39 protein-coding genes and 1 other annotated feature (1 of these 40 running past the window's edge) are annotated in these 57,671 nt (G+C 53.2%); of the genes, 17 read left to right on the top strand and 22 right to left on the bottom strand.

Annotated elements, in window-relative coordinates; translation table 11 throughout:
• Nucleotides 1–205: hypothetical protein (locus tag V8L70_RS12425; RefSeq protein ID WP_336269461.1), on the top strand; the 205-nt coding region annotated here is incomplete at its 5' end.
• On the opposite strand, the gene V8L70_RS12430 is transcribed toward V8L70_RS12425, so the two are convergent.
• Genes V8L70_RS12430 through V8L70_RS12445 form a run of 4 tightly spaced genes read right to left on the bottom strand, consistent with a single transcriptional unit; the run spans nt 156 to nt 4,041 of the window.
• Complete coding sequence (locus V8L70_RS12430) at nt 156–1,001, bottom strand: DUF6311 domain-containing protein (protein WP_336269462.1); 846 nt, start codon at nt 999–1,001, stop codon at nt 156–158. The two genes, V8L70_RS12425 and V8L70_RS12430, sit on opposite strands and share 50 nt — an antisense overlap.
• 8 nt (nt 1,002–1,009) lie before the next feature.
• Complete coding sequence (locus tag V8L70_RS12435) at nt 1,010–2,743, bottom strand: DUF6311 domain-containing protein (RefSeq protein WP_336269463.1); 1,734 nt, start codon at nt 2,741–2,743, stop codon at nt 1,010–1,012.
• 3 nt (nt 2,744–2,746) lie between these two features.
• Complete coding sequence (locus tag V8L70_RS12440; protein WP_336269464.1) at nt 2,747–3,685, bottom strand: glycosyltransferase family 2 protein; 939 nt, start codon at nt 3,683–3,685, stop codon at nt 2,747–2,749.
• Complete coding sequence (locus V8L70_RS12445; RefSeq protein WP_336269465.1) at nt 3,685–4,041, bottom strand: GtrA family protein; 357 nt, start codon at nt 4,039–4,041, stop codon at nt 3,685–3,687. Before V8L70_RS12445 ends, V8L70_RS12440 begins: the two co-directional genes overlap by 1 nt.
• A 328-nt stretch (nt 4,042–4,369) precedes the next feature.
• Here V8L70_RS12445 and V8L70_RS12450 point away from each other — a divergent pair, with 328 nt between their 5' ends.
• The 3 genes from V8L70_RS12450 to flgK all read left to right on the top strand — a co-directional run bounded on the left by V8L70_RS12450 (nt 4,370) and on the right by flgK (nt 9,508).
• Nucleotides 4,370–5,254 carry a DUF4214 domain-containing protein gene (locus V8L70_RS12450; protein WP_336269466.1) on the top strand — a complete coding sequence of 295 codons (885 nt, stop codon included), beginning with the start codon at nt 4,370–4,372 and terminating at the stop codon, nt 5,252–5,254.
• Between the two features lie 12 nt (nt 5,255–5,266).
• Nucleotides 5,267–6,483 (top strand): IS3 family transposase gene (locus V8L70_RS12455; RefSeq protein WP_336269467.1). Its coding sequence is split into 2 segments (ribosomal slippage): nt 5,267–5,552 and nt 5,552–6,483, totalling 1,218 coding nucleotides; the frame shifts between segments, so codons are not numbered across the junction.
• Nucleotides 5,542–5,658, top strand: a sequence feature (AL1L pseudoknot). It overlaps the preceding gene by 117 nt.
• Nucleotides 6,484–6,811: 328 nt before the next feature.
• Nucleotides 6,812–9,508, top strand: a complete 2,697-nt coding sequence (gene flgK / locus V8L70_RS12460) for a flagellar hook-associated protein FlgK (RefSeq protein WP_336269468.1) — start codon at nt 6,812–6,814, stop codon at nt 9,506–9,508.
• A 64-nt stretch (nt 9,509–9,572) separates the two neighbouring features.
• Here the strand turns inward: flgK and V8L70_RS12465 are convergent, their stop codons facing one another.
• From V8L70_RS12465 to V8L70_RS12550, 18 genes are all read right to left on the bottom strand, one after another.
• On the bottom strand, nt 9,573–9,803 hold the full coding sequence (locus V8L70_RS12465) for an interleukin-like EMT inducer domain-containing protein (protein ID WP_336269469.1): 231 nt from the start codon (nt 9,801–9,803) through the stop codon (nt 9,573–9,575).
• 104 nt (nt 9,804–9,907) lie between these two features.
• Nucleotides 9,908–12,145 (bottom strand): sulfatase-like hydrolase/transferase, encoded by a 2,238-nt coding sequence (locus tag V8L70_RS12470; protein WP_489686883.1) that lies wholly within the window; start codon nt 12,143–12,145, stop codon nt 9,908–9,910.
• 714 nt (nt 12,146–12,859) lie between these two features.
• Complete coding sequence (locus V8L70_RS12475; RefSeq protein ID WP_336269471.1) at nt 12,860–13,102, bottom strand: DUF6447 family protein; 243 nt, start codon at nt 13,100–13,102, stop codon at nt 12,860–12,862.
• A gap of 11 nt (nt 13,103–13,113) precedes the next feature.
• Nucleotides 13,114–13,896, bottom strand: coding sequence for a SapC family protein (locus tag V8L70_RS12480; RefSeq protein ID WP_336269472.1), 783 nt, complete (start codon nt 13,894–13,896; stop codon nt 13,114–13,116).
• Between the two features lie 140 nt (nt 13,897–14,036).
• Nucleotides 14,037–16,952 (bottom strand): beta strand repeat-containing protein, encoded by a 2,916-nt coding sequence (locus V8L70_RS12485; protein ID WP_336269473.1) that lies wholly within the window; start codon nt 16,950–16,952, stop codon nt 14,037–14,039.
• A 388-nt stretch (nt 16,953–17,340) separates the two neighbouring features.
• Nucleotides 17,341–19,899, bottom strand: coding sequence for a glycosyltransferase family 4 protein (locus V8L70_RS12490; protein ID WP_336269474.1), 2,559 nt, complete (start codon nt 19,897–19,899; stop codon nt 17,341–17,343).
• Nucleotides 19,896–20,936, bottom strand: a complete 1,041-nt coding sequence (locus V8L70_RS12495; RefSeq protein ID WP_336269475.1) for a glycosyltransferase family 4 protein — start codon at nt 20,934–20,936, stop codon at nt 19,896–19,898. The genes V8L70_RS12490 and V8L70_RS12495 overlap by 4 nt, the downstream gene beginning before the upstream one ends.
• Nucleotides 20,933–22,567: a methyltransferase domain-containing protein gene (locus V8L70_RS12500; protein ID WP_336269476.1), complete on the bottom strand. Its 1,635-nt coding sequence runs from the start codon at nt 22,565–22,567 to the stop codon at nt 20,933–20,935. Before V8L70_RS12500 ends, V8L70_RS12495 begins: the two co-directional genes overlap by 4 nt.
• A 69-nt stretch (nt 22,568–22,636) precedes the next feature.
• A complete protein-coding gene (locus tag V8L70_RS12505) occupies nt 22,637–23,863 on the bottom strand; it encodes an ABC transporter ATP-binding protein (protein WP_336269477.1) in 1,227 nt (408 codons plus the stop codon).
• A 10-nt stretch (nt 23,864–23,873) separates the two neighbouring features.
• Nucleotides 23,874–24,776, bottom strand: a complete 903-nt coding sequence (locus V8L70_RS12510) for an ABC transporter permease (protein ID WP_336269478.1) — start codon at nt 24,774–24,776, stop codon at nt 23,874–23,876.
• 52 nt (nt 24,777–24,828) lie between these two features.
• Complete coding sequence (locus tag V8L70_RS12515; RefSeq protein WP_336269479.1) at nt 24,829–26,010, bottom strand: glycosyltransferase family 4 protein; 1,182 nt, start codon at nt 26,008–26,010, stop codon at nt 24,829–24,831.
• A 14-nt stretch (nt 26,011–26,024) separates the two neighbouring features.
• Entirely contained in the window at nt 26,025–27,197 is a 1,173-nt protein-coding gene (locus V8L70_RS12520) for a glycosyltransferase (RefSeq protein WP_336269480.1), read from the bottom strand.
• 52 nt (nt 27,198–27,249) lie between these two features.
• Nucleotides 27,250–28,686 carry a mannose-1-phosphate guanylyltransferase/mannose-6-phosphate isomerase gene (locus tag V8L70_RS12525; protein WP_336269481.1) on the bottom strand — a complete coding sequence of 479 codons (1,437 nt, stop codon included), beginning with the start codon at nt 28,684–28,686 and terminating at the stop codon, nt 27,250–27,252.
• Between the two features lie 253 nt (nt 28,687–28,939).
• Entirely contained in the window at nt 28,940–29,884 is a 945-nt protein-coding gene (locus V8L70_RS12530) for an IS5 family transposase (RefSeq protein WP_101147219.1), read from the bottom strand.
• Between the two features lie 146 nt (nt 29,885–30,030).
• A complete protein-coding gene (locus tag V8L70_RS12535; RefSeq protein ID WP_336269482.1) occupies nt 30,031–31,407 on the bottom strand; it encodes an undecaprenyl-phosphate glucose phosphotransferase in 1,377 nt (458 codons plus the stop codon).
• 10 nt (nt 31,408–31,417) lie between these two features.
• Nucleotides 31,418–32,917 (bottom strand): TolC family outer membrane protein, encoded by a 1,500-nt coding sequence (locus V8L70_RS12540; protein ID WP_336269483.1) that lies wholly within the window; start codon nt 32,915–32,917, stop codon nt 31,418–31,420.
• On the bottom strand, nt 32,917–34,293 hold the full coding sequence (locus tag V8L70_RS12545) for an HlyD family type I secretion periplasmic adaptor subunit (protein ID WP_336269484.1): 1,377 nt from the start codon (nt 34,291–34,293) through the stop codon (nt 32,917–32,919). Before V8L70_RS12545 ends, V8L70_RS12540 begins: the two co-directional genes overlap by 1 nt.
• Nucleotides 34,290–36,047: a type I secretion system permease/ATPase gene (locus V8L70_RS12550; protein WP_336269485.1), complete on the bottom strand. Its 1,758-nt coding sequence runs from the start codon at nt 36,045–36,047 to the stop codon at nt 34,290–34,292. Before V8L70_RS12550 ends, V8L70_RS12545 begins: the two co-directional genes overlap by 4 nt.
• 197 nt (nt 36,048–36,244) lie before the next feature.
• On the opposite strand from V8L70_RS12550, the gene rfaH reads away from it, so the two are divergent.
• From rfaH to V8L70_RS12615, 13 genes are all read left to right on the top strand, one after another.
• Nucleotides 36,245–36,778: a transcription/translation regulatory transformer protein RfaH gene (gene rfaH / locus V8L70_RS12555; protein ID WP_336269486.1), complete on the top strand. Its 534-nt coding sequence runs from the start codon at nt 36,245–36,247 to the stop codon at nt 36,776–36,778.
• A 289-nt stretch (nt 36,779–37,067) separates the two neighbouring features.
• Nucleotides 37,068–38,009 (top strand): hypothetical protein, encoded by a 942-nt coding sequence (locus V8L70_RS12560; RefSeq protein ID WP_336269487.1) that lies wholly within the window; start codon nt 37,068–37,070, stop codon nt 38,007–38,009.
• Nucleotides 38,010–38,199: 190 nt separating this feature from the next.
• Entirely contained in the window at nt 38,200–39,285 is a 1,086-nt protein-coding gene (locus V8L70_RS12565; RefSeq protein WP_336269488.1) for a DUF4214 domain-containing protein, read from the top strand.
• 224 nt (nt 39,286–39,509) lie between these two features.
• Entirely contained in the window at nt 39,510–42,002 is a 2,493-nt protein-coding gene (locus V8L70_RS12570) for a glycosyltransferase family 2 protein (RefSeq protein ID WP_336269489.1), read from the top strand.
• A complete protein-coding gene (locus V8L70_RS12575) occupies nt 41,999–44,347 on the top strand; it encodes a glycosyltransferase family 2 protein (protein WP_336269490.1) in 2,349 nt (782 codons plus the stop codon). The genes V8L70_RS12570 and V8L70_RS12575 overlap by 4 nt, the downstream gene beginning before the upstream one ends.
• A gap of 209 nt (nt 44,348–44,556) precedes the next feature.
• Nucleotides 44,557–45,159, top strand: coding sequence for a class I SAM-dependent methyltransferase (locus V8L70_RS12580; protein ID WP_336269491.1), 603 nt, complete (start codon nt 44,557–44,559; stop codon nt 45,157–45,159).
• A gap of 76 nt (nt 45,160–45,235) precedes the next feature.
• Nucleotides 45,236–46,963: a glycosyltransferase family 4 protein gene (locus V8L70_RS12585; RefSeq protein WP_336269492.1), complete on the top strand. Its 1,728-nt coding sequence runs from the start codon at nt 45,236–45,238 to the stop codon at nt 46,961–46,963.
• Between the two features lie 36 nt (nt 46,964–46,999).
• A complete protein-coding gene (locus tag V8L70_RS12590; RefSeq protein WP_336269494.1) occupies nt 47,000–48,436 on the top strand; it encodes a mannose-1-phosphate guanylyltransferase/mannose-6-phosphate isomerase in 1,437 nt (478 codons plus the stop codon).
• A 44-nt stretch (nt 48,437–48,480) separates the two neighbouring features.
• Nucleotides 48,481–50,850 (top strand): coiled-coil domain-containing protein, encoded by a 2,370-nt coding sequence (locus V8L70_RS12595; RefSeq protein ID WP_336269495.1) that lies wholly within the window; start codon nt 48,481–48,483, stop codon nt 50,848–50,850.
• A gap of 83 nt (nt 50,851–50,933) precedes the next feature.
• Nucleotides 50,934–52,454, top strand: a complete 1,521-nt coding sequence (locus V8L70_RS12600) for a coiled-coil domain-containing protein (protein WP_336269496.1) — start codon at nt 50,934–50,936, stop codon at nt 52,452–52,454.
• 1 nt (nt 52,455) lies between these two features.
• Nucleotides 52,456–53,748, top strand: a complete 1,293-nt coding sequence (locus V8L70_RS12605) for a class I SAM-dependent methyltransferase (RefSeq protein WP_336269497.1) — start codon at nt 52,456–52,458, stop codon at nt 53,746–53,748.
• Nucleotides 53,749–53,754: 6 nt separating this feature from the next.
• On the top strand, nt 53,755–53,946 hold the full coding sequence (locus V8L70_RS12610; RefSeq protein WP_336269498.1) for a hypothetical protein: 192 nt from the start codon (nt 53,755–53,757) through the stop codon (nt 53,944–53,946).
• A gap of 162 nt (nt 53,947–54,108) precedes the next feature.
• On the top strand, nt 54,109–57,671 hold the 5' portion of the coding sequence (locus V8L70_RS12615) for a glycosyltransferase (RefSeq protein WP_336269499.1). It continues 259 nt past the right edge of the window; only the first 3,563 of its 3,822 coding nucleotides appear in the window; the start codon lies at nt 54,109–54,111; its stop codon lies off the right edge, out of view.

Here is a 57,671-nt window from a genome sequence, read left to right on the forward strand (position 1 = left end):
AGCATTGCCCGATGATGGACAGCCCGGCGTGGCTGGTGAGGGTGCGGCGACTGGCGCGGAACTTTATGTTGGGCATGGCACTGTCTGGGTGAATGGCGATAATGGCTATATTGCCATGCAGGTCAGTGGGTTAGAAGTGCTTCCGGGGGCCGGTCTCACGGATTCAGGAAATAGAGAATGGCATCGCTTTGGGTTGGCGTTTTAATCGTATAAAGATTGGGCAGTAGCGCCCAGCCAAGTGATTCAGCAAAAGCGAGGACATCCAACGAGTAAGCCTTCGCCCCTTCTGTAATGGCATGTTCACCATGGAAAACACCCACTACATAGAGTAAAAATAACGCAACGCCTAGCGCTAAAATCGTCGCTTTCCAACGCTTCTCAGATAGTAATAAAGCACCTACTAACGTTAACGCCATAGCAGCAAGATAGGCATGGCTCCAAACGGCAAAGGTCAACGCCAGAACAAACTCCCAACGACGGCGAAAGGAATTTCCCTCTTCACCCAGAGGCACACAGCACATTGCCCAAAGAACCACCCAATAGCTGCTAAGCGCTATATGCTGGCCACCAATCATGCGAACGGGCATCATCAAACTGAATAACAAACAGAGAGTAATCAACCAGCTAGTCCACGCCTGTTTCGAAAGCAGGCAAGCCAATCGTCGCGCCATTACCGCAAACATCACCACATTGATCAATGTAAGCCAGTGAAAGTTGATAAACACACCACTCACTTGCCGCACCAGCTTGGCAAACATCGCTAGCCAAGGGCCACCATCACTGAAAAATATATTAACCCCCCCGAAATGCGGGTTAGCACCTAACGGCCAGTGCCAACGATCCTTCACAAACAGTTCGAACGCTGCTGCAGCGTTGGCATAATCGGTGTCAATCACCAGCCCCCCCGCAAGAACAGCAAGGGGGTTGCCTGCAATCAGCGCAAACGCCACCACGCCTAATAGGCACGTTATTAGCAGGTCGAATGTTCTATTCAATGGCACAACATTTCTCACTCATTGCTGGATAGTGTCGCGACGGTGGCACCATCGCTGTTAAAACAAACCGCCTGTGAATAATCGCAAACTTTGTCGGCCAGCTCGCTATCAGTCATCACATACAATGTGGAAGGCAATAATTCACCACGGCTAACTTGCGCGACATATGAACGGTTAGCTATCTCTAATGCCTCCGAATTACTTCGCGCAAAGTAAGCCACATTAATGCTCACATCATTATGAGCAGCCAACCATAAGTAAGGTTTCAGCCGCTCCATATTGCCACCCGGCAAGAAATAGATCGCATCGCTTTGATCTACCAAAGCAGCCAAGCGTGGATCTTCCAAAGTGGCATAAGGGAACGAGGAGCGCGTATCAGCCACGCGACTGCTCAAGCCATCACGTATAAAATCATTCAACGGTTTAAGATCAGACCACTGCACCCAAATCGCTATGATTAATACTACTATGCCCATTCGCGCACTCATGAAGCGCGCCGTTAACCACAGGGCAGCTAATAGCAACGCATAGAAAAGCGGCCACACTAAGCGTCCACTTGAGCGCAAATACTGCGTAATTAACTGAGTCCAATCGGGGTAAGGAATATCCCATACCAAGCGCCCAATTACCCATCGGTCGCCTAGCGCGAACACAAAAAGCATGACCAATGCTACAAATAGTGTCGCATGCTCGCGAGATACGCCACTCACTGCACTAACGGGCATGCGGCGCAGCGCTACTGTCACGGCCGATAAGCCCCAGGCCAGCATGCCCAGCCCGGCGTAGGCCTGCCCTTCATATTGCCCGGCAATAGGCGAAAGCCACCCAGGAAGTACCCTTGAACCGCTAAATAACTCCGTACCTGCCAAAAACCACGCTTCAGAGCGCGGATTAATAAATGTCATCCACTCCGCGGAGAAGTAACCAAATCCCGTTTCACGACCAACATCCAAACCGTACTGGAAATACCCCAACGCCAACATAACAAACAATACTAACGCTACGTTCATTACCGCCACGGTACACAGTCTGCCGAGCTGCGCCATCTGCCGGTGGGTAAATGCTCTTTGCGCCGAAGCTGTCCAGGCAGCCGCCCAAATAACGCCAACCATGAAAAAAAGATAAAAATGAATGGATACTGCTGCCAGTAGCAAGCCTAACCATGCCAACTCACGAGCCCAACCTGAGCGCGGTAATAACGCCATACCCAGAGCCGCCAGTACCAACCAGTGCGCGGTTAATGCCTCGTGCCCATGAGCACCAATGCCCCGCATGATAACGATTGGCGAAAGCACAATTAAGATCGCAAATAGAAACGAAAGTAATGGCTTGGCGCCCAGACGTTGAGCTACCCAAGCGCCTACCAATGCATTCAACATACTGTTGAAAAGCATCACCAAGCCCTGGTATTGAAACGGCATTGGCAACCATGCTGACACCAGCTTCAAAGGCAGTGCCAGCAGCGGGATAGCATCCATAAACACAATACTGGCATCGATCGTTGTGCCAAAACGTGGTAGTGCCCCCAGCGGCCAGCGCCACTCATCGTGACGAAATGCCTCCCAGCCTATGTAGTGCTGAAATGGATCTCCCTCTAGCAGCAACCAACGAACACTCGCAGGGTTGATGACACCCCAGCCATATAACCAAAAAGCGAATACCCCACCGCCCAGCGCCGCCGCCAACAAAGCCCCTGCTTGGCGTACGGCTAATGAAGGAGCCACCCAGCCATCGTCCGCTAAACGCATCGGTTACTCGTCCTCTACCTTGGACTGCACTACCCGACGCACGATATAGCGTGGTCGCTGTTTGCTTTCGGTATAAATCCTGCCGATGTACTCACCCAACACACCAATGCCGATTAGCTGTATCCCACCCAAAAAAAGTATGGTCGACATCAACGATGGATAGCCAGGTACAGGATTACCGGTGGTGAGTTTTTCAATAATCAGCAATGCTGCATAAACAAACGCAAACGTCGCCACCCCAAAGCCCAAATAGGTCCAAACACGCAAAGGTACCGTACTGAACGACGTGATTCCTTCCAACGCCAAGTTCCACAGCTTCCAACCGTTGAATTTAGTCTCACCGGCAACCCGCTCAGCACGGGTGTATGTGATGACCTCTGTATTGAAACCAACCCAAGAGAGCACCCCTTTCATAAATAGCTTTCGCTCAGGCAATGTTAAAATAGCATCGACTACATGACGCGCCATCAACCTAAAGTCGCCAACATTGGGCTCAATCTTGGGATCACTAATCCAGTTATGTAGCTGGTAAAACATTTCAGCTGAACGTCGCTTTAAATAGCTATCGCTACGGCGATCTGTGCGTTTTGCCAGCACCACCTCTGCTCCAGCTTTCCAGCGCTCCACCATCACGGGGATCACCTCAATGGGATCCTGCAGATCAACGTCAATCGGAATGACCGCATCTCCCGTTGCGTGCTCCAAACCGGCAAATAGCGCTGGCTCTTTGCCAAAATTTCGCGAAAAGTCTACCAGTACCACTAAAGGATCTTTTTCAGCCAACGCCTCGGCGATGCGCGCTGTAGCGTCGCGACTACCGTCGTTAACGAACACTATCTCCACGTCATAACCGGAAAGGGCCTGGCTTTCCCGCACAGCGTAATAAAACAGCGTAATTGCCGCCTCTTCGTTATAAACAGGCACGACGAGAGAGAGTTTCATTACGATCTCCGAAAAACAAACCATTGAGAAAACAGAAAGCCCACCACCAAACTTAGGCCAGAAAACACCACCAGTGTCACTAGCGGGAAGAGCTGCAACTGGTCTGCAACAGCGCCCACTAGCACACTTAAACAGCCCATAAACAGCACGAACATGGCATAACGCCCAGGTGTCGCCCGCGCTTGAAATGTGACTTTTGCATTGGCAAAAAATGAAAAAGTCACTGCTACCAAAAAAGCCATCCCGTTGCTCGCCCATTGACTGAGCCCAAGCCCCTGTAATGCCAAGAAAAGCGCCCAATGAATAGCGGTGTTAACGACCCCGACGCTGAGATAACGTGTAAAGCGCGCCCGCATATCGAACCCACCTATTAGCAAAAGCGCGCAGTTTAGCATGCTTAAACGGCTTTTCGTCTCGACATCCACTCCAAAATTGGTAACAGCGTCTTGCCCATCTTCACTTACGTTCTGTTAGCAACCACTCCCCTACAACCACAATCAGAAACAAAAAAAAACAATTATAACTAAGTTAATGTTGCTTTTATTTTGTAGTTCATTAAATTGAGAAAGCTAAAAAAATTAATTAGATCAACCTCCTTACCGTAGTGCTTATGCTTTCTCTTTGGAGAGAGTTGCCAGTGATTACGTACTCAATTAACGGAAATAATGTAAGGCAAAGGGAATCATGACAGCAAAAGAAAATATCCAACTGCTATATCTTACTTACTTTAACCGCGCTGCAGACCAGTCAGGCCTCACCTACTGGCAGGAACGCTTAGAAGCTGGTGAAAGCATCGCCTCACTGCATCAGGTATTTGCTAATCCGGACGTGCCGGAAATCAGTGCGCTTTACACCGATGTCAATAGCGCAGAAAGCTATATCAGTACAGTTTATCGCAACTTGCTCAACCGTGACCCTGATGCGAATGGCCTCGACTATTGGAGTGAGCGGATACAAGCAACGCTAGACCAAGGAACCCCGCTAGAAAGCGCAGGGCTTGCCATGCTAGCAGCATTTATGAATGCCGCGGGTGGCAACACAGGGGTCGACGCAGACACGCTAGCGGCCAAGCTTGTCATCGCTGAAACGATCACCGAAATCACCAGCGAAACACCTGAAAAGATCGCTGAGCTTTCACAGCAATACCTCGCCACCCCTGAGCTACATAGTTTTAATGAAAATGAGCTTAGTAGTCTGACGTCGCAAATCAAAGCCTCAGCACAACAGGAAACAGAAGGCTCTACGGGTGGAAGCAGCGGCGGGACAGATCAGACACCGCCTGCAATGGTGGCCGCTGAGCTTTTGGGAAATGGTGAAAGTATCACTATCAGCTACTCAGAACTTCTTACCGGCTCACCGAACCCGAGTAGCTTTACCCTAGGCAGCTTAGCAAATGTGACCGCTGTTCAAATCAACGGTAACAGCCTTGAATTGACACTAGACCGTCCCGTTTCTTCTGATGCTGAAATCACCATAAGCTATGACGCTAACACCCAAGGTTCCTTAGCTGATACATCAGGTAATGCGGCACTGAACCGCCCCGGCTTTACCGGAGACTCCATATCTTGAGAGGATGGAGTTATGAACTCACCAAAACGATATTCCCCAGAAGTCCGGGAGCGAGCTGTTCGATTAGTCCTTGAACAGCAAGGCGAATACCCGTCCAAGTGGGCGGCGATCTGCTCCATTGCCAGCAAGTTCGGCTGTACACCAGAGACTTTGAGAGCCTGGTGCAAACGCACAGAACTCACGCAGGAAAACAGCTCGGTTAACCTGCCTGAAAATGAACGACTCAAGCAGCTAGAGCGTGAAAACGTCGAATTGAAGCGCGCTAATGAAATTCTCCGTAAGGCGGCTGCTTTTTTCGCCCAGGCGGAGCTCGACCGCAAACCCAATTGATGGTGTCATTTATCGACGAGCATCGTGCTCAGTTCGGGGTCGAGTCGATTTGTAGTCAACTGCCAATCGCCCCATCGACGTATTACCACCACAAGGCACTTGAAGCTGATCCTGAACGGCGGGCAGACCGGTATCGACAGGATGCGTTTCTTACCGCTGAGATTCAGCGCGTGTGGGAAGAAAACTTCTGCGTCTACGGTGCCCGTAAGGTCTGGCGGCAACTCCGCCGTGAAGGCGTTAATGTTGCTCGTTGCACTGTAGAACGGCTCATGCGCCGCCTAGGAATTCGCGGCGTGGTGCGAGGCCAACGCCCCTTCACGACCCTCAGTGATCCCGGCCAGAAACGGGCACCTGATTTAGTGAAACGTGACTTTACGGCTATGCGTCCTAATCAGCTTTGGGTAGCCGATTTTACCTATGTCGCTACCTGGTCTGGCTTCGTTTACGTTGCGTTCGTTATCGATGTTTATGCACGCTGTATCGTGGGTTGGCGTGTAGCGACGTCGATGAGAACAGCACTGGTGCTGGACGCTCTGGAGCAAGCTCTGTGGGCACGAAAATACAGACCAGGGTTGATCCACCATAGTGATAGGGGAAGCCAATATCTCTCGATCCGCTACACCGAGCGTATGGCTGACGAGGGTATCAATGCCTCAGTTGGCACCACCGGCGACTCCTACGACAATGCGCTGGCCGAGACCATAATCGGCTTGTTCAAAACGGAGGTGATCCATCATCGTGGCCCATGGAGGGGACTGGATACCGTTGAGTATGCCACGCTGGAGTGGGTTGACTGGTACAACAATCGCCGACTGCTGGAACCCATCGGAAACGTTCCACCAGCAGAACGAGAAAGGACGTATTATCGTCAATTGGAGGAGTCGGGTGAAGCTGCCTGACTCAAACAAACCGGTCTTCGGAATAACCGGGGCGGTTCACCCATCACAGTTAGAGAGAATCGGCACCACTTCTCTTTTCATTAAAAAACAAACCAAACGGTTGTCTTAGTCTGCGTGCTTGTGAGTGTCACATCCCATGTGAGATTCAGCGTACATCATCACCGCCAACGAAGCATCGCCGTTCATCCTTACCTTCCAGTAGGGAATTTATTCATCTCCCACCCCCTCTTTTCAGCTACCCTCCCCTAATAAAAAAATGGTAAAGTCCACTTTGCTAAATTACTAAAAACACTGCGATTTCAGCAGGTGGCGACAAGGGCAATGGGCGATGAGCATGTTTTCAACGGGACTAAGCGGGCTAAATGCAGCACAAAATGCCCTTAACTCCACCAGTAACAATATCAGCAACGTTTACACGCCAGGCTTCAACCGGGAAGTGACGGTACTGGGTGAAAAATCGTCGGGCAGTGGCGGCGTTCAGGTCAATGATACCGAACGCCAGTTCAATCACTATGTGGCCGATCAGCTCAATAATGCACGTACCCAATCCAGCGCGTTGGAAAAATATTCCCAGCAGATAGAGCAAATCGACAACCTGCTCGCCGACCGCGAAGCGGGCCTTGCACCGCTGATGCAAACCTTCTTTTCCAGCCTAGAAGACCTGGCCAGCGCCCCTTCAGACCCAGCTGCTCGCCAAGGCGTCATCGGCACTGCCCAAACGCTTAGTGCCCAGTTCCGCTCGTTTGATGGCTATCTGCAAGATATGCAGAGCAACCTCAACAGCGAGATCAAAGACGAAATTACCCAGGTCAATAACACCACCCAGCAAATTGCCGGGCTTAATCGTGAAATTGCACTGGCACGCGCACGTAACGGCGAAGCGCCCAATAGCCTGCTCAACCAGCGCGACCATATGATCGCCGAGTTAAACGAGCGCCTGGACGTACGGCTTAACATTCAAGATGGAAAAACCTACAACATTAGCCTGCCCAATGGCCAACCGTTGGTTACCAATACTGACGCCTTCTCGCTGCGCCCGGTGGCGTCCGGGACCGACCCCCAGCGCACCGTTATCGGCTACCGGGATGGGGGTGGAAACGTCGTGCCACTAGACGAAGAATTGATTACCGGTGGCAGCTTGGGCGGGCTAATGCGCTTTCGTCAGGAAGCATTAGACAAAAGCCAAAACCAAATTGGCCAACTCGCCGTCTCGCTAACTACCGCCTTTAACGAAGTACACAAGCAAGGCATTGATTTAAGCGGCCAACAAGGGCAAGACTTTTACTCCATTGGCGCCCCCCAAGCCTATAGCGGCAAAGACAACAGCGCAGAAGTAGGCACGATTAGCTTTGACGCAACACTCGTAGAAGACGTGCGCGCCACCGACTATCAGGTACGTTACGACGGTAGCGACTTTAGCGTTACCCGGCACGATAACGGCGAGGAAGTGGATGCTGAGTGGGATGGCAATACGCTCTCCTTTGGCGGCATTGACCTCACGCTGGCCGGCTCCCCATCGGCGGGTGATACGTTTAACGTGCAACCCGTGCGCCGCGCCGCAGCAGATATGGACGTACTGATCAACGACCTGGATAAGGTTGCTGCAGCCCTCGGCCCGGTGCGCCCCATGCCCTACTCCACGGTGGATTTTCAATCGCAAAGCACCACGCGTCTGGGTCAAACAGAGAGTTTTGCCAGTAAATTTGCCACAGGAAGTAAATTGACTGGAGAACCTTCAGGCATTAAGCCATTTGCCTTTATTCCTGTTGGCGCCAAAAATGTTGAAATACACCTCTATGATTTGGGGGCGGATGATGACATCCAGCTCTTCACCCGAGATGGTAAACACCTCGTCGGTACTCCCATCACGGGAAGTGATGCTGACCATACATGGACGAGTAATAACATTGCTTCTGTAGGTGACCTTGAATCACAAGTGTTCACTTTAGCCCGCGGGTTTCCTGAGGGCACGACTTACAGTAATGAAGAACTGCTTTTTCACAAAGGCACTGAATTTTCAAGTGACCTTGCCGATGGTGTGCCCTCCAGCTACAACAGTATGACCTTTACTTATACCGGTGATGCGGATCATTTTGACAGTGAAGGCACTATTAATGACGGCAGCAGCTCTCTCGACGGCATGAATGAAAAGTTAAATATCGACACGGTTACTGAACCACTCTTCGTGCTGGTATCGGGAAACGGTTACTTCAACATCACCGCCACTTGGGATGAAATGCCCGGCATACCGGGTAGCAGCAGTGTTACTCCAGACAACACCCCCATTGGCCGCGTGCAGAGCCAGCTTGAAGTTAGCGATGTTGAGGTATCCCCAGCGTTTAAACAGATGGATGCCAACTACCAGCCGCCCAGCTTTGCGATTAAAGCCGCTGACGACGGCGCACTCACCTTAGGGCTCTTCGGGGCGGATAGCAGCAACAACCTGTTTGTTTCCCCAGATGCAGGCTCGGTGCCCAGCTCCCCACCGCCGGAAGGCATTTACAGCGTCTTTAAAGAAGACGGCACTGAAATCGACAATGTGCTCTCGGTGAATACCGGTACAGGCGACACCTTAGCGGTTGGTGAGCGCCTCACAATTAAAGACGATGCCACGGGCAATACCATCCTCAGCTTCACCATCGACGAGCTGCCCAGTAACGGCACCACCAGCGGCGTTACTTTTACAGGCCTATCAGGCTCTACCGGCCCCGGCGACAACCGCAACGCGCTTGCCTTACAGAACTTACAAAGCGAAGTGACGGTGGGGGCAAGCGCCACCTTCAGCGGTGCCTATGGCACCATGGTTAGTGATGTCGGGAATCGCACCAACATCACCCAGGTAAACCTGGATGCGCGACAAGGGCTAACCGATCAGCTGCGCGCAGTACAACAGTCCGAGTCGGGCGTTAACTTAGATGAAGAAGCCGCGAACCTAATACGTTACCAGCAGTTTTACCAAGCCAACGCCCGCGTGATTGATACCGCCTCGAGCCTCTTCGACACCATCCTTGGCCTAAGGAGCTAAACAACTAGATCAACGCCCAATAGCTACCCACTATGGTTCCAATCATTTGAAACCTAACATAGTTTCAGGGATGCAATAACCCCATCTCATGCAAGCGAGCCACGGCATCTGGTGATAAAGCAGCGCTAAACTCATCCGTGGTCACGAATACCATCAATGCCCCCTTTGGCACTTGCGCTAACGTATTTATTAATGCCTCACTATCACTCAGATCACCATGGGTGTCGAAACGATAGCGTTGCTCATCACCGGAAGGCGTTTTGACCCAGAGATTAATACCTCGTTGCAATGTCATAAGATGCTTTCCGTCGCGTCGTAGATAGGCGTTTTCCCAATTCTTTGCAAGGAATCCACCAGTCGCACGCACGTCCAGCTCCGACCCATCATCCAACAGCATCATTAGTCGCGATACGCTCTCCCACCCCCCCCCGGCGATAGATAATCCGCTAGAACCCGTTCATCCTTAATGGCTGCCGCCACCCATGCACTGCGGTATTCTGGCTGTGATGAGGATAAAGGCTCCCGTATATCAAACTCGGGCTGCAATATATTGGCCTGCCAAGCAGGCACAATGATCTCTGGTAGCAGGCGGCGTCGATCATTGAGCCCTTTCCATTCAATAAATGCATGACCGGGCAAGGGTATCGCTTTCGCTAATACAGCCATCTCGCGCGCGGATGATGAAACAACCTCCCCACCGGCGCTTTTCAGACGAAGATGCTGCAACAACTCACGGGTAAACTCATGGTCACTGGGCGAGCTCAGAAAGGGCTCTAGGTCACTAAGCGACAAGTCGTAGGTGTTTTTGCCCTGAAGTACCATTGCTGGCCAGCTTATACCTTGGCCTTTCCCCGCTAACAAACATAGCTCTGCCTTACCCGAGTCTAGAGCCCCCCCTTCAACCAGCGTTTCTGGCAATACGTTACATTTATCTACCCATACAAAACTTATGGCGTCCTTAGCACTCTCCAAGACATCCAGCAGCTGGTTGGCCCTGAGTGTCTGATCTAGGCGCAAATTGTCCTGAAACGTCATCATTGCTGGAAGCGCCACCTCATGCGTACCAATGAGCGCCCTCTCTGCTGCGAGTTCAACTTTCAGCCCTTTGTTAAGGCTGGGGTATTGCCACAGGTGTCGCACTGTAGCAAAGCGCTCGCGTATCGCTGTTTTCGGTTCAGCGTGGGCTTCCATAAACGTTTCACCTTGCGCAAGTAGATTACGTCCATACCCCAGCGCCGGGATATCAAACCCCATTTGGTGCAATAGTGTCGCTCCTACATCCATTAGAGATGATGGCCGTGCAACGTTTATGCCTTCCGGCAATTCCTCAGTATTTATGCTGGGCATCATGAGCAGATTGTGGCGCGGTTTCTGGGCAAGGACATCCGACGCAGAGTTAGGCAAGGCAAGATGATCAGACATCACCACCACTAGCGTTTCATCGGCATTTTCAGCACTAAGCACATAATCAACGAACTCAGCTAGCAACTGGTCACTGCAATGCACGGCATTAAGGATAGGATTGTCGCCATTTCCATAAGGTATATCTCGGCAGCGTTGTGAGACATGCCCTTTGGGGTGATGGGTATCAAGCGTAAGAAGCGATAAAGCAAAGGGCTGAGAGTCGCCCGCCAAGCTATCGAAGCGGGTTTTCGCCATCTCAAGCAATGAATCGTCGTAGAGCCCCCACTGATTTACATAGCGGGGCTCATCTAGCCTTAATTCGAGTTGCTCGCGGCCCTCCACATGCCACGCGCCATGACTCTCATAGAAGAGATTCTTATCCGCAAAGGAACTATCCGCTCCCCCCATATAATGGAGTTGGTAGCCATGCTGACTAAGAATATCCCCCATGCAATGGGCTTCGGAAAGGAATTGTTCCGTGCTCACATTGGCATTTCGCGTATTACTGGCGGTGACCAATGGCACGCCACATTGGCTAGCTACCATGCCGCCGATGGTCCAGGTCATACCGGGCAGAGATTCCACTCGGGAGAATGACAGACTCTTTTCACGCATGGCGCTAAGGCGTGGCATCAGCCCAGGGAAGCGATCAGCATCAAAGTAGCTCGCCTCCAGCGATTCTGCATAGATCAAGACGAGGTTTTTGGGCTTAGTGGTCTCGTCTATAAGGCCCACCTCCCTTGGATACACTAGGTCATCAGGCAGCGCTGTCACAGGCACTTCGGCAAGATACACCTGTGTAACCTTATAAGCCCCCATGAGCCCCGGGTTAATGCCAAGTGCGCCAACCAGCACCACTATCGCTAATGACGCGGATAACCGTCCAGAATGCAACCGCATCGCCAAGTGGTAGCAGTACACACCATAAGCCACAGCCGCGAACAACAACCCGATTATCAATACGATGGTAAAGTGATATTCTCCAAACCCCGCGCCTTCCAGACCAACAATCAAATGGTAAAGCACTGCTTCATTGATACCGCTTCCCGCCAGCCGCAGCGATCCAATATGAGCAACCGACACCACCGCCAGCAACAGCCCCAGCACAGCGGCCACCAAGGCAAACGCCTTATGGCGCAAGAACATCCAGCACGCCAAAAGGTACATCATTAAAGAGAGAAGCAACCAACCAACACCCATATAACACAACCTGAAGAAGAAAAGACCATGCATCAGCAACTGACGCCACCCACGAAGCCACACCACCGCAATCACTAGCGGGCAAGGCCGACGCTCGTCAGCGACCCCGCCACAACGAACATGTCGTTTAGGTTACCAGAATATGACAGTGACTTGTCTGCCTATAAGGGAAATAATCAATCAGGAGCTATCACACACGTGGTTGGGACTATTACCCAACAACTTCAGGAAGGAACTTGCTTTTCATCAAAATAAAGATTACATCGTTTACCCAACCATTGAGCTATTCCATGCCGTCCTCAGACCCAAGCCGTTTCGACAATTTCGCCTTCACTAGGCCTATTTCATTTCCCTTCAAGTTTGTCAAGGGGCTCGCAACTAGCCGCATCCCTTCCTTGGGTAGTTCTTCACTCAAGGCGTGCACATAGGAGGTATTTGCCGCCCGATAGATCGCCAACTGATACCTCAGTCTAGCGATCTATGTGTTAGTGACACTCAAATGCCAAAGCACTCCTATTTCTACCACTAGCGATTTACCAGCTTCGCGGCACGATGGATTTCGTGTCGATTCACTTTCCAATTTTCCAACTTGTCAGAACTGAAACCTAGGTACAGCGTTTACTCAACATAATCTGGCCCAGTGACAGGCGCCCATTGCTGGTAAGCCAAGACTTCGTAGTCGGCACCCGCTTCAATCAGGTCGTAACAGCTGCGAAAGCCCCAAGCTGGTTATCAGCAGTAGGATCTTCAATGTTTAACTGACGCGTTTTTCTTGGCATCGGTCTTTTGCGTCTTCGATAGCTCTTCACTCAACGCCCGCGCATAGGCGGTACGTGCCGTTTGATAAATGGCCAGCTGCTGCTTGAGCTTTTCGATCTCGGCATCGGTCACGCGCAGGTTGGTGACTTGTGCCTTGGCGTTGTCAGATAGGTCGGCCACGTTATATTCGGTGCCGTCGATGGTGATGGTCTGTTTCTGTTCATCTGCCATGGGTAAAACTCCTAATCAAAATCAAAGGTTAGCTCGTCATCATCCACACCATCGAGCACACTATCAAGGTTTTCCGGTACTTCCTGGGTGGCGCCGTGTTCAGCGTGGATGTCCGCAACTTTTCGTAGCATCTGGGTGTGCTGCATGGAGATCAGCTGACAATATATGGCTGACAGTGCACCCGCTTGGTGAAGCCGTGCTAAAGCATCATTGTCGAGAGATTCGAGTTTGCTTTCATCAATGCAATAAAGACCCTCAATAACCTTTTTTCCTTCGCCCGTCTCAATAGTTAAGGGCCAAGGTACAACAAGCCTTTCAGTTTGGAGGGAGTCACAAATGCGCTGAGTCAACTGCCGGCTGTTCTGCAATTGTTGGAGAAAGCCCAGCACATCTTTCACAGACTGGGCTGGCTCATTATTATCATCGAAGAAGGGTTGTTCAAAGCGTTCGTCCAACAAGCCACTATCAGCATCTATGTATAGCACGAGTTGATTATTTTCAGCTTCAGCGAGTGCAAATGGATAACTACGATAGGTGGCGGGGATATAAGAACCAATCCAGCCTCCATTTGGGGCAACAAAAAGGTTCTGCCCCTTTTTAACCCCTAGTAGAGCAACGGGAATATAGCCTTTGCCCTGTTGAATAAAGGCAATTGGCAGGCTGGTACAAGCCTTTGTCAGTTCCTGTATCACCAAGGGGACTACAGTATCTTGTGCAGCAAACTGGTAGTTATCAAAGCGCTTCCAGCGTAGGTGAGCATGAGCAGTTTGAGAAATAATTTGGTAGTTAGACATCGTATCTCCTTGATTTTTTCCTAAGCGCACTACGCTAAAATGCGCTGAAGAAAAACCCCACCCCTCTTACGAAGGGTGGGGTTTCTGTGTCTTCTAGCTCAAGCGTCTACTATCAGGTAGTTGCCTGTTCCCTAAGGAAATTAAACAAGGAAGACGTCTGAGGCAGCATTCACTCCCAGCTCTGTAACATCAGCCACACCAGCCAGCTTCACTACGAAGTCGTCAGTAATATCACTTGTGGCACCACCCTGCTGATACACATAAGTGTTGCCAATGTATTCAAACGCGACTGCTGCATTAGCTGCAGTTACAGCAGCATCAACCATGCCGATGGCTGCATCCAGAGTGGTCGGACCGGTACCCAGGAAGGTAACCACGCCCTTGGCAACATCCACATCCGTGGAAGGAGTTGCTTCAGTACCGACAGTAGCTGCAGTAGTGAAGTCCAGAATATCAGCAACCTTCACGGCCTCGGCTTCTTTGGAAGCTGCCTTGGCGAAGCCTTCAACGGACTCGATGTCAGCGGAGGTAGTAATAACACCGCCCGCCTTCACAACGTCAGCGCCCGAGCCTAACTTGACAGTACCGGCATTCATGATGTCAGCAAGATCAACTGTGAGGCTGCCGGTCATTTCAGAAGCATTGACTGTAGCCAGCTTGTTGACTGTAACACCAGCCTTGAGCGCAAAATCAAGAGTCAATGCTTCGCTGCCGCTTACGGTAGCGGAAGTCAGAATACCGTTAGCGGCGACAGCAGCATCAGCACCAATGGTGTAGGACAGCAGGTTGGTAGCGTTTGTACCACCGGAAACTACTTCCAGGGTTGCCGCCTTAGTGCCTTCTAGAACGATGGCTTGGTTGTTTTCTGTTGCTACTGCTCCAACAGTCTGTGCAAAGCCAGAATCAGAAGCGAACTCGGCCTTCAGCGAAGTTGCATTGGTAGCAACAGCGGACACAGCTGCATCATTAGCAACCGTTGTGCTCGTGCTGTCGGAGTCAACTTTCACAGTCATTGCGCCGGCTGTTTTTTGAGTCAACGTAACCACTTCATTAGCACCAGCAACCGGAGCAGTTTTAACTGTAGTTGTGCCAGCAGCTATCATGTTTTCAACTGCCGTAAAACCAACACCTGCACCCACGTTAGTCAGGGTTGCTGCGCCAGTTGTAACACCAGAACCCACGAGGCCGGCAACGGTATTGTTGGCAGCTAGAATATCGAGGTCGAGGGTTTTATTGGACATGCCAACCACATCGAACACTTCGAAGTTGGTAAATACGCCAACATTGGCCGCACCAACCAGTTCCAACGCCAAAGTATCACTTCCTTCCCCACCATCAATAACTGTGGTTGCAGTGGCGGTAGAGTTGACCACAGAGCCACCCGTTGCAAACAACAGCTTGTCGTCACCAGCACCAAGATTCACAGTAGTGCCCGCAGCTAGGGCGGAGGCAGCGGTAATGGCGTCGTTACCAGCACCTGTGTCAAAGGTAGACTTAGCGGTTTGAACCGTAGTAAATGTGTCTTTGCCAGCCCCCGTCTTGATGTCTGTCATGCCGGCAGCAAAGCCATTTAGCGCGATATTACCGGTCGCAGCAGTGCCGTCAAATGAGGTTGCGGCAGCAGCAGCAAGTGTAAGAGTAATATTACCGGCACCAGTTGCCTTAACGGCAGTGGCGTCAGCTGCAGTCAAAGTAAGCTGGTTCACACCAGTGGAATTGACGGCAACAGTCTTGTAGTTAGCTGTAGTGCTTGCATCCACTGCCACGCCAGCCACCAGAGCCTTGGTGGTAGCATTATAACCAGCGTTCTCAACGTTGACCGTCAGAGATTCGGTTGCGGTATTGGTCAGTGATGTTACTAGGGCTGCATCCTGATTTTTCAAGGTGATTGAATTAAGCGCATCGCCTTTAGCAGTAGCAGTACCTGCGGCGATCTTATCGAAAGTCACTGACTCAAGCGTTTTGCCGGCTGCACCTGCACCAGCAACGGTGTTAGTGACGTCGGACGTTGAAGCTGCGCCTTTAACAGTTACATTGGTCAGCGCATCACCCGCCACCGTCACAACACCCGGAGCAGCGACAGAAACAACCTTGCCACCAACGGTGTCCGCTGTGCCGGCGCCAACTGCGACGGTTAAATCAACGTCATTTGCAACCTTAATGTTGTGCGCAGTCGCACCCGTGTCTTGAGACTTCAGGTTAACTTTGGTGGCACCTGTCATACCGGACAGATCCAGCGCAGTGCCTGCCGCACCCAGCGTACCGGTCGTAGCGATGTTGACATTCTCAACATTCTCGATAGTAGCGGTACCCACAGTGAATGCAGCGGTGGAAGCAGTAGCAGTATCGTCGACATTAAGCGTGTCGGTGCCCGCTCCACCATTGATAGAGTCCAGACCACCCAAGGTCTTGACCGGCGTAGCGCCATCTGTGGTGGGTGCATTAAACGTATCGTCGTTTGCATTACCGGTCAGGTTGTCGATACCTGCAGTGAGACTGAAGGTTTCGCCAACAGTGGTTTCGTCTTGGTCTGCTTGCACCATAGTGCTGAGCTGTGCGTCAACGTCTACGGTGGCAACATCAGTTTCAGCATCAACAGTGGCGAGGAAATCGCGCGCACTGTTGGCAGCAGCGTCACCAGCGTAAGCTAGCACTTCTTCAGAAGTGTCGATCGCCGCTGTGAAGTCAGCCGCTACGGCTACTTTGTTGCTAAGGGCAGTCGCGTCTTCGTTCTGAGCACCGTTAGCGATGTCCAGTGCGATTTCTGCAAGAGTGCTCTCACCGCTGGCCAACTGACCTGCGTAGAAGTCAAGACCGGCCAATTCAGCACTACGACCAAACATTTGCTGGTAGAGATTGTTGATAAGCTGGTTAGTGGTTAGGTCGCCAAAGCGCGCATCGAACTCAGCAGAGTTACCGAAGGCATTGACCATTGCGTCTACGCCATTGGCATCGATTTCTTCTGCCCAGTAGTTTAGACCATCGCGGTCAGCCGGACGGCCGTAATAAGCGACATACAGTGTTTGAGCCAGATTTAAAGATTCTTGTGTTGCCATGGGACTATAGTCTCCTTGCTTTACAATGGCCGCCCCAAACAGTTGGAACGGGCCTTTTATTACCTTGAGCGCTCAAGGTGAAGCTTGTGCGTTGCCCTGGTGATTCAGCGGGGTGGATACAATGAGTGGAAGTTCCTTTGCTCACTTTACCTCCTTCGCACTAGGCTACGCGGTTAATGTATAGGGCAAAATCATTACAAGTCAATGTTAATGCCCTATGTTTTATTCAATTTACGTTTAGAACACTACGGTAACATACCCTTAGGAGTGTGCCACGTAAGGCGGTGTTGTAAAGCACCGATATAACCCCTAAAGCTCTTATTTTCTATCATTTAACGAGTTTTCGAACTGTGTTCACAAACGCATGCTGGTATCATAGTCGCTAATTCTAAATGTCGCAATCAGCGATACGATGTACGGCTACCGACCAGTCAAAGTAGTGAGCAGTACGTTGACGTGCGTCAGTTACCTTCGCTTGGCGCTCTTCCGGTGTGCTGGCTAACAGCGCCTTCAGCGCGGCGGGCCACTCAGTCTTTTCTGCCAGCCACACCTGCAGCGGGGTAAAATCCAACCCGCGGTTGCCAAACGGTGTGGTCAGCACCGGCACGCCACTGGCAGTGTAGTCGAGCATTTTTAGGTTGCTACCGGAACCGGAGAACATCGGGTTCAGCGCCACATCCACACTGGCCAGCAGCACTGCTAATTCCGTATTACTGACCCGACCAAGTGCGCGCACATTGCTGGGCGGCAGGTAGCGAAAATCCGGGTGGTCGCACAGGCTACCGGCCAAATAAAACACTACCTGGGGGCAGGCCGGGGCCAGCTGACGGCAAATAAATTCCGCCGCTTCCAGGTTAGGGCCGTGCCAGCTGCCTAAAAACAGCGCTACCGAGCGGTGCTGCTGCAGGCGCACCTGCCACTTGCTACGGGTGGCCATATCAATAAACGGCAGTGCGCTTAAATCGGCACAGTTGGGCACCACGCGGCCTTTTTCCGCGGGCAGATTGTAACGTTCGCGGAAGGTGACCAGATCGCCTTCGGCGCAGGCCAGCACTTGCTGGCTCTCTTCACAGGCAAGGCGTTCGGCGTTTTCCACTTCGGCCATGGCCTGCAGCGCCTGCGAGTCTTGTTTCGCCAGCGGCGTGGCCAGAATGGCGCGCTTCAGGTCGGTTTCCACGTTGTGGGCTTCGTACCACCACGCAACGTCCAGGTGCTCACGCAGCGCGTGTACCAGATACGGGTGGGCGCATACCCCTTGGGTGGCGGTCTCGGCGTAGTGGCGCACTAGCTCGATAAAGCGCGGATTCTCGCGCCAGCCTTGAATGGCGGCAATGTCGTCCACCGGCACGCCCATGGCGGCCTGCAGGCTTTGCTGCTGGCGTGCCTGGCTACGGCTGAGCGGCACCCGGTGCTCGAACAGGCCGGGGGCAATTTCGCGGCACTGCTCCTGGCTTTCCGCGGTGTGGCTGGCGGGGGGTGCCAGCACCAGCAGCGTGACGCGGATACCCAACTCGGAAGCCACATGGCGGTAAAAGTGGAACATGCGGCTCTGGCCGCCACCCATGGGCGGGTACACCGGGTAGGTATTGAGCACCAGCCAGTGGGCGCCTGCCCCGCTGCCCTGGGTAGCCACCTCCGGCGTTACTACCTCCGGCTTAACCACCGGAAAGCGCTCGGGCGAGGTGGTGCTGGGCTGACCGGGGTGGGTGATCAGCTCGCGTACGGTGTCGGGCCAGGTCACGTGGGCCACGGCGCGGCGGGCGTGTTCGCCCATGGCGCGGGTTTGCGGGCGGTCTTCGGCGGCCTGGGTAATCGCTTCGGCCAACGCCTCGGGCGTGGGGGCCACGCACCAGCCGGTCTCGCCGTGGCGCACAAACTCGTTTACACCACCGGCATCAGTGGTGGTGATCACCGGTTTACCGGCGCTCATCGCCTCCACGGTAATCAGGCCGTAGTCTTCGTCATAGGGTAGAAACGGCACCGCCAAGGCGTCTTGATACTGGGCGGCCACATCGCTGTCGCGCACAAAGCCGAGAAAACGAATGCGCGGGTCGTCGGCGGCCAGGGCCTTCAGTTCGGCCTCCATGGGGCCGGTACCGGCGATGCGCAATTCCAGCGCGACATCCGTCAGCAGAAAGGCGCGCACCAGCAGGTCGAGTCGCTTGGGGCCATCCAGGCGGCTAACGGTAAACAGGTAATCCCGCGCCGCCGGGTCGTCGCTTTCTTGCCTAACGGGAAAATCCGCCGGGGGCGGCAGGTCTGACGGGTGGTGAATCACCTTCACCGCTGCCTCCGGGGGGAAGTAGTCGGCCCGCCTCGTCACGTTTAGGGATATCGCGTGGTAGGCGGTGATCTCGCTGGGCGCGGTGGCAATGCGGTCCAGGTGATGAATCACCGCGCGGCTGAGCGGGCCTGGAAACGCAAACAGCCCTTCCCTGGCGGCCTGGGGCAGCCAGGGGCCGTGCATCAGCCGCTTTAGGCAGGCGAACAGCTCAGGCAGTTGGGCGCGTTCTGGCGTGGCGGCCAGCAGGCGGCGCAGGCGATTGAGTTCCGGGTGGTAACGCAGCAGGCGGATCGCCTTCTGGCCCTTTTCACCGGGCCAGGCCTTTGGCGTAAAAGGGTCGGCGGCGGCCAGCTCGGGCCATGGGTAGGTGTCGTAAAGCCCGCGCAGGGTGTGCTGCAAATAGAGATAGTGGTCCGGGTGGGCGACCATCCAGGCGGGGTACTTGGTGGAAATCACCCGGTCGAAATGGCTGACGTCCAGCTCGCTGAAGCGCTGGTAACTGGCGATCAACTCGGCAAAGTTGCGCTCGGCGGAGGGCAGTTTGATCAGCTCCATCTGGTGGTCGCTGAGCTGGTTGGCGTGGTGCAATAGGCCCCACCAGAGCTTTTCTGCCCCGCCTACCGCAAACGGCACACCACTAGGGGCGATAAGGGCGATCTTCATGCCCCGCCCCCCTCGCCCAGTAGCGTGCTGACCACTTGTTGCCAGCTAATGCCCGCACGGTGATAAGCGGCGTACCCGGCGCGGCCCATTTCCGCCGTGCGGGCGCGGTTTTCCCAGGCGGCATCAATGGCGGCGGCGATTTCCAACGGATCGGGTTCCACCACCCAGCCGGTCTCTTCGTGTTCGACAAACTCCAGCGGGCCGCCGCTGTCGCGGCAGGTGATCACCGGCTTGGCGGAGAGCATGGCTTCCAGGGTGATGTAACCGTAGTCTTCATCGAAGGGGCCGAAGAACACCGCCAGCGAATGGGCGTACCAAGCGAGCTTTTCCGCTTCCGTAAAGCGCCCGACCAGTTTGACCGTTTGCTGCAGGCCGTGGCGCTGGATCAGCTGCTGATAGCGCTCGCGCTGGCCGCCTTCACCGGCAATGATGATGCGCGCCGGGCTTTTCAGGTGGCGGGCGGCTTCAATCAGCAGGTCCTGACGCTTGAGGCTTTCCAGGCGGCTGGGGCAGAACACGTAGCCCCACTCCTCTTCACAGCGGAAGTGTTCAGCACCAAACGGCGGGTGATAAAGCGGCGCGGCGTCTAGCCCGTTGTAGTGTTTGAGGCGCTCGGCCACCCGCTGGGAGTTGGCATAAAGCCGCCGGACATTGCTCAGGTGGCGGTTGTCGAAGGCTTGCACAGCGTCTTTAAGCTCACGCTGTTCCGGCGTGGCTTCATCCTCTTGCCACAACTCGTAGCAGGCGCGGTGCTGGTGCATCACCCACACGGTGTGCTCGGGGTGGGTAATCCCCCAGGCGGGAAACTGCAGGCTGATGGCACGGTCGATGGTGACGCCGTTGGGGGCGCTCATGTCCAGGCTGTCGACATACTCCATCAGGTGGCGTATGTCGCTTTCGGGGCTGAAGCGAAACGGCAGCCGCAGCAGCTCGACCTCGTGACCGTGCTCGCGCAGCGCCTTGGCCACTCCTTCAATATGGTAATCCGCGCCACCGCGCATAAACGGTACCAGAGTGGCGTTTAGCAGTATTCTCATTGCGTGCCCTCCTCCGGCGTGTCTTCAGCGGGCGTTGCGTTGGCTGTCGGTGCTTCGACTGTCGCTTCTTCAGCTTGCGTCGTTTCAGCTTGCTCAGCTTCAAGACGGGGGGCAGCCTTGCGGCCGATCACCGCGAAGTCCTGCGGGCCGCACAGGTGGCCGTTGACGCGGGCGGTGAGCGGGTCGTCGCCGGGCACCTTGGCTTCTTCCGGGTAAGGGTTGAAGCGACGCACTTCTACATCGCTGAAGCCGAGGTAAGTGAGCAGGAAGGAGATCGCCGTGGGCGTAATCGGGTTGCGGTGCGTGGGGTCGTGGTAGAACGTGTGGCTGCCCACCAGCAGGTTTTCGGGGTTGGGGGTTTCCAGAATCAACACGCCGCCTGGGGCTAGAATACGGTTGGCTTGGTCGACCAGACTGTAGAGCACATCAAACGGCAGGTGCTCGATCAGGTGGAACGCGCTAACCAGCGCATGGCTGTTTTCCGGCTCGGTACGCATCACGCTGACCGCATCGGCGTGAGTGACGTCAAAGCCGCGCTCACGGCAGTGTTCAATCATGGCAATGTTGAGGTCGACACCGTGGGGCTCAAAGCCCTGTTCGGTTAACAGTGCCAGCCATTCGCCACGGCCACAGCCGACATCCAGCGCGCGGGTGCCCGCTTGCCGTGCGGCTTCCCACTGGGGCTGGTAATTATCCAGGTGGCGGCGGATTTGCGCTTCGCTGCCGCGGCAGGCGTCTTCAAAAGCGAGGTAATAGGCGTCGAACAACTGCTGGTCGAGCTGTTGGCATTTGGCGTCTGCAAGCTCGATCTGCTCGCCTTCTGCCGGGCTAATCAGCCGTTCCACGGCACGACGATGGTGCTGTAAGGCACTCCACAGCGCGGGTTGGTGGCGTTCCTGCTCGCTTAGCCGCTCGGCGAATTCGCTGCTTTGGTGGGCGTGCTGTTCGAAGGTTCTGTTGTGTTGCTCTAAATGATGGGTGTGCTGTTGCGCTTGCTCAGCCTGCTGCCCTAAGCGGTGTTCCTGACGCTGCAGTTCGCCGTCCAGCTCCAGCAGCACATCGCGCATCATGGCACCACGTTGGCGTTCGTTGTCTTCCAGTTCAAAAATGCGTTCCAACAGTTTGAAGCGGGGGCGCAACAGTACGCCGACAATCCGATAGCTCAACCGCATTAACGGGCGCAACGCCCGCCCCAGCGGCCCAAGCCGCCCAACAATACGAAACGGCAGCGTGAGCATGCCCCGGCGGGGAATAACGGCGCCGCGCTGGGCCAGCGAGGCTTGAGCTTCATCGGCGCACAGCAGTTCGGCCAGCACGTAAAGCCTACCGGTGCGCGGCAGCACGCTCAGGTAGTGGCTCATGCCCTCTTGATCGACTTCGCGGTCCATCAACACTCGGTACACGCGCTGCAGGAAGATTTCGTCGCGGTGGCTGGCGGCCACTAGCTCTTCCAGCGCCGGGTGGTTGGGATCGCTTACCTTGGCGGGGTCGTGGCGTTCATCCAGCAGCTCGCCCAGGCGATCGCGGTAGGCAAACGGCGGCGGCTGGGTGCCGTGTTGGCGTTCGTGCTGGCGGGCCACGGCCTTCAAACGGCCAATCAGGCTATCAATGTCGTCGAATGTTTTGGTCATGAGTGGCGTTCCTATTTATTTCGGCTGCGGCACTTATTCGGGCTGCTGGGCTGGCTCAGACTGCTGCGCTTATTCGGGCTGCTTCGCAGGACTGGGCACCGCGGCGGGCAGGGTTTCCAGGGTGAGCGGTAAGCGACACACGCCGGAAAACAGGTGCTGCTTGAAACCGGCCACTTCAAATTGCAGGTAGCTGTCATACCACCAGTAGCAGGCTTCCAAGTGGTGTTCGCGGCTATGCACGCCGATGGTGATGGTGTATTTACCAGGGGCGATGTCGGCCTGCAGGCCAAGGCGAACCCGATGCTCGCTACCGGCTTCCAGGTTCAGGGTTTGCCCCAGCTGAAAACTGTTGGCACCGAAAATATCCTGACCGAAGCGGTCGCGCACCATGATGCCCAGGGTAATATCGCCAACGGCCTGATGAGCGCTCAATTGCAAATCAATATCGAGCATTTCACCGCTGGAAATGGTGGCGCTGTGGCTCTCCTGCCCTGCCACGCTGCCGGTGGTCACTTCCACTTCACCGGTGCCGTAGGCGCTATGCTGGCGGTCCAGGTGGCGGCCCTCTTCCTCTTCGGCCTGGCGGGCCATAATGCGGTTGTAGCGGTTCACGGCGATGTCGGCGTCACCGTCGAACACCACACTGCCGCCTTCCAGCACCAGGGCGCGGTCGCAAAGCATCTTCACGGCGTTAAGGTCGTGGGAGACGAACAGGATCGAGCCGCCGCTCTCTTTAAACTCGCGAATGCGCTTCATGCACTTCTGCTGGAAATAGCCATCGCCCACCGAGAGCGCTTCATCCACCAGAAAGCACCGCGGCTCGGCGTGAATGGCGATAGAGAACGCCAGGCGCATGGTCATACCAGAGGAGTAGGTACGCAGCGGCTCCTGGATATAGTTACCCAGCTCGGAAAACTCGATGATTTCCTGGCGGCGTTGGTCGAGTTCTTCATGACTCATGCCCAGCATCAAGCCATTTGCGGTGATGTTTTGCAGGCCGGTGAGCTCCGGGTTGAAACCGGTACCCAGCTCCAGCAGGCCGGTGATGCGCCCGTCGATGTGGATTTGGCCACTGTCGGGCATCAACACGCCGGTTAACAATTTGAGCAGCGTGGATTTCCCTGCTCCGTTGCGCCCTAGTACGCCCAGCACTTCGCCGGGGGCCACCTGGAACGAGATATCTTTTAGCGCGTGGTAGCTGTCGTGGCGTACCCGGCCTGTCACTGCTTCTCTTAGCCGGTCGGCGGGGCGGTGAAACAGCTTGAAGGTTTTGTTGAGCCCTTGGATATCGATCATTGTTGCCTCCTTACAAACAGTCGCGCAGGTCGCGCTCGGTACGGCCCAACAGCCATAACCCTAGCGCCAGGAGCCCAAAGGCGGCGATGGCAAACAGCGAAATAGGCAACAGATCCGGCAATTGCTGGCGCATGATGAGGCTGCGATAGGCATCCACCAACACGAAAGCGGGGTTGAACTGCATGCCCCCCTGCACCCAGACGGGGAGGATTTCCATGACATACACAATCGGCGTTACCCAGAACCAGACCTGCAGCACGACCGTGACCACTTCCTTGATATCCTTGAGATACACCGCCAGTACTGCAAGCGTGATGCCCAGGGCGTAAACAAATAGACACTGCAAGGCGTAAATCACCGGCACAAAAATCCAGTAGGCCGAAAGCGGGAAATCCACCAGCAGCAGGAAGCCGACAAAGAACACCATGCCGATGATGTAAATCACGGTTTCCGTCAGCAGTACTGAAAGCGGCAATGCCAGCAGCGAGACATTGACCTTGGTGACCAGATGGCTCTGGTCTTTAAACAGGTTGGTGATCCGCCCTAGGCTGTTGGCGAAGGAGATCCAGGCCAACATGCCGCAAATCAGGTAGATACTGTAGGCGTACTGATCGATCTCGGCGCCGAAGCCTTCAAGCTTAGCGCCCATGATGCTGGAGAACACCAGTACGAAGACCAGGATGTTGATCAGCGGCGAGACAAAGGTCCAGGTGGCGCCCAACACCGAGCCGGTATGGCGTTCCACCAGGTCTTGCCGGGTAAGGTGCAAGATTAACGGCAGGCTATGGTGAATAGCACGTAGCTGAGGGTTGGCGCGCAGTCGTTGGTACACGCGGGTTTGCTTATAGCGGGGAACGCCCTGCTCGTTAGCGGGCCCTGCGCCAAATAACTTTTGGTAAATACGCTTAATCATTCATGACTCTTCATTGATGGCTCTTCCCTTCTCGACCGTTTCATCGTGCTCGTTACTTGTTTGCAGGTTCACTCGCCGCACGGTGAAAAGAGGCCAGTAGCTGTTCGGCGGAACGTTGCCAGGTAAATTGCTGGGCACGCACTTTCCCGGCGGCAATGTAGCTGTCGTGGGTCTCTTCCATTAGCCGCTGCAGGCCGTGACGGATGGCGTCTTTGTCCAGCGGGTCGACTTCCAGGGCAGCGCCTGCCGCCACTTCAGTGGTAGCTGTGGTGTTGGCGGTGAGTACCGGCGCCCCGGCGGCCATCGCTTCGACCACCGGCATGCCAAAACCTTCATACAGCGAGACATACACAAAGCCCTGCGCCAAGGCGTATAAGCCCGGCAGGTCATCCGTGGGTACATAGCCAAGGCGGCGAATAGTGCCACGGGTAAATGCTTGTTGCACCTGTTCAGAGTAGACCTGGCTGCCCCAGCCTTGCATGCCCGCTAGCAGCAGTGGCGTTGCTTGTTGCTGGGCAAACGGCAGGCTGGCGAAGGCCTCCAGCACCGTGGCGAGGTTTTTGCGTGGTTCCAGCGTGCCGACGCTCAATAAATAGCGCGGCGGCAGTTGGTAATGCTGGCGTAGGTCTGCGGTGATGGCATCACTGGGCGGTTGAAAAAACCGCTCGGCGACCGCGGGCGGCACAATATCGATACGCTCGGGCGAAACGCCATGCAGTTCCTGCAGTTCATCGGCGGTGAATTGCGACACGACGTTAATACGGGTGGCACGCTGCAGGCTTTCGGGCAGGTGACGGTCTAGAAACCGTACGCGCTCAGCGGGATGGTGCTCCGGGTAGCGCTTGTGGGAAAGGTCGTGCACCGTGACCACGCTGCGCCCCTGCCAGGGCAACAGCACGTAATTGGGCTCCCAGTAGAGCGCGTCTGGATGTTTGATGTTGTACTGCAGCCGCTGCGAACATAACCAACGGTACATTTTGCGTGTCAGACCGTTGCGTAAATAGCGCCGCGCCAGTTGCCAGGCAAGATGGTCGCGCTCGGTACGTGGCTGGCCAGCGACATTGGTGGTTTGCAGCAGCGGATGCTCAAGCGTCAAGGTTTCCAGCTTGCGGCCCGTTACCCCTTCCAGGCTGAGCGAGTCGTGCTGAAGCAGTTCGCGGGTTAATTCGCGAGTGTAGTGGCCTATCCCCGTTAGCGGAGTCAGCAACGGCTGTAAATTAACAATAATATGCATGAACAATATTCGCGCTATTCAGCGCTTTTTACCTCACCCAGTAGACTATGTAGGCGCTGCCAAAAATGCGCATAGCTGAACTGCTCGGCTTGTTGCCGACAGGCCTGGGCCTGAAAATGGTGCCCTTCAAACACGTCAAGCGCCGCGAGCAGGCTGGCCGGGGTTTGCTGATCAAACAGCACGCCCGTGGCGGCGTCGCCATGACGTATGTCCTTCACTGTTTCCAGCGCACCGCCTTTGCCGTAAGCAATCACGGGGGTACCGCAGGCTTGAGCCTCTAGCGGTAAAATGCCGAAATCTTCGTCAGCGGCAAAAATAAACCCACGGGCTTGGCTTATCAACGCGGTTAACTGCTCATTTGGCTGATAACCGAGCAGCTCTATATGCGCATGACCTTCGGCCAGGGCCAGTAAACGGTCATACTCTGGCCCATCACCGACAATTTTCAACTGCCGATACGGCGTGGCTTTAAACGCTTCAATGACTAAATCCAGCCGTTTGTACGGGACCAGCCTTGATGCCGCCACATAGTAGTCGTCATGCGGGCCTGCATTGAATACAAACTGTTCCGTATCCACTGGTGGATATAGCACACTCGCCTCTCGGCGGTAATATTTGCGAATACGCTGGGCCACATTGTGCGAATTAGCAATAAAGTGGTCGACCTGGGTAGCGCCAAAGTAATCCCATTGACGCAGCCGTTTGAGCGTTTTTCTGACGTAACCCTCCATCAGTGGCAAACGGAAGCGAGCATTTTCCAGGTAGTTTTCTTTCATATCCCAGGCGTAGCGCATCGGGGTATGGCAATAACAGATATGCTGCTGGCCAGGATGGGTAATCACGCCCTTGGCCACCGCGTGGCTTGAGGAGATCACCAAATCGTACCCACGCACATCGAACTGCTCGACGGCGTAAGGCATCATCGGCAAATAGTGGCGGTAATAGCGGCGTGCAAAGGGCATACGCTGCAAGCGACTGGTGATAATGCGATGGGGAGCCAGCCAGTTGGCCTCTGACGCTGGCAAAAAATTCACCAGCGTCATGACATCCGCCTGGGGAAAGGCTTTTAACAAGGCTGCCAGTACTTTCTCGGCCCCACCGTTGACCACCAACCAGTCATGCACAATGACAACTCGCCATGTGCGATATTCGTCGTGCATGGCTGTTAGTTGATTGTTTATGCTCATGTAAAACGCTTAACCCTAACAATGAAACGGCACGTTGTGGCCCACAGCCGTTTTATTGGCAGCGTCCGTAGTCATCATTGTAACGAACGATGTCATCTTCCCCTAAATAGGAGCCCGTTTGCACTTCAATCAGGTGTAGCGGTATGACACCAGGGTTTTCAAGACGGTGCACCGTTCCCAGAGGAATGTAGGTGGATTCGTCTTCGGACAGCAAAAAGCTTTTTAGATTGCTCAAATCGCCATGCCCTTCGCCTTGGGTCACCCGGGCGGTGCCCTTCACAACCACCCAGTGTTCGGCACGGTGATGGTGCATTTGTAGCGAGAGCTTGGCACCGGGATTAACCACAATCTCCTTCACTTGGAAGCTGTCGGTTAGCACCATGGTGTGATAGTGCCCCCAGGGGCGGTAAGCGCGCTTATGGGAGGTGGACTCTTTGCGCCCTGCTGCTTTCAGTGCATTGACGATGAGCTTGGTGTCTTGGGCTTGATGGCGGTCGGCTACCAACACGGCGTCATCGGTTTCAACAATCACTAAATTGTTAACACCCACCGCTGCCACTAGGCGCGATTCACTGTGGATCAGGCTATTGTGAGTATTGTGCAGCATTACATCGCCGTGTATGGCGTTGCCGTTCACTTGGTCTTCAGAGGCTTTCAGTGCGTGTACGGCATCCCAGGCGCCAATGTCGCTCCAACCTGGGTCCATTGGCACAACCGCCGCTTCTTGGGTGTGCTCCATCACCGCATAGTCGATGGATTCGCTACGGCACTGAGCGAAAATTTCCTGGTCAATCCGTAAAAAATCCAGGTCTTCGCTGCGCTGAGCGTAGGCACGTTCGCAAACATCAAGAATATCCGGCGCGTATTGGCGCAGGGCGTTGAGGTAAGCGCTGGCTTTGAACAGAAAAATCCCGCTGTTCCATAGGTAATCACCACTTGCCAGGTAGCTTTCAGCACGTTCCTGATCAGGTTTTTCTACGAACGTATCAACGTTGTAACCAGCGCCCTGGGCGCTACCGCGCTTAATGTAGCCGTAACCGGTATGCGCCATATTGGGCGTAATGCCAAACGTGACTAACTTACCTTGGCTGGCCAGTTCGCTGCCTTTGGCAACGGCTTTGGCAAAGGCGATCTCGTCTTTAATGACGTGGTCAGCAGGCATCACCAGCAGCTCTGCGTCTTCACTTTGTGCAGCGAGTGCCGCCAATGCGAGCGCAGGCGCGGTGTTACGACCGCACGGCTCTAAAATAATCTGGGTATCTTTAAGGCCGATTTGATGCATCTGTTCGGCAACCAGAAAGCGGTGCTCTTCATTGCAGACAATTAGCGGCGTGCCGGTGCCTTCGACATTGTTCAGCCGCTGCGCTGCTTCTTGTAGCAAGCTGCGATCATCTTTGTGCAAGTTCAAAAACTGCTTTGGGTAGTGCTCACGCGATACTGGCCATAGCCGGGAACCAGAACCACCGGATAAAATTACCGGAAAAATCATATTTCCTCCTTGAAGCTTAATTCACTGACGTTACTACACACCCCTTATGACAATGTCTTTATGACTAGGCATTCCAAGCACATATGTCTTAGTACTTATTGCCTAAGTACCTAGGGAAGGTCTGAATAACTGCCGATATTCATCACCGCTCACTTGAGCCGAGAAAAAATCGAAAATTCAGACATTCTTCTCCCGTTCTTTGTGTATTTTTGCCCGTTTCCCGCTCATTGAGCGGAAAACGGGCGCAATCGCCCTATTCCCATAGGTATTTCTCACTGATCAGCAGGTTGCTGAACGCCGCCAGCAAGTGCAGGCGCTGAGTGTTTTTGGCCAGTCCACGATAGCGAGCCTTGCCATAACCAAAAACTTGTTTGATGTACCGAAAGGGGTGCTCCACCTTGGCACGGATACTGGCTTTGATTTTTTCGACTTTCTGTCGCCTGGCATCTAGCTGCTTGCGGGTGCCAGGCCGTTTGGCAATATACCAAGAGACATCGTTGCGGTGCTTGTGCTCGTCTCGTTTTTGAATACCAAGGTAACCGGCATCACCGAAGACGCGTTGCTCTTCACCGTGAAGGAGCTTATCGGCAGGCACAATGTCATGGACATTGGCAGCCGTGGTCTCAATGCTGTGAATCAACCCAAGCTTATCGTCGACACCTATGTGCATTTTCATGCCAAAGTGCCAAGAGCTACCTTTTTTAGTTTGGTGCATTTGCGGATCGCGCTCGCCTTTTTTGTTTTTGGTGGAACTAGGCGCAGAAATGATAGTGGCATCGACAATGCTCCCTTCGCGCAGCATCAGGCCATTTTTCTCCAGGTGGTTGTTCACTTCCTGGAACAGCACCTTGCCAAGGCCGTGGCGTTCCAGAAAATGGCGAAACTTGAGAATCGTGGTTTCGTCCGGCAATCGGTCCAGTTTCAAACCGGCGAATTGGCGCATGGACTCGATCTCGTAGAGGGCGTCTTCCATGGCCGGATCGCTCAGGTTGTAAAACAATTGCATGCAATGGACGCGGAGCATGGCAGACAGTTGATACGGAGGCCGCCCGCTCTCGCCCTTGGGGTAATAACGGGCTACCTTCTTCTCCAACTGCGTCCAGGGGATCAGCTTGTCCATCCGCTCCAGAAAGAGTTCGCGGCGGGTCTTTCGCTTCTTGTTCTGGTACTCGGCTTCTGAGAAGGTGATTTGATCCATGGCAGCACTGAATCCTATGCAGTTGACGATAGCCGTATTATCGCTGATGGCAGTGACTTTTTCAGAGCTTCCCTAGTTCTAATTACTTGTTGACTAAGTACTTATTGCCATACACTGATAACAAGGCCCTGCAGGACATCGTTGCTCTAAGGCTGGGTGTTAATAAAGCCACGTGTAATGGTCATGGCTAAAATCTTCAGATCGAAGCCAAGCGACCATTTTTCTATGTAGTAGAGATCGTATTCGACGCGTTTTTGCATCAGCTTTACATCTTCCGTAATGCCTCTTAGTCCATTAACTTGCGCCCAGCCTGTCATACCGGGCCTAACCCGGTGACGCTGCATATAGATCTCAATATGATCCTTGTAATGATCGTTGTGGTCCATGGCATGGGGGCGCGGCCCAACCAGCGACATGCGTCCTTGCAAGACATTATAAAGCTGGGGAAGTTCATCCAAGCTGGTGCGGCGCAGAAAGCTGCCAAGCGGCGTAATGCGATGATCCGCAGCTGTGGCTTGCTGTGTCGTGGCGCTTTCATGCTTTTTCATTGTGCGAAACTTATAGATTTTAAAGCACTTACCATCTAACCCGTGGCGTTCTTGCTTAAACAGGATTGGGCGACCCATCTTGAAGAAGATAGCAACAGCCACTGCCAGCATGACGGGCAAAAAGGTTACAAACAGCGCCAATCCCAGAATTCGGTCTTCCAACGCTTTGACGACCCGCATGGGGCCATTAAGAGGCGTGTGGTTTAGCTCTAACGAATACAAACCGGCCACTTGAGCAATGCGGTGGTTAAGCAAGCGGATATCCGGCAGGTCAGGGAAAAACCGGATAGTCGTGGGGATGCCGGCTAAGAGGCTCATTAACTCACGCACCCGTGCGCCTTCTACCAGTGGGTAGCCTAGCCAAATTTCATCAAATTGACGCTGAAACGTATTTTTAATGGCAAACGCCGCCATGTTGTTCATAAACGCTGCATCACCAGTATCCAAGTGCTTGCCCACAATGACATAGCCAGCTTGCGGTAAATCGTGGACACGCTGCTCTAGCAGGCCGACGTTGTCAGACTGCCCAATCACCAGTACGTTTTTTAAGTTGCGCCCCGTGGCACGCACATGCCGTAGATAGGCATATAGAGCAGCACGCACCATGCTGCCAGAGAATAGTACCGCTAGGGCGGTGAGCCCCATCCACAGGCGTGAAAAACTCTGTGTGGTATGGGTAGCCACTAGCAGCAGACTGATAACGCCGATGGCCGCCAGCCAGCTGAGCACATAAACCCCGAGCATGGTGTATAAACTACGCCCACGCCAGGGTTGATAAAGGCCCATTAATTCGCCAACGGCGGGCAGAATTAAACTGCCAATCACAATGAGAAAGAGGTAATCATCACCTTCTGCATTGATATGCGGCATAGCCCAGAGGGTGACTAGCGATACCAGCATCGCGATGCCAGCATCAAAACAGCGCATAGCACGTCTAAGCCAGTCGTTTGTCTGTGTCCCTTTCAATACGGCCATGCGCTAACCATTACCCTGCCGTCTCATTCGACCTAGCGGACAGGTCTGTCATCGCTCCCTGTTCGGACATGGAATTAAGCAAGACCATAATGTCAGCTAAATCATCGCTGCTTAATTCTCCCACGGCGGTTTCTAATGCTAACCGGTCCAGCGCATAGTTGCCGACCACGTCGACAAACTGAATCCGCTGATCATACAAGCTTGCCCGTGCATCGAGCACATCAACCAGGTCACGCAGCCCTAACTGCTGGCCACGCTCGGCGGCTTGCAGAAACAGCTCGCTGGATCTAATCGCTTGAGTTAATGCTTCCAAACGACGCACGCCACCATTCAAGGAGCGCAGGCGGGTACGCACTTCTTGTGCCGCTAGATTTTGCTCGTTATCTACCGCCGCTTGGCCTGCTTTAATACGCAGCTCGCCTTGGCGTACGCTGGCATTGGTGTAACCGCCGCGATAAATCGGCACGCTGACTTCTACGCTGGCGCGGTAGTCTTCGCTTTCACGCAGCTCATCATCACTGACTCGGTCTGAATAGCTTAGATTGAGATTAACTTCAGGGTAGTAACCGGCACGACGTGTGCTGGTGTCGGCCTCGGTGATTTGCCGTTCACGCTGGGCCAGTAGCACTTTCAGGTTTTGCCCGGTTCTTTTCAACCACGCATCCTGGCCACCAAAGTCACGCTTCACTTCCAGGTCAGCCAACTCGCCTAACGTAGCTACATCGCGAAACGTAGGCATTGTGCCGGTTAATCGCTCAAGCTCGCTTAGGGCGTTATCAAGTTCGTTTTCCGCTTCTACCGCATCGGAAATCGCCTGGTCATAGCGTGATTGCGCTTCTAAAAGATCAACGCGGTTGCCAATCCCTAGATCATACGCTCGGCTGGCTTGGCGCACCTGTAGTTCAAGGGATGCCTGCTGCGACTCCAAAAGCCCCAGCCGCTGCGCGGCCAAATAGGCCTGCACGTAGGCTTCTGTGACTTGCAACGCCAAGTCTTGCTCGACCACCGCCAGTTGCAGCTCTGCAGCGCTCACCTGAGCATCAGCAACATCCATCCCACGCCAACGCTCCAGGCTAAACAGGGGCTGCTGTAGCTGGAGCTGCCAGTATTGTTCTTCAATCTCACCAGGACGCTGCGTATTGCCGAACTGATCTATTTCTTCCACCGTTTGAATATTGGTGGAGTCTTGCCATAGATAACCACCCGAAGCGCTCACTTGCGGTAATAGCTGCGAGCGAGCCAAGGCAATTTCTTCCCGCGTAGCTTCCACCTCGAAACGCTGGCTTGAGAGTTCCGCGTCGTTTTCTAACGCGCGTACAAATAGCTCAGGTAGCGAGGGCAACTGTTGGCCACTAGCCGACTGTTCTGTGGCCTCAAGGGCTTCGTATTCGGCCAGTGCTTGCGCATCTGCGGGTACGTCTTGCTGGGCGTACAATGGCTGGCTGACTAACATGATAGCTAGTGCGAGCGGAGCCATTTTGATGGTTTTAGGCAGCAACATCCTGGACATTAATCCTCTCGTAGGGCACGCGACAGCATATCGGTGATAGGCTTGGCAATGTAGCTGGCAAAGGTGCGCTCACCGGTGCGAAGCATCACCTCTGCGGGCATGCCGGAGAGCAGCTGCATCTGTTCGGTCATTTTTTCATGGCCCGTTTCAGTCACACGCACACGAGCACGGTAGTACTCTTCGCCCGTCGCCTCGTCTTCAAAGCTGTCCGCACTGACATGAATGACTTCGCCATCAATAACATCGGTGAGACGTTGATTGAAGGCGCTAAAGCGGATTTCAGCAAATTGACCGATATAAATATTGTCGATATCACGCGTCGGGATGCGTGCTTCAACGACAAAACCATCATTGGAAGGCACCACATCCATTATGGTGTCACCCGCACGAACAACCGCGCCAATGGTGTGTACTTGACGCCCCACCACAGTACCTGAAACCGGCGCAGTCACCACCGCACGGTTCACTTGGTCTTGTAGAGAAATAATCTGCTCTTCCGCTTCGGCAATTTGCGCTTGCGCGTCCCGCAGTTGCTCGCCCACTTCTTTCTGAAACTCCTGTTGCTGAATTTCGCGCTCCATACGGTTTTCGCTTATTTGCGAGCGAAGCTGGGCAATATTGGCACGGAACTCGGCGTTATCGCCTTCATACTGAAGCACTTGGCGCTCTAGCTCACGCAGGCGCTGGTTATCGCCCAGACCTTCACGGTAAAGCGAACGAAAGTCTTCAGCTTCTGAACGCAGTGAGCTGATACGGCGGGTATTCACATCGATACGCTCTTCCAGCCCATCGATCTGCTCGCGCATTTGCACGATCTGCTCATCCAGCGATTCCAGCGTGCTTTTAAGCGACTGGCGACGCGCGGCGAACAGGCTTTGTTGAACCGCGATAATCTGCTGAACACGCGGGTCATCGGTGTTTTGAATATCCTCGGGTATTTCCATCATTTCAGCCCCTTCCTGCTCGGCAAGCAAGCGGGCTTCCATGGCACGATTAATCAAGTACTGGGAGCGGGCAATGGCTAGTTGGGAACCAGCCTGGGTATCACTTAATACCAACAGAGTGTCACCCGCTTCCACTTTGTCGCCATCTTCTACGAGTAGTTGCTCAACGATACCGCCTTCCAAGTGCTGCACGGTGCGCTTGAACGATTCGATCGACACGCTGCCCGGCGCTACCACGGCAATGGCCAGTGAAGCGGTGGACGCCCATAGCACAAAACCACCTAGCGCAATAAACAGGATCGCATACCCCAGCTTACGGTAGCCTTTGTCGCTGGTGGGCAGCTTTTCACTGGCCTCCCCATCAAACGTCATAGGCCCTTTGGGGGTGACGTCGATCTCGGAAGAGGGCAAATTGCGTTTTTCGTCGCTCATGATTTCTCCTCGCTGCCACGGCCACCGGAGATGGCTGAGAGACGGGCAGCGCTTTGCTGACTAACTTGCTCACGCGGCTTTTTGGCAAACTGGGCCAGCACTTGGTCGCGCGGCCCGAACATGCTGACTTGCCCTTCTTTCATCACCAGCAGCTTGTCCATATTTTTGAGAACGCTGGTGCGGTGGCTAATCACAAACAGGGTCGTCCCTTCTGCCTTCAACTGGGCGATCGACATGGCCAGGGCACGTTCACCGGCATCGTCCAGGTTGGCGTTAGGCTCATCCAACACCACCAGCACCGGCTTACCGTAAAGAGCACGCGCCAATCCAACACGCTGACGCTGCCCACCGGAAAGCGCACCGCTAGTGGATGAAATGACCGTGTCATACCCGTTGGGCAACTCTAAAATCATTTCGTGAACACCCGCCTTCCTGGCAGCTTCCACTACCTGCTGCGGGTCTATGTTGCCAAAACGGGCAATGTTCTCACTGATGGTACCGTCGAACAGCTCGATGTCCTGGGGCAGGTAACCAATATAAGGCCCGATTTCGTCGCGGTTGTACTGGGTAATAACCCCGCCATCCAGGCGTACATCACCCACTTGCGAAGGCCAAATGCCTAACAGTACGCGCGCCAGAGTAGACTTACCGGCAGCGCTGGGGCCAATGATGCCCACATGTTCGCCTTTAGGAACGCTGAAGTTAATGCCACGAATGGTCGCCATGCGCGACCCAGGCGGTGCCGCGGCGACGCCTTCCAGTGCCACCACCCCTTGCGGTGCAGGTAACGACATCTTGCGCTCTTCGCCGGGGATCTGCGTCAGCAATTCATTTAAGCGCTCATAAGCACCGCGTGCGCTGACAAACCCTTTCCAACCGCCAATCATTTGGTCGATAGGTGCCAGTGCACGGCCCATCAGGATGGAGCCGGCAATCATCATGCCGGGGGTCATTTCACCGCGCAGCACCAACAACGCACCCAAGCCAAGAATGAGCGATTGAAAAAGCATACGCATAACTTTCGACGTATTGGTTAACGCGCCTGCTCTATCACTGGCCTGAGACTGCTTAGACAAGAATTCATGATGGCGCTTGGACCAACGACCCATAATGCCCGGCAACATACCCATGGCATGCAGCACTTCAGCGTTGCGAAGATTAGAGTTGGCCAGGTTTTGCGCCTGAATATGCTCACTATTGGCTTCAGCGAGCAGCTTTTTGGTGGCTTTCTCGTTGGCGATGGCCAGCCCGAGCAAAATGATGCCCGCGCAAGTAGCAAACACACCAAGCCAGGGGTGGAATAAGAAGAGCACGCCAAGATAAACGGGCACCCAGGGCGCATCAAAGAAGGCGAACAGGCTATTGCCGGTTAGAAACTGGCGCAGGCTGGTCAAGTCACTCAAGGGTTGTGCGCTTTGGCCGCCCTGCGCCACCAAACTACGGCGAAACATAGCGCTATAGAGGCGTTCGTTAATGGAGGTGTCAAGCTTGTTGCCAACGCGCACTAAAATACGCGAACGCACTAGCTCCAGTCCCCCCATAATCATAAAGAGGAATACGACAACCAGCGTTAGCATTAACAAGGTGTCAACACTTTGGGTAGAGAGCACCCGATCGTAAACTTGAAGCATATATAAGGGGGGAACAAGCATCAGTAAGTTGACGAACATACTGAAAAATCCCACCGATACGAACGAACCTTTGCAAGCTTTCAATGCCCGCTGCAAATCCGTTGCTTCCTGTTGCTTTGCCATGGAGGGTCCACCGTTGAATCGAAGAGGCGTCAAGCGCAGAAAATTAATCGCCGCAGCATAACAGAACTGCACCAAAGGGGGTAGGCCGCTTAACCGCCCTTTCAAACAACCTAAAGCACTACAATATATACCCAACTAATTGAAAGTTATATGCTGAACACATCAACAACGATCCTTTAAGTGGTGGACTAAGCGTAATGGAGCAGAAGCAAACAAGTGCCAGATGGTATGCCGTTCAGTGCAAGGGAGGCGAGTCTTTTCGTGCCGCTGATAACTTGGCAAACCAAGGGTTCGAGATATTTCACCCCACGCTTCGTTTGCGCAAAAAGCGCCAAGGCCGTTTACAGTGGATAACAGAACCTCTCTTTCCCTATTACCTGTTTATACGCCTTGACCAAGCCAATAGTGACTGGCGCCCCATTCGCTCTACACGGGGGGTGGCTAAACTGGTCAGCTTTGGCCTTGCGCCTGCCAAGGTGCCCGACGAGCTAATCACCGCCCTACAGCACCACACTCAGCACACTGACTCCCCTGGGAATCATCATCCTTTGATACTGCCCGGCGAAACGGTGAGTGTTGACACCGGCCCCTTTGCAGGCAGAGAAGCCGTCTTCAGCCAAGCGCTATTCAATCAAAAAAAAGGCGAGGAGCGGGCCATGGTGCTTATCGAACTGCTAAACCGCACTCACCGAATAGAAGTATCGCTAGGAGACATCTCTCCTAGGCCTTGATTCAAGCTAAAAACTTTACTTTGTAAGATATTGCTTACAAATGTGTAAGCAATATCTTACCGCTATGTGTTTTTTTGTAGCAATACTGGATGAACGCTCCCTCTTGCCTAGCCAAACAAGCCAATAATGAGTAAATTGGCACCACTTCGATTAAGATGAACAGCACAAAGTATTAAAAACTTTATTCTTGACTTATTTAATGAGAATATCCGCAAGCGAACAGATGTCCTCTTGTGGCATTTGCTATTACCACATTAAGTAAGACCTGCACTGCAACTGGGTACCTTTTATGTCTCGTCAGCTTGACCTCAATAATGCCATTAGCGTCAAAACTGCCTTGAAAGTGTTGCCCCCCGGCATGTACACCGCCAGGTACCTGGGCACCTACGTCAAAGGTGAGCCCGCTGAATCGTCTACGGCGGCACGGGCGAACATCCCGCTTGCCTTCAGTCAAGCACCTATTCAGATGAGAGGGTTAATCGAGTTCGTCAGCCCCGAGCACATTTCCAACCAAACGCTCGCCTCTCCCGGTGATTACCTACTGCTTAATGTTAAGAGCGGCGATGCCGTGTTGGCGGTAAGCAAATATTCCCCACGTGCGCTGACTGACAACGTTGATGTGCATTGGCGCATTGAGCCACTGAATCAGCAGTTGAACACGAATAGCCAGCCAAGCACGAACAGTCAGCCTAGTGAGCGCGCCACTCCAGCGAAGGCATCGCCCATCACTGAGGCAGCCGCTGAGCAGTTTGCGTTGCTGGGCCACGTCGAGCGCCAAGGTGATGTCCGCGTTAGCGCCGGTGAATGGTTGGGCGACCCGGAAAGCAAGGCGCGCCTGGAAGGTTTCCAAGTGATATGGCCGCAAAAGCCAGATGAAGTCACCGTGGTGGCAGGCTGTAAAGCAGGCCAAGCAACACAGCAGGTTAAAAACGACGAATTTTTGGGTACACGGCAAAAAGCCACACCGATTACGCAGCTAGCCGTGTGCTTGAACGGCCCTGAGGCGAGTAACTACCAATTAAACGGGGAAGCAGCTTTTTCGGATGGCTCACGCCAGCAGCTAGGCGACCCCAAAGCAGTCGCGGGAAGCAATGGTAGTTACTTGGTCGCGGTGCGCTTATCAGTGGCTCCCAACCAACCAGCTACTACTCCCAACCAACCGGCCTCACCGGCTTCATCGGCGCGATCGCGTTGGTTGGATCCTGAAAACACTTACATACGCCAGCGTTAACGCAAATTAGCAAAGCGGCTCTGAGTTGCTAATGCCATATCGAGAAATTGACATGGGCATCGTTAATAACAGGCATATCACCGAATGCCTAACCGCATTGTTCGAGCCGCCCCTGGCAGCTTGTACAATCTACCGAACTGGTTTCGGTAGCGTTCCACCTTCACTGTTTTATCATTCAAGGTAGCTAAAAATGGCTAATTACGACTCCACATCCAATGAAGTAGCAAACGGGATCACTGAAGCCCGACCTACTAATACAGCACTAGAAACCGCGATCACCTCTATCCTCGCCGATATTAACGGTGGTGGTAATGTGTCGGTAGAAAGCGAAGTTTCTACCGCTAGCGCTGCCCAAAACAGCACCGCCGACGTTCTCTTTATGAACCTTGGTGAAAACGAGCGCGGCAGCTCAGAAACACCGGTTCAATTCGACGACACTGGCCGCGAATCTGGTCGTGTCTACGTATTCGATGGTGACGAAGGCGTTTATGCCAACTTCAACACCGTTGAGCGCGTTATCGTTGGTACCAACGGTGGTGACGAATTCACCATCAACGGCGACCAGAACACAACGGTAGACGGCGGTGCAGGCAACGACACCATTACCGCCAGCGGTGGTGATGATTCAATTACTGGCGGCGCAGGCGATGACTCCATCACTGGCGGTGCTGGCAACGACTCGATCTACGGCGGCGCGGGCGACGACGTAGCAGTATTCGAAGGCAACGCTGACGAATACACCATCGAGAAAAACGGCGCGATCACCGTCGTTACCAATAACGAAACCGGTGATGTGAACGAAGTCGTTGGTACTGAAAACCTCTCCTTCGCTGATGGCGAACAAGTGGTTGAGATCAGCAGTGACGTTCAAGCGCTGACCACGCTCTACAAGCAGCTGTTTAGCGACAACGACGCACGCAGTCAGAATGGCGAAGGCCAAGCTGACCTGGAAGGCCTGCAGTACTGGGCTGACCGTGCTGAAGAAGGCACTTCACTGGGCAAAATCGCGCTCAGCATGCTGAACTCTGACGAAGCGGGCAACAAGCTTGAAGCACTTGACCTAAGCACCAGCGAAGGCCAAGCAGCAGTGATTGATATGCTCTACACAGATGTCCTTGGACGTCCCGCAGCAGATATCGATGAAGCAGGTCGCGACTACTGGATTGCCGAAGCTGAACAAGGCGCATCCATGGAAGACATTGCTTCAAGCTTCATGCAATCTGAAGAGCTGCAAGAGCAAAGCGTTAACGCTACTGAGTGGGACTTCCTGCTCTAAGCCATTAGCGCTGAGCAAGCCTTTAGCGCACAACGCTAGTGGGCAAGTAAGTCTAACAGTGGGGGTTCGCCCCCACTGTTTCTGTTTTTTTATGACGCAACGCATTCTGCTTTTCCTCCCATACGCATCGCTTCGTCAAGTGTGAATGGGAAGGCAAGCCGGTAGCGACAAGCCCCCAGCCAAACAGTTGAATACTCCCGTGCCTATTAATAGTGCCTACTATCATGTTTAGTCATTTTCACCAGCACATTGAAGCATGCCTTCAGCAAAACGATGTGCCAACGGCTAAAACGGCGTTGTTTGGCGCGCTAGGGCACACCCAACTCCACCAGGAGGCGCGGCTGTGGCTAGGCATCGCGGGCTTGCGCACCCAGGATACTTGGCTTGCAAGCGCGGCGCTGGCAAGCTTAGCCACCACCAGCCAAGACCCCAATACCTTTTCACTGCTAGCCCAAGCTTTGCCTACGAAGGCCGGAAAGTTGGCCGCCAGCGAAGAAGCCTACTACCTTGCCCCCCATGAAAAGGCACCGCTGCTTCGGCTGATCAGTCAACGCCAAGCCAATCCAGCCTCTGCCGCCAACCTGGAAAAACTGCTACACCACCATGTAACCGGCATTCGAGACCCGAAATCACTTGCCCCGCTAGCCCCTGCCATCGCCAACGTCTGGGGGTCGCTGTGCGGCAGTGTATGGTGGCAAGAAGGCAAGCTATGTGGATGGTGTTTAACAGAAGCCACCCAGCAGGCGCCAGAACTTCTACTGGCAGTAGGCAACAGTCAGCATACAGTAAGCCTAAAACGCTACCAGCCACTGAAAAGCGCTACGGGCAGCACGATGTACGCGTGGTGGTTCAGTCTATCGCTTGAAAACACAGGTGGCGCCCCCGTTCATGCCAGCGTTACGCTGGCAGGTGCCCAGGCCACGCTCATCGGCAGCCCTGCACGCCCAACCGGCAGTGTACCGCCTCGTTTAGGCACTTCGTCCAACAAGCCCACGCCCTTAACACCAGGTAAGCAAGTGCCCACTGCGGCGCCTGTCACCGTGTTAGTGCCTGTTTATGAAGGCTACGAAGAAACCTTAGCGTGCCTGCACAGCGTCGTGGCCAGCTGCGCCCACCACCAAACGCCGTTTGAACTATTGATCGTTAACGATGCCAGCCCCAACAAGGCACTGGTAGAAGCGCTTGATAGCTTCGCCAACACACACCACGCCACCCTGCTGCATCAGCCGACCAACCAAGGCTTTATCAACACGGTGAACCGGGGGTTAGCCCACAGCGCTGGCCACGACGTGATCCTGTTAAATGCTGACACGCTGGTGCACGGCGATTGGGTAGACCGGCTGCAAGCAAGCGCTTACCAACATGCTAACGTCGCCTCGGTCACGCCACTCACCAACAATGGCGAGTTAATGAGCCTGATAGGCCCCTGCAGCCCAGCCGATGCGTTAACATTAAACCAGTTGGCCGCTCTGGATAACGCCGCCGCCACATCAAATCAACATAGCGATGACGCCTGCGTGGCTATCAATACCGGCTGCGGGTTTTGCCTTTACCTGCGCCACGATGCGCTAGCCGCGCTAGGCGGTTTAGACCCCGCGCTAACCCGCGGTTATGGTGAAGAGTCAGACTGGTGCTACCGAGCGGAAGCCAATGATTGGCAACACCGCGGCGCGCTGAACGTGGTGGTCGCTCACCAAGGCGGTATTTCTTTCGGCAGTGAAAAGCGCCTTCGCGTGAAGCAGAACCTGGTCATCATCGAGCAGCGCTACCCGCATAGCAGCCAAGCCTTCGATGCCTGCCAGCAGCAAGACCCCATGCGCGAAGGCCGCGAACGCGCCGTTCGGCACTGGCTTTACCACCAGCCGCTGGCCAGTTTGCGGCCTAGTACTCATGGTTCAGCCCAGCCATCCACAACCGGCTCTGCCACCATCAGCGTGTGGCCAAGCCAAGCCCACGCCTTGCGTGCCGCGCAACAACATGGCTGCGCCATGGCGCTGGTGGGGCAAACCTTAACCCTTCGTGGCGAATGCCCCCATCCGTGGCAGCTCCGCTATTGGCTACCCGCGGAACAACAGCGCTGCCAACAGGATTTAAACGCCCTGGGTATCACAACGATTACGGCCGCCACTGAAGCGATGAGACACACGTTGAGCGCCCTGCTCCCCGCGATGCCCAACGCCCTAGCCACCGGCACCGGCACCGGCGCTTTTGAACCGGCGGTTTCAGAATCAGCATCATCCGAACCAGCCCCCATCATCCAATTCGTCGCGGATGATGCCGATACGGCGCTGGATGCAAGCAGCGGTGGTTTGCTGATAGTGCTGGGAGAACCCAAAAGCTTGGAACAGCCAGCGTTCATTGCCTGGGTAAGCCAGCTAGCTCGCCAGCAGTCGTCACTATACCTACTGCATGGCAGCCCCAAGCGCGCTAACCACCCGCTTGCCAGTAGCGGCCAGCTCTATCCCTTTATGCTGCCGCGGCTACAGCGCCGCGAACGCATTGAGCTACTGATACACCACTTGCCGTTAAGCGGCCTACTGCTGCTGGATACCACCGCGACCACCCTGGCCGACGCCCATTGGCTGCACGGCATGCGCCCGCTACCGATCTGGAGCGCCCCAGGCGTTAGCAGCACTGATGACGCCTTACCGGTGACTGAACTGCGCGATTACCCAGCGCCAAGCGAACACCCAAACGCGCAAGGAGTCCTGGCATGAACATGGTCAACAATCCCACAGGGATGCGCGGCACCCTTACCGCTTACGCAGGCAACATGGTCCAAGGCTGGGTACACAGCCACATCGAGCCCGAACGCCAATGGGCGGTCGCCCTTTACGATGGCAGCCAGCTGTTAGCCCTGGCCCACGCCAACGCCTTTCATCCCCAGGCACCCGGCAGCGGCTTGCATGGGTTTAGTATCGCTCTTGGCGATGCCCAGTGGCACCAGGCCACCGCCCTCACTCTGTGCCTGGCCAATACCCCCGAACACGTGCTTGACCAAGTAACGCTGACACCCGCTAGCGCGACACTGCATACCCCAGAAAGCTCCCGCGTGCAGTGGCAGCCTGGGCTGATCGTAAGCGGCTGGATGGTCGAACCGACTGCCCCGCAGCAACCGCTCACCCTGCAGGTGCGTGAACGCGGCAAGCTGCTTGCCGACGCCACGCCCAAGCACTGGTTGACGTATGATCAACAGCAGGTAAAAGGCGCATTTAACGTCACACTGCCCTTCTCATTGGCCGATGGCGAGCCCCACACGCTCACGGTGACTGACCACCTGGGCCGTGAGTTGAGCGGCAGCCCACTCACTCTTCAAGAGTGGCCCAACGGCCTAAACGACTGGATTAGCACGCTGGCCCCTCAGCTGCCCGCTGCCACAAAAGCGTTACTGGCCCGCCAGCTGGACCGTTACGAACGGTGGCTACCCCGGGCGGCGGGCCTTGCCAGCTACCCCGATTGGCTGCACGCCACGCCAATCTCCAATACCACCCGTACCAGCAAAGGGTGTATCGGTATCGTATGGCTGGGCGCCGCCCCCAAGCAGCCCGCCAAGGTCAGCGGCCTAACGCTTCAGCACCGGAGCGCCGACACCGCCACGCAAGAGAGCCCCAGTGCCTATCAAGCGCTACTGCAGCAGCTCGCCCAGCAAACCGATGCAGTGCTGCAACTGCACGAGGTCGACACGCTCTCACCCCAAGCGCTTCAGCAAGCGTGGCAGGCCCTGGCCACCACGCCCACGGCACAACTGGTCTACAGCGATTTTGATATCCCCCCGGCTGAAGAAGGCCAGCCCGCGCTGCCCGCCTTGCTGCCCGCCTGGGACCCAGAGCGCCAATGGGCGCAGGATATCGTCGGCGGCGGCCTGTGCCTGGTGCGCAGCCAAGCGTTGCTCAATAGCGAGCAGCACACCGCCGCCCAGCACCCGGAAGAGTTCAGCTACGCCGCACTTGAAGCCATTAACGCCTTCAGTGATGAAACCAGCGTGCTACACCTACCGCTGATTGGCAGGCACCGCAGCCAACCCTGGCCCACTACCAGCCAGACCCAGCTTGAGCGCCTGCAAGCACGGTTGGCCCGCCAGGATGCACACGCCACACTCAGCCTGCATGCCACACTGCCGGTGTATCACTACCGCAGGCAGTTAACTCAAGCCCCTAGCATTACCCTAGTGGTGCCCACCCGCGATGCCTTGAGCCTGCTAAAGCGCTGTGTAGACACCATCGCAGAGCACACCGATTACCCCGGCGACGTCACCCTGCTGGTGGTCAATAACGGCTCTACCCAGCCCGAAACGCTGGAGTACTTCGCCACGCTGCGCCAGCAACCCGCCCAGCCACTGGGCCAGGGACAGTTGCATACAGAGGTGCTGGATTACCCCCATCCGTTTAACTATGCCGCGATAAACAACGCAGCCGTTGAACACGCCAGCACCGAGCTGATCGCCTTGGTGAATAACGATATTGAAGCCCTGCACCCAGCGTGGCTAAGCGACATGACCGCCCTGCTTCAGCGTACCGGCACCGGCGCGGTAGGCGCCAAACTGCTGTGGCCCAATGGCATGGTGCAGCACGGCGGCGTGATTGGCGGGCAATATAGCGGGCTGGCCGGGCACGTAGGCAACCACTGGCACAACGATGACCACGGCTACCTTTACATGAACCACCTGACACAACGGTTCAGCATGGTGACCGCCGCCTGCCTGCTGCTGCGCAAAGCCGACTACCTGGCAGTGGGTGGGCTCAACCCGCGGGACTACCCGGTCGGCTTCAACGATGTCGATTTATGCCTGAAGCTGCGCCGCCGCGGGCTAAGCGTGGTATGGACCCCCAACGCCCGGCTGATTCATGCCGAATCCGCCACGCGGGGCAAGGACGAAGCGCCGGAAAAAGCCGCGCGCGCCCAACGCGAAATGACCATGCTGCGCGAACGCTGGGGAAATGCGCTGTATAACGACCCGGCCTACAACCCCAATTTAGCGTTGGATGTGCACACAGCGCCCTTTACCGGGCTGGCACTGCCCCCGCGTAGCCGCACAGCCAGAACCAACGCGCTGAAGCTGTAGGGCTTCAACGATAACGCTTAAACGATAGGGCTTAAACAAGCCAAGCATCACCCCCAACGGCAAAAGGAAAAGCCAGCGGCACATACCGCGCCATGAGCGCTAAGCGAGACGCCTCAATCGTCTTGCCTGGCGGTAGCGTGCCTAAACGCTTTTTTACGACCCTACGAATCCCAGCAACACGCCAGGAATAACTCCGCACAGGAAGCACTATGACCATGACCGCCGCCGACCTCAGCGTTTTACAACCCACGCTGCAGACCCAAGCCCAAAAACACTTTTTGAATGTGGGATGCGGCAGCGCTGGCCCTGAACGCCTGCCGGAATGTTTTCAAGCCGACGGCTGGCAGCAGATTCGCCTGGATATCAACCCAGCGGTAAACCCCGACATTATCGCCAACCTGACGGATCTCTCCGCGGTTGATACCAACAGCATGGATGCGGTGTTCTCCTCGCATAACATCGAACACCTTTACCTGCATGAAACGGTCATCGCGCTAAAAGAGATGTACCGGGTGACCCGCCCCGGCGGCTTTTTACTGATCACCCTGCCTGATCTACAGCAAGTGGCGCAGCTGGTGGCCCAAGGCAAGCTGAGCGAAGAAATCTACCGCTCGCCGGTAGGCCCCATCAGTGCGTTGGACATGCTTTACGGCCACCAGGCATCGGTCGAAAAGGGCAACCACTTCATGGCGCACAAAAGCGGCTTCGATAAAAACAGCCTAAGCCAAGCGCTACTCAACGCCGGGTTCAGCGAAGCCCGCGTGACCGCTGACGACCACTACAACCTCTGGGGCTACGCCCAAAAAGCCTAGCGTGGGAGGCAGCGTTAGCTCGCGACCCGTTACCACCAACTCCGCCCTAGCCCCTTAAAGCAAACAAAGAAAACGTATGCCAACCAAGCAGCCCAACAGCGCTCAGCAACAGCTTCAGCGCTTAACGTACATCATTTGGCAAACGCGGCCCGACCTGCAGTCCTTATTCAAGAACACCGCGTCTGAAGCGTTTCACCTGTGGCTATTACTGCACGGCCGTAATGAATATCAGGGGCTGGCAGAAGTATTACAGAACGTACCGTTACCTATACTTGAACAGCCGGATGAGCAAGCCCATAGCCAAACAACACCATGTCTGACGCGTTTTATGCGCGGTATCTGGCAAAGCCGCCCTGATCTTCAAGCGGCATTTAATTTGGCACAAACTGGAGGTCAAAATGACTTCATTCGCTGGTACTTCCTGTTTGGCATCAACGAACATAACCTGGAAGATTACATCTCCCAGGCACAATTAAAATGGCTGTTAAGCTCCGCCTTTAGCGATCTTCACCTGCCCAACGTGCTCATGTTGGTATGGGAACAAGACCAAGCCTTACAACAGCAATTTAGCAGCCCTCAATCACCCGAATTTTTAGACTGGGCACGCCAGCATGGGCGCAAGCAGTACCCCCTATTAGCGACCATCGCCACACTGGCTGAACGCAAACAGTCAACAATGAAGTCCAACAATGCCGCCAATACACCCGAGCGGGCGTTGGGTATTAACTTAATCGGTTACGCCAATGGGCAATTTGGTATCGGTGAAGATGTACGCATGGCCGCCCTAGCGTGTGAAGCCGCGGGAATCCCCTTCACCATTTACAATGTCACGCCAGGCAAAGAAGTCGATTTAGCCGCCAGCCAAGCCGACCAACACGTTTCTGACCAACTGCCCTACGCCATTAACCTGTTTTGCACAACCGGCATCGAAACGGCACGGCTTGCCGCGGTGGAAGGCCAAAAACTCTTTAAGGGCTACTACTGCATTGGCTATTGGCCATGGGAATTACCCGAGTGGCCCGACACCTGGCATATCGCCTACGAATACATTGATGAAATTTGGGCCTCTAGCCGCTTTGCCTACAATGCTTACATTGGCTCTTCGACCAAACCGGTGCGCCACATGCCGATGGCAGTCAGCGTCGAGGAAAGTACCCATAAAACACGCCAAGACTTTGGGCTACCCGAAAGCGACCACTTATTTGTGTTCTCGTTCGACTTCCTTTCCAGCGTTAAACGTAAAAACCCACAAGCCTGCATAAAGGCATTTCAACGCGCCTTTCCCCAGGGTGATGAACCTGTTGGTCTCGTGGTCAAAGCCATGCGCGCAGAAGACAACCCGCTCTGGCAAGCCTTGAAAGCGCAGGCTGAAAGGGACCCACGCATTCATATCATTAATGAAACCCTCTCGCGTGGAGAGGTGCTAGACCTCTACCGTGCCTGTGACTGCTTTGTTTCCCTACACCGCAGCGAGGGCTTTGGGCGAGGCATTGCCGACGCCATGCTGCTGGGCAAGCCTGTTATTACCACCGGCTACTCCGGCAACTTAGACTTCACCATGCCCGCCACTGCCGCGCTGGTAGACCACCAACTGCAAACACTGACCAAGGACGACTACCCCTTTGGCGAAGGCCAACAATGGGCAGAACCTAACGTAGAACACGCCGCCTGGTGGATGCGCCGCCTGCTTAACCAGCCAAACCTAGCCCGTGCACTGGCCACACAAGGCCAGCAACTCATCCAAAACGCGTATACCCCCACCCCCGTGGGTGAATACTATCGCGCCGTGCTCGAAACACTTTAATCGCACTAACTGTTTTTTATTCACGAGACCACTGTTATGACATACCCACACTCTTCCATTACTCCTGTGATTCTTTCTGGCGGTTCAGGTAGCCGTTTATGGCCCATGTCACGGGCTGGTTACCCCAAGCAGTTTCTGTCACTCGCAGGTAACGACAGCATGCTGCAAGCCACTGTGAAACGGGTAAGGGGCGAAGCGTTCTCGGCGCCGTTGCTGGTATGCAACGAAGAACACCGATTCATTGTGGCCGAACAGCTACGCAATATTGATTGCACCGCCAAAGACATCATCCTTGAGCCGATAGGCCGCAACACCGCACCTGCCGTAGCGGTCGCGGCGTTGCGCCTTGCAGAAGAAAACCCAAACACCCTCATGTTGGTAATGCCTTCAGACCACGTGATTCAAGATGAAACCGCTTTCAGCAACGCCGTAAACCGCGCCGCCCAAGCCGCCAATGAAGGCGCTTTAGTCACCTTTGGCATTACCCCCAGCGCACCGGAAACCGGCTACGGCTACATCAAATACGCTGGGCAGTGGCAGCGCCATGAAGGGGTGCATAGCGTGGCGCAATTTGTTGAAAAGCCAGACCACGCCACCGCACAAGCCTATGTGGAAGATGGCCACTATCTGTGGAATAGCGGCATTTTCCTATTTACCGCAAAGGCTTACTTAAATGAGCTAGAAGGCTCCAACCCTGAAATGGTGCAGGCAGCCAAACAAGCACTTGCCAACAATGAAACAGACCTCAACTTCTTGCGGTTAGAAAAAGAAGCCTTTTCCGCCTCCCCGTCAGACTCCATCGACTATGCGGTAATGGAAAAAACGGCCCACGCCGCAGTGGTACCCGTAGAAATGGGCTGGAGCGATTTAGGTGCCTGGTCCGCGCTGTGGGAGATTCAGCCCAAAGATGAAAACGGCAACGCCACCCAGGGCGATGTAATGCTTCACGACACCCGCAACAGCTATGTACATGCCGACCACAAGCTGGTGGCCGTCGCAGGGTTAGAAAACGTGATTGTGGTCGCGACTGATGACGCCGTACTCGTCGCAGACCGTAACAACGCCCAAGATGTAAAACAGCTGGTGGAGCAACTAAAAGCGCAAGGCCGCGACGAACACAGCCTGCACACGACAGTGCACCGCCCCTGGGGCTGCTACCAGGGTATCGACTTAGGTGAACGCTACCAGGTCAAACGCATTACCGTGCAGCCGGGCGAAAAACTATCGCTACAAATGCACTACCACCGCGCCGAACACTGGATTGTGGTCAGCGGCACCGCCAAAGTCACCATTGGTGAGAACGCCACGTTGCTACGTGAAAACGAATCCACCTACATTCCTATGGGCGAAACCCACCGCTTAGAAAACCCCGGCAAAGTGCCGCTTCACCTCATCGAAGTGCAATCCGGCAGCTACTTAGGTGAAGACGACATCGTACGCTTTGAAGATGGCTATGGGCGAAGCCCTCAGTAACCTATCCATTTTTTTGGTTTTCCTGACAACAGCTGATACCCATCATGACCCAAACACTCTGCATCACAGGTGCTTTTCAACCTGAACTAAACGCCATAAGCGCCCCGCTTTACCAAGCGGGCTTAGCGCCTGCTGCTTCTCTCCAACGGGAAACCAGCATCAGCATGCACACCTGGCATCAACGTGCCAAAACCGCCTTTGCTGAAAACCGCCCGTTGGGCAAACTCTGGGAAAATGTTGCCAACGACCTGCTACTGGCCAACTTGGATAAGCCATGCTGGGGCTGGCACGATGCCGACAGTATCTGGGCGATGGCGTTCTGGGCAGAGCAGGAACCCAACACCCACTTTTTACTGGTAGCAACACGCCCAGAAGTTGCGCTAGCCCAACGCCTGCAAGAAGCCAAGGAAGAGAGCGAGCTTGATATCCCCGCCTTGTTAACCCATTGGCAGCACCACCACCAACGGCTGCTGGATTTCTACCTCGCTAATCCAGAACGCTGCCTGGTGGTAGATGCTGAACAGGCCCAACAACACCCACAAGCACTGGTAAAGCTGTTGGCACACCGCTGGCAGCTGCCCTTGGATGCACACGGCATTTCCGAACCCACCACAGCACCCAGCCAACCCGATGCGCTAGCGCTCTATTTGGCCCAACAGCTAATCGAACAGCACCTGCTCACCCAGCAGGATAAAGGCTTTCAAACACTGCATGCCGAATTGCAAGCCGCACAACACCCGCTGGTGAATAACCCACCAGAACCTGCCCAAGCCGCCAGCTTAGAGGCCATTGTTCTGCACTACCAGCAACTGAATAACCAGCAACAAAACGACCAACGCCAGCTGGCAAGCGATGCGCAGCAAATAGAAACACTGACACAGCAAATAGAAACACTGGCGCAGCAGCGCAATAGCCAACAAGACGAGATTGAAGCGTTTACCAAAAAGACGGATCAGCTAAGCCAGCAGCTTCAACAAGCCCAGCAGGCATTAAGCGCCGCTGAACAGCAGCACCAAACTGAGCAGAGCAAACAGCAACAAGAACTTGACGACCTTAAGCAAGAAAGCGAGCTGCTGTTGCTCCAGCTGCATCAGGTTCAGGAAGAGCTGGAAAGCACCTTCTTAAAGCACCAGCAGCTTGAAGGCCAGCATCAAACGCTTCAAGGCCAGCACACGCATTCCCAACAACAGCTGGCGCAAGCGCAAGAGCGGCTTAAGCAAACCGAACAGCAGCATCAACAGAACAGCGCAGCACAAAGCCAACAGCTGGATGCGGCGAAAAAAGAAATACAGGCACTCACCCAGCGTGGGCAAAACCTGTCACAGCAGCTAAAGCAAGCTGAGCAGCAGCGCAAACAAGCCGAACAGCAGCGCGATGCCGATAAGCAGAACAAAACCACGCAACGCCAGCAGCAGGAAGAACTAGAAAACGTGAAGCAGGAAAGTGAATTGCTACTGCTTCAGCTACACCAGGTGCAAGAAGAGCTGGAACATTACTTCCTTGAATACCAGACGCTCAACGAATCACATCAAACCCTGGAAAACCGCTGGCAGCAGCTTTTACAGCGCAACTCAAGCCTGTTAGATATAAGCCAAATGAAAGTGCGCGAAGAAGGCGGTAAACGCCACTGGCAGGCGGTTAACGCCATTATCGGCGGGCGCCAACTTGAATCACTGCGGGTAGCTACTCAGCAGCATGCCCAAGGTGTCAATATCTACCTGCCTGCAGAGTATCTAGACACCCCCTTAACAAGCGATGTGCTAGCCCTAGAAGCCCCGCTAACCCAAGCCAATTGGCAACAGCTGCAACAGCTCACTTCCCGCGACTGGCAATTGGTAACTCAGCTCCCTCGCTTGCTGCAACTGGGCGCACAACACGCGCTTCCAAGCGAAGAACACGCAGAACTTTCGCATTACCTTGGCGGTTGGCAACAAGCGTTTACCCAACTCCCTCCCGTACTGCGGGTTAATAACATTGAGCTACGCAACGAACAAATTAACCCCGATTACGAACACCTGTGGCTAAACCTTGAAGGCATGACCTTTGGCAACGAGGTACATGACCGCTGGAGCGTGCGCCTAGCCAGCAACGACCCGCAAACAGACCATTTAGGCAACCACTTCAAAATAGAAATACCCGAGCAGCCAAAAGAATGGCTAAGCAGCTGGTTTGCAGAAAGCCAGGACGAACTAGGTACAAAATGGGAATTACGCTTTGCCATGCCAGAAGCCATGGACACCGGCGTGTGGCAACAGCTAAGCAAACACGATCAAACCCGGCTTGCCAGCCTCGTCGCGCAGCTACCCCAGCTGCTAGAACGCGTAGCACAACACCAGCCTGCGCTTTCACGCCCTTGGGAACAGTGGCAACAGCTAGCCAACAGCACCCAGCGCATCCTTCAACAACACGGATGAGCCAGCAACCGCCCTTGTGTCATTGCGAGGAGCCCGCGACGAAGCAATCGACACACCACCGGCCGTAACAAACGAGACCCACAATGCCCGACCAATCACACGCAGCGCCCTACCACACGCTGATTCACATCGGCTGTGGCGCAACGCCTAACCTCACCGCTTACGGCCAACTGGCTAAACACGGCTGGCTGATTGATGCCGACCAAGATGTTATCAACCACCTGGAAACGGTACTGGCAACGCACCCCACGTTGCGTTGCCAGCAATCATTGGTAGGCACACAAGAGCAAACCGGCACGTTTTACCGTTACAGCGCGCCATGGGCGAATGGCTTAACTCCCATCGACGAAGCCACCCAGCGCCTCTACCCAGGTTTGCGCTGCCTGGATAGCACCGAACAGACCATCACGCCGGTACATACGCTGGTAGAACACTGCTTACCCGCCAACGATTCCGAGCCAGCAGGCCAACACCTTCTGTTACTAGAAGCAGGCCAACAAAATGAGCCCCTGCTAAACGCACTGGAAGAAACAGGCCAGCTCAAACGCTTTGCCACAGTGATTGTGTTACCCGCACACCGCCGCGCCCTGCCCATTCCCGTGCCCCCCAGCCTGCATGGCCCGGTAGACGCCCCTGCCGGGCTAAGCCTGCCGGAAAACAGCCAAGTGCTTAAACAACACCCGCTGCTTGAGCAAACCCAGCACTACCAGCAAGCCCTAGCACACACCGAGCAACAGCTAGAAGAAGCCGAACAGGCCCGTGTCATTGCGAGGAGCGAAGCGACGAAGCAATCTCAAGCCCTGGAGGCCACCCAAAAGCAGCTCACCGAGCGCGACCAACAGCTAGAAGAAACCGAACAGGCCCGTGTCATTGCGAGGAGCGAAGCGGCGAAGCAATCTCAAGCCCTGGAAGCCACCCAGCAGCAGCTTACCGAGCGTGATCAACGGCTAGCAGAAGCCGAACAGGCCCGTGTCATTGCGAGGAGCGAAGCGACGAAGCAATCTCAAGCCCTGGAAGCCACCCAAAAGCAGCTCACCAAGCGCGACCAACAGCTAGAAGAAGCCGAACAGGCCCGTGTCATTGCGAGGAGCGAAGCGACGAAGCAATCTCAAGCCCTGGAAGCCACTCAAAAGCAGCTTACCGAGCGTGATCAACAGCTAGAAGCAGCCGAACAGGCCCGTGTCATTGCGAGGAGCGAAGCGACGAAGCAATCTCAAGCCCTGGAAGCCACCCAAAAGCAGCTCACCGAGCGTGATCAACAGCTAGCCGAGCGCACCCAGCAGCGAGATGAAGAGTGGCATAAAGGCGAGCAGTTAACGAAAGAACGTGATGAGCTAAAGCATCAGTTGGAAGAAGCACAAAAACAGTGCGAAGAAGCCCTGCACCAAAATCATCAAAATTTTCAGGCCAAAACGGCTGCAGAAGCTCGCGTAGCCCAACTCGAAAAAGAGCTTGAAATAGCCACACAGCAAATTCAACAGAGCCGCCAGCAGCTCCACCAAGAGCAAAGCCATCGCCAACAGCTAATCGAGCAAGAGATGCTCAAAGCAGAAGCACAACTTGACCTGATTAAAGATATTCTCATTCAGGGCAAGGAGTTCTAGCATGGGTAAAAAACGCAAGCAGCGTAAGTCACTTAAGCTTTCCCCTAACAAGCAACGTGCAAGCGAAGTAGTAGCGAATACCCCCACAGCATCCGCCAAGCTTACCCAAATACGCACGTATTGGCTGTTTGGTGAATGGCAAAGAATGGCCGCCATTAGCGAAGAGTCACTGGTAAGTGATAATGACCGCGCCGCCATTGCGCTATTGGTATGCAGTGCCCACCAGCAAATGAACGACCCCGATGCCACGCGCCATTGGGCACGTTTAGCCATCCAATGGGGAATAACTCCAAATAAGGTGGCTCGTTTGTTAGCCGCAGGTGTGCATAACGCTTTTGGCCGCATTGCTATATTGCGTGAGGACACAGCAGGTATTAGTAAACACTTTACCGCCAGCACCCAGCTTGCCCAGATGCAAGACACAGATACCGGCACCGTGGCTAGAGCAAAAGCCGCTCAAGAAGCAAAAACACTCAATACGGCGTTACCTGCCTCGCTGCTTAACAGCACAGCGCCTGATAACGCTCAGTATGTTGCCGATGGTTTTTATCGGGCGTTTGAAGACAAGTTTCGTGGCTCGCGGGAAAAGATCAAACGCCGCGTAAGCGTTTACCTCCCGTTCGTGCGACCAATTGCCAAACGCCACCCTGGCGTTAAAGCGCTCGACCTGGGGTGTGGGCGTGGCGAATGGCTAGAAGTGCTAAAAGAGGCCGGAATTGACAGCGACGGCGTTGACCAAGATATGGGCATGCTGAATGGCTGCCAAGCACTGGGCTTAACCGTAAAACACGGCGATGCACTGGAATATTTACGGGAGCAACCAAACGCTAGCCGCATTAGCGTTAGCCTGATTCATGTGGTGGAACATATACCCTTCGACATGTTGCGCACCCTAGTGGCCGAAGCAAAACGGGTGCTAGTGTCTGATGGCATTTTAATAATGGAAACCCCTAACCCCGAAAACTACACGGTAGGGAGTTGCACGTTTTATATGGACCCCACCCACCGCAACCCGCTGCCGCCGCCCTTATTGGCCTTTGTACCCGAGTATTACGGCTTTGAAAGAACCAAAGTGCTTAGGCTACAAGAAGGCAGCGAAACGCAGGAAAAACCACAGTTTGACGTGGAAGATTTTCTCACCGGCATTAGCCCAGACTATGCGGTGGTCGCACAAGTAGCGCGGCCTGTTACGCAAGGCGGTGCTGAAGAGGAAGGCACTTGGGAGAAAGAGTACGGGATTTCGTACTTCCTAATGTCGAAAAGAAACGCACCACCACAGCATCAGGACGAGTAATTGGTAATGGACGCGAATACAAACATTGATGCCCTGAGACGTAAGTACAAAAAAATATTTATTGAACGTGCAATGGGCTTATATAGACCAGTCGATGACACGCCGGCGGCTAAAGAAGAATGGTTAAATTTTCTTTTAAAGGGGAATGCCGCTGAAGAAATGATTCAGCTTTTAAAAATAAAAATTATTAAATTCTAATCAGTAAGAAGCAGGTAGTAGCACATCAAATCATTTCCCTAGCGGTAGAATAAAGTCAAAACATAATCTGTACCCCAACATATTAATTATTTGACTATAAACTTACATTGCATAGTTTTTTTAACCCTCTGTGTTAATCTGAAAAATCTGGAAATTCGAATTATGAAAAAAATACATATTAAAATTGCTGACAAAGGTTGGATATTAGAAAAGTGTGCTAGTGAGATCGTGAAGCATGATAAAAATATCACATATGGCCTGCATGATGAGCCACACGCTAGCCTTCAATATTATATTAATTACTCTGCAAGAAAGAAAAAAATATGTCCCATAGAGGTTGGCTTTTTTACACACTCTGAAGTTAACAAAAATGCACGTGATCGTTTTTTTTCTATTGCAAAAGAAATGGATTACTGTGTCTGTATGTCTGACATGTATAAAAATGAGCTGACTGATGCTGGTGTAAATAATGTTTCCGTTATTCCACCTGGAGTTGATCTAACATCGTTCAAGCCAAAAGTAAAAATTGGTGTTATTGGTAGAACATATCATACAGGCAGAAAAGGCGAGAATCTTGTAAAAAAAGTAATGGACATACCTGGTATAGAGTGGCGGTTTACTGGTGAGGGCTGGCCTGGTGATCCTTATAATGTTGCAGAAGGGTTAATGCCTGAATTTTACAATGACCTAGACTATGTTTTAGTTCCAGCTTTATATGAAGGTGGTCCCATGTCGGTGATTGAAGGGCTGGCATGTGGTAAGCCCATAATTTCATCTAATGTAGGTTGGGTAAGCAAATTTCCGCACATTGAATTTGAAAATGGAAGCTCAGAATCTTTAAGATTTGTTTTACAAAAAATTGTATATCAGAGGCAGCAGTTACGCAGTAGTGTTCTGGATATATCTTGGGAGAATTGGGCATATAAACATATTCAAATATTTGATAAATTATTAAGTAAATCTTACTCTAAAGTATCTAAAAAAGCTAAAAAAATTCACTCGGTTCTTATTACGCATGGGGATGAAAAAAAAAGCTTGGGAGGGCCGTCTGTAAGGGTTCCTAAAACGGTTGAAGCACTCTTAGAGAATAATGTAAATGCTGAATACATACAAACCAACAAAAAGCCTATAAGCGAAGCGAATATTGCGCATGTTTTTAATATTTGGCATCCAGATACTTGCTTTGAAAAAATAGCATCTTATAAAAAAAATGGAAAGAAAATTGTTTTTTCCCCTATTTTTCTAAATTTAGCAAACCATAAACTTTTTTCTCAAGATCTGCCTGGTGTTTTTCAAAACTATAAAAATTTTGAAAGTAAAATAATTGAAATTGATAAAAAAATAGCTGGGGAACCAAATTTACCAATACGTGAAATTTTCCCAGGATATCACAAACAAGTTGCTGCTTGTACTAAGATGGCAGATCATATTATATGTCTTAGTGAGTATGAACTAAAATGTCTTCAATACTTAGATGCTATTAATGATAACCATTCTATAGTTAGAAACCCAGTTGATTCTGATCGATTCAATAAATCAAGCGAGACATTATTTAAACAGCAGTATGGTTTGGATGAATATATACTTTGCGTAGGCCGAATAGAGCCACGAAAAAATCAGCTAATGGTGGCTGAGGCTGCCAGAAGGTTAGGTAAAAAAGTTGTATTCATTGGTCATGAAGGCAACCCTAACTATGCGAGATTAGTGAAGGAACGTGCGGGTGAATATGGAGTTTTTATACCCAGAATTGCACCTAATAACCCTTTACTGGGTTCTGCATTTGTAGGCGCTTCTGTTTTTACATTGCCTAGTTGGTCTGAAGGTGCACCTTTGGCTGCACTAGAAGCATCTTCTACTGGCGTCCCAATGGTACTTAGTGATCGCTCCTCTGAGAGAGAGTATTTTGGTAATTATGCTAAATATGTGCGGCCAAGTGATTTAGATGGATTAACCCATAAATTAGAAGAGTCTCTTTTAAAGAAGAAAAGCAAGGAGCAGGAAAATTTTATTAAAAAATCATTCACATGGGATAAAAATGCAGCCGAAACTGCCGCAGCCTATGAAAAAGTTATTAATATTGACACCAAAAAATATCTAACAGAATACCCCAACACCAATGAAAAATTAATATATTTTGACATAACAGATTATATTTATGCTGGCGGAAAACCATCGGGAATACCGAGGGTTGTAGAGCAAGCTTATAACGCATTAAGTACTGAGTTTCCGCATAGATCTAAATTTATTTGCTGGAAAAGAAATACCAGTGACTTTGTTGAAATAAAGCCAAAAGATATAGAGCATGGAGGATTGCTTGAACGAATTCAGGCTTCAGAGCCTGCTAGTAATTTTATTGAAAAGGGATCTATTGTATTAAGCTTTGGCGGAGCTTGGGTCGCACATGACCTGTACTTCAAAGGATTGATAAATTGCAAGCAATCTTCACAATCTGTATTATACTTACTGATTCATGATTTAGTTAGATATAAGCTTAATTACCTTTATCCTGTTGAAAGTGCAAGCAAGTTTGAACTAAATGCAAGGCATTTGTTTTCACACGTAGATGCTTTTCTAACTTATTCCCAGTCAACTAAACTAGATTTAACTGAATTTTTAAAAGAATATAATTTCAACGAAACTGAAATCATTGAAATAAGACTTGGCGATTACATTCCTAAAGAAATTTCTGCGATAGATAGTTCGTCAAGTATAGTTGACAAGTATTCTAATGAAGAATATGTCATGTTTGTCAGCTCATTTGACAAGAGAAAAAATCATGCATTGCTTTTGAAGGTTTGGGAAAGATTAATTGAAACAAGAGGCGAGAGCGTACCTAAGCTTTTGCTAATAGGTAAAGTAATGTGGCCAGATGATCCAGTAGTTGAAGAGCTCACAAGAAATGAAAAAATATCAAAACATGTTCATCATCTTGTAGATATAAAAGATAATGAACTAGATTGGCTATATAAAAATTGCCTATTTACTGTTTTTCCTTCTGTATATGAGGGGTGGGGTTTGCCTGTCGTAGAGAGTCTTTTATATAACAAGTTTTGCATAACGAGCAATGCTAGCTCTACTGCTGAAATTGCACCCTATCTCACTGAATTATTAGATCCTTATGACTTTAAGGAATGGCTTAAAAATATAGAATTTTATATTGATAATGAGGTTACTTTAAAAGCGCGTGAACGTAAAATAAAAGATGAGTTCAAGCCTTTTTATTGGAACGAAGCAATTAAATTCGCCTTAGAAAAGATTTACTCGTCCGATTCTTTAAAGTTTGATCCGCCTGCATTATTGCCTAATAAAAACATTTGTTTTAATAAAAATGATCACGATAAAGCCAGCGAAAAAATACTTAATAATGGCTGGAGGTCATTCGAAAGTTCTGGAATTTGGTCATTTGAAAAAGTTGCAAGGTTAAATTTCTGTTATCCAAAAGAAACAGATCGGTTGATGATCGAATTAAAATTATTCTTTTTGTCGGCTAAAAGCATAAAGCATAATCAGGAAGTGAAGATTTTAATTAATGATAGCTTGGCATTTCAAATCAATACCTCTGAACTTGGCTCCAGAGAACTCAATGTCAAAATTCCAATTTCTGATTATGTGGAAACTGAAGGAGAGTTTTATCATGCTGAGATTTCTTTGGTTGTTGATAAGTTGTTAAAAGCATCCGATGTTTTTGCTTCTACTGATGTTAGAGAACTCGGTGTGTTGCTTAA

The sequence above is a fragment of the Vreelandella arctica genome, from assembly GCF_037070215.1.
Lineage (GTDB): Bacteria > Pseudomonadota > Gammaproteobacteria > Pseudomonadales > Halomonadaceae > Vreelandella > Vreelandella arctica.

Bases quoted from the DNA above. Each gene is read 5' to 3' on its own strand.
- V8L70_RS12550 (WP_336269485.1), bottom strand. From the start codon at position 36,047: ATGGCAAAGCAACAGGAAGCAACGGATTTGCAGCGGGCATTGAAAGCT.
- V8L70_RS12605 (WP_336269497.1), top strand. From the start codon at position 52,456: ATGGGTAAAAAACGCAAGCAGCGTAAGTCACTTAAGCTTTCCCCTAAC.
- V8L70_RS12445 (WP_336269465.1), bottom strand. From the start codon at position 4,041: ATGCGGGCGCGCTTTACACGTTATCTCAGCGTCGGGGTCGTTAACACC.
- V8L70_RS12465 (WP_336269469.1), bottom strand. From the start codon at position 9,803: ATGACATTGCAACGAGGTATTAATCTCTGGGTCAAAACGCCTTCCGGT.
- V8L70_RS12595 (WP_336269495.1), top strand. From the start codon at position 48,481: ATGACCCAAACACTCTGCATCACAGGTGCTTTTCAACCTGAACTAAAC.
- V8L70_RS12500 (WP_336269476.1), bottom strand. From the start codon at position 22,567: ATGACCAAAACATTCGACGACATTGATAGCCTGATTGGCCGTTTGAAG.
- V8L70_RS12435 (WP_336269463.1), bottom strand. From the start codon at position 2,743: ATGCGTTTAGCGGACGATGGCTGGGTGGCTCCTTCATTAGCCGTACGC.
- V8L70_RS12560 (WP_336269487.1), top strand. From the start codon at position 37,068: ATGTCTCGTCAGCTTGACCTCAATAATGCCATTAGCGTCAAAACTGCC.
- V8L70_RS12525 (WP_336269481.1), bottom strand. From the start codon at position 28,686: ATGATTTTTCCGGTAATTTTATCCGGTGGTTCTGGTTCCCGGCTATGG.
- V8L70_RS12545 (WP_336269484.1), bottom strand. From the start codon at position 34,293: ATGAGCGACGAAAAACGCAATTTGCCCTCTTCCGAGATCGACGTCACC.
- V8L70_RS12510 (WP_336269478.1), bottom strand. From the start codon at position 24,776: ATGATTAAGCGTATTTACCAAAAGTTATTTGGCGCAGGGCCCGCTAAC.
- V8L70_RS12520 (WP_336269480.1), bottom strand. From the start codon at position 27,197: ATGAGCATAAACAATCAACTAACAGCCATGCACGACGAATATCGCACA.
- flgK (WP_336269468.1), top strand. From the start codon at position 6,812: ATGAGCATGTTTTCAACGGGACTAAGCGGGCTAAATGCAGCACAAAAT.
- V8L70_RS12610 (WP_336269498.1), top strand. From the start codon at position 53,755: ATGGACGCGAATACAAACATTGATGCCCTGAGACGTAAGTACAAAAAA.
- V8L70_RS12570 (WP_336269489.1), top strand. From the start codon at position 39,510: ATGTTTAGTCATTTTCACCAGCACATTGAAGCATGCCTTCAGCAAAAC.
- V8L70_RS12590 (WP_336269494.1), top strand. From the start codon at position 47,000: ATGACATACCCACACTCTTCCATTACTCCTGTGATTCTTTCTGGCGGT.
- V8L70_RS12540 (WP_336269483.1), bottom strand. From the start codon at position 32,917: ATGTCCAGGATGTTGCTGCCTAAAACCATCAAAATGGCTCCGCTCGCA.
- V8L70_RS12565 (WP_336269488.1), top strand. From the start codon at position 38,200: ATGGCTAATTACGACTCCACATCCAATGAAGTAGCAAACGGGATCACT.
- rfaH (WP_336269486.1), top strand. From the start codon at position 36,245: ATGGAGCAGAAGCAAACAAGTGCCAGATGGTATGCCGTTCAGTGCAAG.
- V8L70_RS12580 (WP_336269491.1), top strand. From the start codon at position 44,557: ATGACCATGACCGCCGCCGACCTCAGCGTTTTACAACCCACGCTGCAG.
- V8L70_RS12575 (WP_336269490.1), top strand. From the start codon at position 41,999: ATGAACATGGTCAACAATCCCACAGGGATGCGCGGCACCCTTACCGCT.
- V8L70_RS12450 (WP_336269466.1), top strand. From the start codon at position 4,370: ATGACAGCAAAAGAAAATATCCAACTGCTATATCTTACTTACTTTAAC.
- V8L70_RS12495 (WP_336269475.1), bottom strand. From the start codon at position 20,936: ATGAGAATACTGCTAAACGCCACTCTGGTACCGTTTATGCGCGGTGGC.
- V8L70_RS12505 (WP_336269477.1), bottom strand. From the start codon at position 23,863: ATGATCGATATCCAAGGGCTCAACAAAACCTTCAAGCTGTTTCACCGC.
- V8L70_RS12475 (WP_336269471.1), bottom strand. From the start codon at position 13,102: ATGGCAGATGAACAGAAACAGACCATCACCATCGACGGCACCGAATAT.
- V8L70_RS12585 (WP_336269492.1), top strand. From the start codon at position 45,236: ATGCCAACCAAGCAGCCCAACAGCGCTCAGCAACAGCTTCAGCGCTTA.
- V8L70_RS12480 (WP_336269472.1), bottom strand. From the start codon at position 13,896: ATGTCTAACTACCAAATTATTTCTCAAACTGCTCATGCTCACCTACGC.
- V8L70_RS12535 (WP_336269482.1), bottom strand. From the start codon at position 31,407: ATGGCCGTATTGAAAGGGACACAGACAAACGACTGGCTTAGACGTGCT.
- V8L70_RS12515 (WP_336269479.1), bottom strand. From the start codon at position 26,010: ATGCATATTATTGTTAATTTACAGCCGTTGCTGACTCCGCTAACGGGG.
- V8L70_RS12470 (WP_489686883.1), bottom strand. From the start codon at position 12,145: ATGCATGGTCTTTTCTTCTTCAGGTTGTGTTATATGGGTGTTGGTTGG.
- V8L70_RS12600 (WP_336269496.1), top strand. From the start codon at position 50,934: ATGCCCGACCAATCACACGCAGCGCCCTACCACACGCTGATTCACATC.
- V8L70_RS12490 (WP_336269474.1), bottom strand. From the start codon at position 19,899: ATGAAGATCGCCCTTATCGCCCCTAGTGGTGTGCCGTTTGCGGTAGGC.
- V8L70_RS12530 (WP_101147219.1), bottom strand. From the start codon at position 29,884: ATGGATCAAATCACCTTCTCAGAAGCCGAGTACCAGAACAAGAAGCGA.
- V8L70_RS12485 (WP_336269473.1), bottom strand. From the start codon at position 16,952: ATGGCAACACAAGAATCTTTAAATCTGGCTCAAACACTGTATGTCGCT.
- V8L70_RS12440 (WP_336269464.1), bottom strand. From the start codon at position 3,685: ATGAAACTCTCTCTCGTCGTGCCTGTTTATAACGAAGAGGCGGCAATT.